The following is a 57671-nucleotide window of genomic DNA, read 5'->3' as shown; positions in this document are numbered from 1 at the left end:
TACGCTGATACTCAATCGGTTTGGGTTGATTTACTGGAGCAGGTTGCATTCTAGGTTTCGTCGGCTCTGCTTGTTTTGGCTTTTGCGCATCGCGGATTTCACGCATCAAATCCTCAAAGGAAACCGGCTTCTGATCAGGCTCATCGGCCATTTCTTGCGACTCTCCATTCTGATTCTTTTTCCTGCCTTTGGTAGCCTGGTAAATAAAATAGGCTAAAACTGCGACGATATAAAGTATATTTCCTAAATCCACAGTGGTAAGTTAATCCATTTCATTAAGTAATACAGAACTGGAAGAATGATTTATTTTAACCGAGGTGTACACGATGTATGACACAGAGAGCGGAAATCCATTATTTTTCAACTTGAAAATTGAATCTGATCATTGACCCTTTATAAATCTACTCACTGGGGGATGTCAAGTATTAATTACATTTAACCATTCGTGTGACACAAACATCTGCTATGTATTTTTGAACTCTGAAAACTGAGACTGATCACTGGGACTAACTACTGAGAACTAATAACTCTAACCGAGTACACCATTTTTTCCTGCCAGCAAGCCATCAAATCTTTGGACAATCTGCCAAATGATCTTAATTTGTTTGATTAATTAATTTACTGATATAAACACCTGTATTTCACCATTTTATAAATTATGGTGTAATAAATTGGGTATTATTTAGAGCCTTTTTAAATTACTTGAATTAATTATTACACCCGTATTACACCACTATTACACTACCAATTCAGGCATCAAGCCTAAAGCTAACAAAAAAAATCCTGAACCGTTTCTGATTCAGGATTCATACTATACATTAAGTTTTAATTAGGGTGATTAGCTCCTTTTCAATTTCAAATTAATGATTTAATTCATAAATCCAAAATAAGCCATTTTAAAGCTTTTTCTTTGGATTTGGAGTAATGACACCTTCAATGGGCTGAAGTCTTAAATTTACCCTGTTTCTGCAAGCCAGATTTTAAGCATTCTAAGCAGCCAGTGAATTTAAAATCTTTTTGAATTCCATTTTTCTCAAATCATTTTTTATCATATTGGCAATAACCACTGCAAATTCATCTTTTTCAAATAGTGCTTTAAAATATCCATTATCATCATATTCTTTTCTCACCTTCTCAAGGGTCTTTAAGAATGCATCATTTATATTTTTATCCTTTAGATTAATTGAGAAATCCACCTGATAAGATGAATATATTCTGTTAAGCTTTTTGATAAATGATTGATGATTATTTGTATAAAGTAATTCAGCAAATAGTTCACTGTCTTTTTTATAACAGAAAATAAATATAGTTGATATAGAGAGTTTATCATCTAAATTTAATAAACCTCTTGCAGTATTATATATTATTTTCTCAATTGACATACATTTTTATTTACTTACAAAATTTACTAATTAACTCTTCACTTATCCAAATAATTTTATTATTACCTATTGAAATATTATAACCATTTTTTTCTTTATTTATAATAATATTAGAAACATCATCTTTAGAAGTTATATTTTTCAAGACATCTTTTTTCTCAAAGCTCCAAATAAATCCACCTGCTGTTTTTGTTTTACCTTTAACATTTTGATAAATACTTGAATATGATACGCTAGTTTCTATTGATGCATTTTTAACTGAATTATATTCTTTAATAAACTCTCCTTTTTTAGTATATTGATAAATAATCTTATTCAAATTACAGTTACCTATTTTATCCTTTTTAGTATAACGCCAAACAAATCCACCAGCAGATTTTGAACCACGCTTTGCATTTTGTGTAATAGATGAAGCTAAAATATTTGTTTCTTTAGAAGCTTCTGAAATAGATTTAAATTCCTTAATAAAATTTCCATCCAAATCATATTGATATAAAAATTTGTAATTATACTTAACTGGTATGTCATTTCTAAAGCTCCAAATAAATCCACCTGCTGAATCTGCCCTACCATATAGAGTATGCGAAATATTAGAACCTAGTATACCAGAGAATTTTGAAGCTTCTTTAACTGATTCAAATTGGTTAATCAAATTCCCTTCAAAATCATACTGATAGATAATCTTTTTAACAACAGGTTGAACTTTATCCATTTTCACAAAACTCCAAATATAATTTTCAAAAAATTTAGTATAACCCTTTGCATTTTGTGAAATTCCGTAATATTTAATATTTAACTTTTTAGAAGCTTCTAAAATTGATTTATATTCATTAAGAAAATTTCCATCTAAATTATATTGATATATCTTTTTATATCGACTAGGTACAGATTGTAATTTTTCATAACTCCAAATAAATCCTCCTGCTGATTTCTTATGATTAGTAATATTTCGATAAATAGAAGATGAAGCAACGTTAGTTTCTTCAGTTGCTTCTGCAACTGAAATATATCCTTTTATATAATTTCCATCCAAATCATATTTGAATACATTCTTATTTTTTTTATTTTTCATAGTGTTTATTTTTATATAAATACTACAAAATCAGAAAAATTTAAAAAATTCTAAAACTTTTTTTCATTTAATTAAATGAACCTGAAATCAATTGAAATCAGGGCATTTATATTTTAATTTAAATAGATTAATTATGCTGCAATTGAAACTTTCTTTTCAGCATATATTATTTGAGTCAAAGAAATTCCTTCAGATAAAGATAATTCCCCATCAGAAAGGGCAATATTTAATTCACCTGCGAACCTTATCCAGAAATCAATTCTAAGGTCTTTATTCATTAATTTAAGATGTTCGATTATTAAGGCTATAGAATCACTGTTCTTTTCATTAACTGAGACTATACCGTGTAGAATGGCAAGTTTATCTACTACCACTGGAATTATCACCCTTAACCGATCCTTTATTTTATCATCTACATCACTTGGAATTATACCAGTAACAATATCAGCCAAAGGAGATTCAACAATTTCTTTTATTTTATTGGTAACATTTACAGCGACACCAGAATTATCTTTTAAAAAATCAAAACTAACTCCAATCCATTTTTGGATAAAATTTTTAATGTACTCGAATATCTTTTTCATTATTATACTTTTATATAATAATTACTAAAAATTTATAATATTGTGGTGTAAACAAAAAAAACCTATCTCAGAAAGATAGGTCTTTACATTTATATCAAAAACAAAAAATTATTATACTTCAAATATATCAATAAATATTAATTGAATCAAAAACTCTTTGAATTTAATTTCATCTTCTAAACTTATCTCTATTCTGTTCATATTTATATCATTTTAAATAAATACTATTGGAATTTCAAAATTTTTAAAAGCAGATAAATTATTTTTAAGGTATATTTCTAATCAATTTAAATTTAGCGGTTGCCAAACTACTTATATACCCCTTATCCTTTAAAGGAAAAGAGACTGAATCAGTTTTCAAAATATGATATACACCGTTAGTTTTTAATAAGTCTATGAAAATTTTCCCTGCACTATCATTGGGATTTAATGGTAATTGGAACATTTCATTTTTAATAGGTTCTATTACTGGTAAATCTTCAATCTCATTAACCAATGATTCAAAAACCTTAATTTTCGTTTGATCATTTACATTTATGGTTGCATTAATTCCTTCAATCTGAAATGATTTAATCAATGCATCTGCAATGGCCTTTAGGTCACTTTTCCCAGCATATAATGAATCGTGAACTGTGAGCACCTCTTTACTGTATTCGATTGAATCTAGTGCCCTAAAAACAACCTCTGCCTCTTTTTGTTGCATTAGGTGTGACAAGACCTTATGATCCTTTTCCTTTATCTGAACCATAACCGCAAAAACTTGCGGGAATTGGGCTTTAAATGATTTTTTGATTTTTGACTGGAATTTATTGGATGAAAAAATCATCTGAAAAACTCCGTCTTTTGCTTCATTCCTACTTAGGTCAAATTCAGTGGCAAAATGTTCATATAATTTCCCATCGGTTACCAGTTGGATAAAATGATTGGTGGTATCCTCTAAAGTGATTGATTGGCTTTCTAACTGTGATTTAACTAGTGAAGCCAAAAAGATCATTTGACTATTCACCACATCAACAAATGCCAAATTCTCATGATTTATCCTCAATGCCCCTCTAAGCGATTTAGGCAGGTTGCAAAAGTTGTTGTAAACCCTTTTTCCCTTGGCTCCCACCGTCTGGAATTTGTTTGTTTCCAGTTGATGCAAAAACATTAAATCATTAGCTGATAGGCAAGTTTGATCTATGTGGCTGGTTTGGATGTTGGATAGGGTTCTGAATAGTCTGGAAAGGGTTTGGGTGTCCTTTTCAATTCTCTTTACCCTCTCATTAATTACCTTATCAACGAATTTAGAATCAGTTGCTGAAAATGCTAGTACAAAAAAATCTGCATTCTCATTAACTAATCTATATGCTTTGGACTCTTTGATACCTCCAAAATTTCTATGGTTCTTTACCAATTGAATAATTCCAGCATTAATGAGATTATTAATTATTGGCTTGTAATAATCCTTTCCCAAAAGTGATCCAAGTAAAATGCTGGAAAATCGACAATATTCTCTGTCTTTATTGAAAACCCTAAAGGTGTAAAGTTTATCTATTAAGTAAAAATACTTTACCAAGTGGTCATTAATATGTCTTTTTGTTACTCCTATTTCTTGAAGTTGATTTGAAAGTTCATTTACAGTTAGGTCTGTAAATAATTCTAGTTCATTTTTTTCTACATTTCTTTTCATTAAGATAATGATTACTTTGCTTTGTATTTCATTAATCAGATTTAGTAACCAGAGTAAAAACAATGGAATAGTTAATTACTCTATTCCATTGTTTCAGTTAGCAAAATAATCTTAATGAAATTAATTTAATGAATCCATACGATTCATATATAAATACAAAGTAAATCTCATTTATTTTAATAATCAATAAAAAAAGTTAAAATATTTTTAATAATATATAATAATTGAAATGACGGCTTTGGTCTTTGGTGGTTTAACTTCGTTACCACCACGCCAAACCCTGTTTCAATTATTGAATATGATTATAACGAATATAAGATAATCAGTATTAAAAACATATATACCCTTATGTGCCCTGACTTATTCCGCTTTATATGTACCCTGAGTTAATTACCTTATATGTACCCTGACTTATTCCGCTTTATATGTACCCTGACTTATTGACCCATCACCAGTAATAGTGATAATCTGGAATATCACCTATTACAGTGATACCTCATAAAAAGCTAAAGAAAATTATTGAATTATCTTTACATCAATACCCTTCTCACTCAAAAGATTCAATATTTTTAGTTTATCATCTTCTGAACACTTTTTACCAAATTTAATAGCTTTAAGTGAAAAAGGGTTGAATCTAAAATCTTTAAAATCTTCAATATTATCCAAATTATTTAAATAGACAAACCTAAATTCCTCTTCTTGCCAATACTTACTTTTAAGCTTATTGTATAGAAAGTAATTATAAAAATCAAATTTGGGATATTTAAAAAAATTAATATCCCTATACTTCTTTATATAATTAACTTTTCCTGCACCAAACAAACCATCTTTATATTCATCAAAAATTTCATTTAAATCAAACTGAAAAACAATACCTCTAGAATTATCTGCGTAATGGAACCAACAGAAGTTAGAATTATAATTTAGAGAGAAACAAGTAACCTTTGCTTTATTATATTTATCATTTAGCAATTTTTTATACATCGCCCTTACATTTCCAATAACATCTAAATACCCATTATGTTGAGGTTCAAGTATTTTTAGTTCCTCTAAATCCTTTATATAATCATTATGTAATTTAGGATAACTAAAATCTACCAAATCAATTGGAACGTCTTTCTTATCCTGAAAATTTCTAGGTGAATTAAATCTAATATTCCCAGATTCCAATATACATACTGCACTTTCAATAGAACAATATTTATATAATAATTTCATAATATTTTCCCAAACTCCATTAATTCATTCTCTGCCATCAGTTGTTTCAACTTTGATTTTCTGGTCTTATTGGCTTCTACCTTTTCAAATTCCAGAAGCAATTGCATTAGCTTCATTCTAGTTTCTTTGTCTCTTATTTGAAGTCCATTCTGTTTGAATGATTCCGATATGAAATCAATGGCATTGTACGGTGTTACCATTTCACCCCTAAATGCTGCATCTGCGGGGTGTACAGGTTCATTGCTTACATTCAGTAGTATTATACCATTGTCGGCCTTAGAAAGCATTCTCAGGGCGTTGTCAATTAGTTTATTAAAGTTCATTATTTTATATCTCTTTGTTAATTAAATCTAAACGATTTGAATAATTAATATTAATATTTAAAAATTCATCACGTGAGAATAAAAATCTCCTAAGCAAATATCTTCCCGTAGGAAAAAGTTCAATACTTACTAGTTTATTATCAATCATTTCAAACATTCCAGCACCTATTTTTTCTAACATAGCTAAGTGATTTCTATCGACTGATTCTAATTCTTTATGCAATTTCCCATATAACTTACTAATATAATTACCCAGATTTGTAATTGCTTCGTCAGAATTATCTCTAATAATTCTATCAATATTTTCATCCACCAAATCAAACTGAAAATCAAGATTGATTGTTTTCTTTAGGTGATCAATATTTGCATTCTTTTCATCCAAAACGGTTTTATTTTTTGCTGCTAATTCTCTTTCAAACTTAAGCTCATTTCTCAGTTCTTCATTTGAGGCACTAAGATCGTCAAGTTGAGTTATTCCTTCTTCAATTTTTTTAAGATTGTACTTTTCTTGTGCAGCCTCTTTTCTTTGAGTATAATCTATCTTCAATCTTTCATAATAATTTCTCCTTCTCTCCTCAATTCCACTTTTTGATTTACTTTCTATCCAGTTAAAAACATAACTACTTCCCAATGTATAGCCAATAGCTAAGACTAAAGGCAAGACGGTTAAAAACCACCAATTCATGTAAGCTGGTGATTTTTCAATTCTGAATTCAAAAGTGTTTGAACCAAAAACAATATACCCCCAATATTTCCAATTCCAGATTAACCAAAAAAAGAATAAAGAACCTAAAAAAGGATTCTTAATACGCTCAAAAATAGCATCTTTTGTTTCTTTAATAATTGAACCTAGTGATTCCATAAGAATTGGACTTAAAAATATTAAAAGATTGATTTATCTACTTTATTAAAATTAGGAAATTGTTTAGGTGGAAACAAAATTTTAGAATATAAGTATCTACTTACTATATATCTTCCAACCCCATAAAGTTCTATATCAGTAAGCACACCATCATCAGAAAATCTAGCAAACATATACCCACTATTTATTAAAAACTGCATATCTAAAACAAATTCATCATTAAAATTATTCCTAACAACAGTACCAATACTTTTACATAAATTAAATATTGTAAATCCAAAATCTAAAATTTCTGAATCATCATGCTCTTCAATAAATTTTATAACAGTAGAGTCTAATAAATCTACTTGAAAATCAATATTAATAGCTTCAAGGGTTTGTTTAACAAAAATATTCTTTAAATCATTATCAGATTTTAATATAATAAATTCATTAGTTTTAGTTTCTAAATCAGTTTGAAGTTTCTTAATTTGTTGTTCTAAATCTACATATCTTTTAAATCTCGTTCTAGCATCAGCTAAATTATGTTCTGCATCAATTCTAGCAGTCATAGCATTCATTTCTGCTATTTCTTTTTGAATTCTAATTTCAAATCTGTTTATATAAGGTTTCTTTGTTTGCTTTTCAATAAGTCCAAATAATATATCTTTTAAAAAAACGTACAATAAAGCTGAAATTAATGGTACCATTAAATTTCTTAACCAAAACTCCCAACCAGTATAAAAATCTTCTATTTCTTCATACCTCTCTAAGATGGGATAATCAGAGAAAAAAACCAGAAAAGGAATACGCCAATTCAACAAAAGCCAGAAAAAGGTGAATGACAACAGAAAAGGATTTCTAAAACGCTCATTTACAAAATCTTTGGCATCTGAGATAATCCCAGATATTGAACTCTCATTTTTATCTTCTTCCATAAGAATCGTTTTAAAAATAAAATAAATAAAAAGCTATAAATTTGAAACCATTGTATTTTTGTGCCCAATCTTTTTAACCGTCTCAAAGTTAAATTTCTCCTCATTTACTAATCCTTTTGCATATAGGAATCTACGGAGAATATATCTACCAGATGAAGATAATTCTATATTAGTTAAATGCTTTGTTGAAGAAACTTTAAATCTCCCAAATTCAAGATTCTGTAACTCATTTATACTATCATTGTATAAACCCACATTACTACCTAAACTTTCATACAAATTATAAATTTTTTGCCCTAGTAATTCAACTTCTTCATTTGTTACTCCTTTAATTAACTTTTGTACCTTATCTTCTCTTAAATCAAATTGAAATTCTAAATCGACTATTTCTTTATATGACTTTAATTTACCTTCAAAATGAACTATTTGATTTTCTAATGTTAGTACTCTATTTTTTTCTTTAGAAATTTCATATTTTAATTTAGAAATTTCAGCTGTTAAATCTTCTCGCACTTTAAATTTTGTTTTTGCTTCTTCAAGATGAACCTTTGCCAGTTCCACTTTTTCTTGTGCTTTTAAACTTTCCTCTTTATTCTTCAAGAAGTTTACCCACCTTTTCTTTTTCCCATATGCAGTTACTTTTTCGATACCCCAGAACAAGTAACTGCCCAAAATCACATACCCCAAAGCAGATAGTATAGGCCACAGGAAGAAATTGAGGGGAGAAAAATAAACTTCTTCAATTTTCACAAATTTTTCCTCTATTAAATCACTTGCAAAAATCAGGTATAAAATACCTTTCCAATTAAAGGTAAACCAAAAGAAAGTTAAAGCTCCTAGAAACGGATTTTTTATTCTCTCTTTTATGATATCCTTAAAATCATTGAGTAATTCAGTCATTTTTTTAAAGTTTATACGAAAAAAGTAAAATTTTTCAGATTTCATACTATTTATATTAAATAATTTAAATATGACTAGAATCGATAAGTACAAACTCAATGAAAAAGAAATAGCATCTACACTAATGCAATATTCTGGATATAAACCAGATGAATATAAAATAAATAGCTCAATCAATGATTTTGAGCCAGTGGATTTAGTAATATTTAAAAATAATAATAAACTATCCCACATAGAAATAAAATGCCGTGAATCGCTTAAAATAGGCTATATGATAGAATACAAAAAATTAACATATTTTCTCAATAAAATAAAGGATGAAAAAGAACAATGCAGATATATTAATTATATCGAATCTGAAGATATTTTAATAATATTCAACATAAATAAAAGAATAAAAAATGTACTTAAAAATGTTTATGCCAATCTTGGAGGTTTATTCAAATTTGACGGATACCGCAAAGGAGCCTTTCAAAATAACAATAATCAAAAAACATATAAAGATAAATATTTTTTGGATTTATACTTTAATCCTGAATATGGCGATACTGCCATTTACAACTTCAGCGATAAATTAAAATTAGAAAATATTCCTTTCGAATACGAAAAAGTCAAATAGTAAAGTATTTATACTAAACAACTACATATGAAAAATCTAACAACTATTTTAGCATTAATAATGACCATCGTTTATTATATCTGCCTTTTCATTTCTGGCTTTGCTATTTATTTTATCATTCATCCATACGTTATGTACTTATTTATGTTAATTAATATAAATGTACTATTGGTTGCCTCGATAGCCTCGTTTATTCTACTTATATTACAGTTTATATTATTTTATAATAAATTCAAATCTAAATTATCTAAATTAAAAAACAATGAAAACAATTAATGGACTCAAACTTTTTACAATTTGTCACTAAACTAACCGTTAAACGTCATCGCAAAAATAATGATGATACAAAAGACATTATCCAAGAATCATTAATCCAGCTATGGGAAAAGGGTATCAATCAAATCGAAGATAATGAACTTAAAATTAATCATATAATTGTTTATAACATCAATAAATTCAACAGGATTTATAACAACAATAAAATAATAACTGTTGATAATAATTACTATTTCGACTCAAAACAGGATTTAAATCCACCAACTAAATTTGATTTCAATATTGATAAAATATATGATATGTATTCTGAATTCCTTGCTGAATATGGAAATGATTTTATAGATGAAAATTTGAGAATGTTTTATTCTATAAAATTCGAAAAAGCATCATATAAAGAATTGGGTAAAGACACCCCCACCAACAGGAAGAAAGTATCTGATATTTATATTGCATTTAAAAATTATCTATTCGAAAAGAATATAGAGTTAACAGATTTTTTTGATGAAATATAAAAATAAAAGTTGGGGAAAAGATACAGGATTCTATCGCAGAAGAAATTGGAGGGTTCTAAGGGAAATAAAGATTAATCAAAATCCTATATGTGAATTATGTAATAGTATTAATATTACTACACCAGCCGTTTATGTTGATCACATATTGAATAGAAATTTATTCAAGGAATATGAATTGGAAACTGACAATCTTCAATCCCTTTGCCCCACTTGCCATAGCCAAAAAACTAGGCTTGAATTACTATTTGAATCAAGTGATAGGTATTTAAAAGAATTCGATTCTGGTAAACTTCAATATATATGTACTATTGAGGCTAAAGAAAAGCTTCTAAACTTACTAAGATAAAAATAAATATAGTTGTTTAAGTTTGTGTCTGCTTATATATTTCCAATATTCCAGACATTAAAAATAATTCATTTTCCGCATTAGCTTCTGCAAAATATATACTTAAACTACCATTCAAGGCACCACCTGAATATCCAGTTGCAGAGGTAGAAGTTTGATTAAAATGTCTAACTTCATTTGTTACACCATCATAAACATAAATATATAAATCTATTGTATGTCTATAACTTGACGTACCAGTTCGTACATTAGATATTTCAAAAGTAAAATTACCTACAGTTCCATTTGACCAATTATAATTTTGAGTATTCAAACCAAATGTTGCCCCAGTTGCGATACTACCACCAATACTACCTATTAAATTAGCTGCATTTCTTGTTTGTATTTTACCTTTAATAACCATTTTTGCAGTATCTCCTATATTCATAGTGGTAAAAGTGGTTAATGGTGCATATCTTACATTATATGTACCTCCTGCTGTAACATCTGGATTCCCATTTGTAGCAAAATCAAAAACATAAACACGTGGATTTGCTATATCACTTAATGCTTGTGATGCTGTTCTTTTCCTTAATTGACCTGTTGTTGCATCTATTGTAACAAAATCACCTGCACCATTATCAACTTTCTTTAGCAATACATCACCATCAGATTGAATTTCTAATCTTGAAGTATTATTTGTGCCAAATATTAAACCTGCATTTGATGTGTTATTGATTGAAGCATTACCACTGGCATCATATTGCCCCAGATTCAATGCACCAGAAGCACCACCCCTATATTTATGTAAAAATTGAGCTTGTGAAAATATGCCCAATGTATTTGCTGTGTTATCCCATTTCACATAATCTAATGATGTATCACCAAAGGTAATATCTGCATTGAAATTCTTTACACCTGTAATAGTTTGTGCTGTATCTAGTGTTACACCATTACTATTCATTTCAATTGGATTGCCAAAAGAATCTGTTAAAATCATTTCAAATTGGGTATCTCCTGAACTTTTTACAAAATATATTGAATTTGCTACAGGTGATACTGGTAATGATTCTACTTTATTTACTTTTAATGTTGCCATATTTTATTTTAAAAAATTTAATTATTACCAACCTAATTCACCCCATTGCATTTCTAGATTTGGGTTTCCTGCAACGCCATCTGCATTAGTAATTTCTATTGTACCACTAGCTGATACTAATGTTCTTGAAGCTTGTGCACCTATATCAGCCAATACTTGTGATGCTGTTCTTTGTTGTAATACCCCTGTAGCGGAATAGGTAGCAAAATTACCTGTTGCGTTTGCTATAGATTGAATTCTTACAGTACCATTAACATTAAGCTTTTCACCTGAATCTGTAGATGTTCCAATTAAAAAATTGAAACTGTTATTTATATAACTTACTGCTCCTGCTCTGATTCTAACCCCTTCTGTTCCTGTAGAATCAAAAAGTTGTAAAACACCATCATCAGTACCACCAGTATCACCTAATCTAGCAATTACAGTCGACCCAGTTTTAACCTCCAGATACTTATTTGTTCCTCCTTCAATAGAAACTATCCCGCTACCATTTGGACTTAATACTATATTCCCATTCCCACCACCTGTAGCAAGTGTTAGATTACCTGTTGATGATTGAATTGTTTGTGCTCCGTTGGATTGTAATACACCTGTTGATAAAATAGACCATCTAATAATATTATTACTGTATAAATTTATATTATCAATACCTAAACTTATACTAGAATTCCAAGTAACTCCATTATCTATTGATGATAATATATTAAATGACTGACTTGTAGCCCCACCCGTTCTGATTAAATATTTTCCATCAGTTCTTGTTTTATGACCAATGATAAGTCCATTATTTCCGTCTATGCTTGAAACCTTTAGACTTGAATTTGTATTATCCCAAACAAATCCACTATCGCCTATCTGTGTACCAGTTCCATTCCAGAAAGATACTTGTCCTGCTACACCTGTACCAGTTATTGGATTAGTGAGAACTGCTTGAGCACCAATATCACTTAATACTTGTGCTGGTGTTCTTCTTCTTAATATACCGCTTGCATTAGCTGTTACGAAATCACCAACTGCATTAGTTAAAGTCCCAACAGCAAAATCACCTGAATTATTTATACTAAAAGGACTTGTGTATCCAGAAAAATCTTCTGTACCACTAGACCGATCCAATCTAAAAGAATTTCCGTCTATTATAAATCTCCAACCAGAACCTGCACCTGTAGCACCTGTTTCATACAAAATTATACCAGTGTTTGCATCTCGAATAAATATTCTATTATTGAATGTTTTAGTACCTGTAATTGTTTGAGCTGTATCTAAGGTTACATAATTTGAAAGTGCTGAAGGCTGTAAATATCTTGAATCACCCCAAGTTGTATTAAATGAAATGGTTCTATTTTCCGATAAATCACCACCACCTGATAAACCTGTACCAGCGGTTAAAGATCTAGTATCCAAAACATAATCACTTAGCTTAGTGCCTAATGTCAACGGGGTAACGTAAGCAAATGCTTCACTACCTGCATTCACTTCTAAAGTTGTCGCAATTCTAGTAAGACCTGTTACGGATTCAGTTGCATTATCAGTGTTGGCTTGCAATACGAACCATTGAGTCCCAACAGCAGCTTCAGTACCACCACCATTATCAGTAATAGCGGTAATCAAATCACCAACCTGCACAAGAATACCAGAAGCACCACCAATTTTACCTGCAACAGTTACTTTATAGGAATCACCAGCATCAGCAGCAGGATAATTTGGTTCAGTGCTACAGTCTAAAGGTAAGGGTACTTTCATCCCCTGACTTATTTGAGTTGATAATGAATTTAATTGCCCCTGTACCTTTTGGAATGCCTGTAATATGCTATCACTTGAAGATAATGCCGTATCAGAACCAGCAGAATATCCACCCAATAGCGTGCTTAAAACATCATTCCCATCAAGTATACCAACAGGGAATAAAGTTCCAGCGGTATCAGTGACATATAATTTAACCCTGCTATCTGCTTCACCCTTCACATAATAAACTGTATTTGTGCTTGCTTCTGAAGGTAAACTGAGTACTTTTTTTATTGAATAAACTGCCATTTTAATTAGTTTAAAAAATCATATTTAATATAATTACCAAGAAATTTCTTTCCAGCTATTGGCTTGATTTATGCCAACAACCAAATTAGATTTATCAATGGTATTTAAATTACCTAAATCTCCTGTAATTGTGTTAATTTCATTTATAGAATAAACATCTATATTTGTTCTTGCATTCTGTTTTTGGGTTGGGTCTAAACCTTGTGAATTTGTGTTATGTCTTACAAAATCATCTAAATTATTCTGTAAATCATTAACCTGACTAATATCAATATTGGGAATATCTTCTTTAACTAATACTAAATTAGTAACTAAATCATCTTGACCATTTTGCTTTAATGTTAATTGTGTACCAACAAATTCTAAATCAGATACAATTGTATCCAAGTCAGTACCACCACTATTACCAGTTGCAATAGGTTTTGATTTATTTGTTGAATATGTATATTTTTTATTTATATTTATTTCAAAAGCCATAGTTGTTATTTTATTTCTACTAAATCAATTTGATATACCCCTGCCTTATCTTGATAATTAAACTTTCCTATTGCAAATGTTTTTCCTGTAATTTCTATTGTTGAAAAAATATCAAAGGTACTATTATCTCTTACCATCAAATCACCTGTAATATATTGCTGTTGAAATCCAAATTGCTCTAATGACTGGGTTAATATTAAATCTTGTACAGATAATTCTAATGGCCTGATTGCTGAATAATCCTTTTCTTTTCTTCGAAATGGCAAAGCACCTAATGAAGTATTTAAGCCACTAAGTAAATTATATTTATAGGCAATTTCTTCTAAATTTATATAAGATATTTCTTTATCTCTATTTAGGTTATAATTGAATACATTTCTATTTGTTACACCTTCAAACTTTATTTCATCAACATCCAATATTTCAGTTTTTACTAATTTCAAATCTGAAATAATCATATTCACACCCTCTATTCTGATTTCATTATCAGTACTCAATGAATCAATATTAGTAACTACATATGGTTGAAAGAATCTTAGATACATTTCATTTAATCCTTCCTGTGCTGATATATCAATTGAATAATCATACCCTTCAATTAATGTATCCAAGCCAACTTTTGCTAACCCTCTACCTGCATTAGTTTCGACAATCCAATTATAACTTTCATATCTAGGAATTATATTTGGTTGAGCACTGATTTTTAAGAATTTTGAAACGCCATCAAGCACACTTTCTACCTGATAATTAAATCTTACATCTGTATTGGCTTCTATTTCCTTTATTTTATTTTCAAGTTGATACTTTTGAATTTCGGTTAATGCTTCAAACTCTAAATCTGTTATTCCATAATCAATCACAAATCTGATATTATAACTTAATCTAAATCTGTTATTTTTTGAATCATTTTGAATAATAAAGGGTGTCGCATTGGTTACAGAAACATCTCTATACCATCTAGCAGCTTCAACACCCCTACTAGCTTGTATATCAGAAAAAGTATTGAAAGTTATACTATTGCTTGTTGTTGTTGGGTCGGGTGCTGATACATATTCTCTAAGCTTAACAACATCTGTAAAATCACCTGTAATTAAATAACTTGGTGTATCATCAAACTTATGATATATTTCCATCTTTTTTAAGCTATCCAAAAACTCCAATCCTTTTGATTTATTAATCCAGAATTGGTTAGCATTTAGTGTAGTATGATGATTAATATTTATAATAGATTCAGCATTACCAAAATCAATAAATTGAGGATTTTTGCTAAATTCAAAACTATGAACGGCAAAAGAATCTTTATATAGTAAGTATGTAAAATTGAATGTGTTTGAAAACTTCTGTAAAATCTCAAATAAGGTATATGAATTTCCGTCTTTATCGAATAATGAGGATTTGGTTACATATACAGAATCATAAATATTATCAATGGTGACTGGCTCTACCCCAGTGATACAATATTCACTAGTACTACAGGTACCACCACTAGTTACACTTATTTGTTCTGACACTATTGCCTCACCTGTTGCACCATATCTAAAAACAGGTGTTGTAACAGAACAAATTGTTATTGTAACAGCTTGAGTATTTACATCAAAATCAGATGATTCATACCAAAAATATGCTTTGTTTACTATCTCTTGGTTTGGTTCTTGAGTCTCAATATATAAAAATAATTCACCTGATTCTTTAGCTGAATCTTGTATTACTATTTCATAACAAGTACCTGTTTGAGATTCAACATTACAAGTATTATCACTAGTACTTAACACCGTAAATATTACATTGTCTTGATTAATGGAATCAACAGAGCATAAAGAACCAATAAGTGTATTATTTAATTTTATTCCATTACAATCGACACAATTAATTGTAGCTTGTGCATCTGGATTTATAAATATTGTTTCTTCGACACCTGTTATACAATGATTATATTTAACATCAATAAAATCTAAACTATTATTCACAATATTAATTGAATAACAATTATTTGGGGTAACTTCAGTTTGATCAACAACCAAAAAATCATTACCAATAAACCCTGTACTTCCAATAGTGGAATAAAGTAATTCATTGATTGACTGAAAAATGGAACCCAATGAAAACGAAAATTGATTTAAATCTAAAATGGTATCTGTGATATTGAAAATCTTTAATCTGGATATCCCATCATAGAATTTTAGGCTTACAAATGGTTGATTGTTATCATCACCTTCTTGGTATTGTTCCTGGAGAATGTAACCAGACCATTCTAAAATCTCATTCCTGTAGTATCTCAGAATAAAATCATCCTCATCTTCTATTTCTATGAAATCAGTTTTGATTGCCTCAGTCAGTTTGATTTCTAATTCAGCATAGGAAGATTTGAAAGTTGAAAACTGATTTACAGAATCAGAATCATATACCAGATTGAAGGGATTAGCCGAACCAATCAATTCAATGATTTCGCCTACATAGTCCCTTTTTAGAATATCAATTTTTGTTGTATAAATTCCTCTTGATTGGTATTCCAATCTGTACTTTACCGCATATGCCATTTAAGATGATTTCTTTCATCTTAATTACCGTGCGTACGGTCATTTGTGGTATTGATAAAATAATGGCAAATCCACCCTTTTCTTCCAATTGGAAAAATGGCATTAGTGAAGTGAAAATTTTTGATTTGATGATTTTTTACTAAAAATTATAAGATACTGACATATAGTGTCTTAAGCCCATACAAAATAATTTTTAATTATGTGGCTAAAATGAAAGTTTCTTTGAAAAATATACATAGAAAATATTATAACAAATTGATATACAGTATGATAAAAAGTTAAATATGGGTAAACTTTTTATTGACCCTTATTCAATTTAAAATTTGAATTTTGGATGAAAATTTATTTTAGACATTTTTTGTCATTTTTCAAACCCCTGATAGTAGCTCATTTAATTAAATAAAAAAAGTATTAACTAAAGACTAACTTATTGATTTGATGAACTTTATACAGTTTCTGACTTATGTTCAAAAACATACTCTAAGTTAAACTTTACGGGTTTTATTTGTCAAAATGTGTTTCCATATTTGTTCAAATGCTGTTCTGAAAGGGGTAGCATTGAAAAAAACAAAGGAGGTCATCACCTACCAAGCAATTAACCTCCCTTTGTAACCTTTAATTTAAACATTCCCGAAAGGAGCGGGCTTCACTACCATTATGTCACTATTAGAGATAGTAACGTGCATTTTTGCCATTGCAAGTGGCTTTATGCAATTTGACGACTGGTGGAAAAACAAACGAAAGAAGTAATTCTAAATTTGACTTTCCAAAATGCCCTTTATCATTGGGTATTATTGATAGCCTCTGCTTTGCAGGGGTTATCTTTTTTTACCTCATTTTCAATAGCACAATACTAAAAAAATATTGTCACAAAATGTGTAATAAGTGTGTAAAAAGTGTGAAATAAATTTGTTAAAAGTTTACAAAAGTTTACACAATACCGTTATAACCACCTGATTTTAAACACATTAAATAAAGACTCCAATTTGAATGCTTTGCATTTGAATTTTACGATAAACGTTAGAAACTCCCCGCAAGATCAACCCATTTTTTTAAACTGTAAAACCCCCAATTACCCCCCTATAAGCCTGTTTTTGAACCTTGAATTCTTGTCCAAAATCCCAACTAGATTATCTCCCTTAATCACAAATTCAACCGCTTCTTTTCCTTGATTTGATCCTATACCCCTTGAGCTAAAAAATTTGGTATCACTGGTTCCACTTCCTACAGAACTAACACCCCCACCACCAGAAGAACCAATTGAAGATGATTTAGAAGCCATTGCAGAAACTGCACCGCCTAATGCAATAAGAACTGCACCAGCTGCAATAGCTGCATAAGGATTTGAAAATGCTTTTTTGAATGCCTCCATACTTACACCATAAGCCAAAATCAATTTCCCCATCTGACCAAGGAATTTACCCATAGATCCTAAGATTTGAGTGCCAAATTGTTCTATCCCACTTTTACCATTTACCAGCATTGCACCAAAACCTTCAGCAAAACCAGCAATTGAATCAACAGCAAATCCAGAAACTAAACCATTAAATTGATTATTGAAATCTGTTTGTTGTTGTAAAAGCAAATCATTCCCTGCTTTTTGTGTATTTGCTGTGGTCATATTACTATCAAAAATTGCTTGTGCTTTTTGCTGTAATGATGCAATGAATGGTTCATTGTTCAATTGTCCGCCTACATTGGTATTAATTGGATCTGCTTTAGTGCCTAGATTAATAGTATAATTTCTGTTAACCAGTTCATTCAATCTTGTTTGGAGTGCATCTAACTTGGTTGAATCAAATGCCTGATTATAATCTTGTTCAACTTGCTTGTAAGTCTCTGATAATGGACTAATACCAGCCAAACGCAAATCAATTAAAGCCTGTTTGAAAGTGGATAATCTGGCATCCACATTGTTAAAATCCTTATCGATATCCTTATTGATGGATATTTTGTTAAGTTCCTCTTTCAGCTTTGAAAGAATATCTTTTGTTTTTTCACTGGCAGTTGCCAAAGTTTCAATTGATTCAACAGGTTCAACAGTTACATTTCCAGTATTTTTTAATTCAAGTAATGAGGTTTTCAAATTGTTTACTTCTGATTCTGATTGTTCAATAGCTACATTTTGCTGACCCAAAGCAGATACATATTTTTCAGTACTTTTTTGAGCCATTGAATAAACAGCACCAGTAGTATTCCCAAAGCTGAATATATGAGATGTGAATTGTTCCCAAATTGTCAGTTCAGCTGCTTTTCTTGCCGTCAATTGTGCTAGTTGTTTTTCTTGCTTAATGCTGGTTTCTAAGTCAAAAATCTTTGCTTCTGTGGTTGCAATAATGGCTTTCTTTTCCTTCTCAGATAGTTTATTGAATTCAGCCGTTTTATCATTTAATCCCTTGCTTACTTTAACCGCTTCAGCTTTGATTGTATTTAGATTATTTGTTCTAACTGCAATTTCAGCCGTAACCTTTTTATTGATTTCAGCAGATTTATTAAAATATTCTCCTGCTTTGTACAATGCATAAAGTGAAGCAACAACCGCTGTAATTGGCAATATGGATGCAGATAATGCAACACCAAATGAACTTGCAGCAAAAGTTGATGCAGCATACATTGTATTCAGCACTTTCAACTTTGCAACAACTCCCACGCTCATAGTAACCATTGCACCTAATGCATAAGTAATTGGAGGTATGGCAGCAGCAAAAAGACCAGCAACCACAATATTTCTTTGGGTTGATTTGTCCAAACCATTTAGATAGGTTGAAACATTTTGAACAACAGAAGCAAATGAATTAATGGTAGGTGTAAGATTATCACCAATGATTATTTGAATCCCTTCTAAGCTTGAATAAAGCTTTCTAAGTGATCCACCTAACCCAGATTCCATTTCATCAGCCATAACACCAGCAGCACCAGTAGAATCACCCAAAACACCTTGATAATCCCTAAGTGCTTTTGTTCCGGTGTTTAGCATAATATTCACCGCCTTAATTGATCGTTCTTCAAACAATGCACCCAGAGCAGCATCTTTTTGCATCTGGTTCATTCCTTTGGTTGCTTCTTCCAAATCACCCATTACATCAATTACAGACCTCATTGTTCCATCTTGATCATAAAGGGCAATAGCAGCATTACCAACAGCTATTGAACCATCTTTGGAATTCTTTACCAAGTCCTTTAGCATTGCATTCAATGCAGTACCAGCCATAGAACCCTTTATACCTGAATTGGCCAATACTGCCAATAATGAAGATGTATCTGTGATTGATTGATTAGCAGCAGCAAAATTTGGTGCTACGTATTTAAAAGCTTCACCCAATTGCAAAACATTGGTATTAGATTTTGCCTGGGTTTTTGCGAACAAATCAGATACTGTATTAGCATCATTTGCAGCGATTTTAAAGGCACTCATTGTGTCAGTTACAATATCACTGGCAGTTGCTAAATCGGTGGCACTAGCAGCAGCTAATGAAAGAATTGCAGGTGTAGCAGCTAAGGTTTGATTAGTATTGAATCCAGCCAAAGCCATAAAACCCATTGCATCCCCTACCTGACTTGCGGAATATCTTGTTGATACTCCTAACTCTTTTGCTTTATTTTCTAATTGGTCAAACTCTGCACCTGTGGCACCTGATAAAGCCTTAACTTTTAATATTGAATCCGAAAACTTAGCAGCGGTTTGTGTTGATATTGCACCTATTGCGGTTAATGGTGCAGTGACTTTTAAGGATAAATCTTTTCCTATTGATTCAAGCTTACCACCAAATCTTTTAACTGCTTTTTCTGAACTATCTAAAGCTTTGTTTAATCTTCCTGAATCTGCCCCAATTAAGACATTTAAATAGGCTATAGTTTTTCCAGCCATTAAAAAATATGTTTAAAAAATATGGATGTAATTAAACACCCATTATGTTACTCTTTAATTTAAATAAGGTATACCAAGAATTTTTATATTCTTTTGTATTTCTTCAAGTGTAAATCCACTTTCACCTTCCCAAGGCAATTTATATAACTGTTTTGGTCTTTTGATTTTCTCATTATGTACCGCAACAATATGATAATTAATTAATCTGTTTTCCTCCAATGTTAATTTTGTAAATTGAAGATCATTATGTTCATATTCTTCAATAATACTTATTAATTCAGTATCTTCTAAATTCCAAAAATCATTTGGTCTAATCTTTATTACACCAACACAATACCCAAACAACTTATAAATATCAATTACTTTTTTTTTGAACCATCTGCTGGTTCCTCTTCTATTTTATTTGAAGAATCATTAATATCTTTTATACCTAAAATTTCCTTGAATAATTCTTTATTTGAAATATAAAGCAATTCAGGATTTTCACTTTCCATTTCATCAATCAAATCATAGAAATCTACAATATCAATCGGGCAATCCTGTCTGATATAAAAATATCCAGCAACTATACAAGAATATAAATATTCAAGTATATCACTTGCTAATGTTGGATTAAATGGTCTCTTATTTCGATCTTCGAAATTTTTGTAAGAATAAGATGATTTCTTAAATTCAAATTTTCTTGATCCCAAATTTATTTTCTTGTTCATAATTATAAATGGTTTTATTTATCTTAATTATCTTCTGAATCGTTAATTGTGGTAAACAGAAAAAGGACACATAAATTAATATGTATCCTCAATCAAAAAATAAACACTAAAAATATTAAGCCGAAACAGTTACTATTTCTAAACCTCCTGTACCTTGAATTTCAGCAGAAAAAGTAACAGCTTCATTTTTACCAGAATCAATTGACATACTATTAATGAATCCTTCACCTTCATAACATTTTTGGGTTAAAATATTATACCCAAATCTAAATTTAAGTTTAGTACCATTCATTAAGTCGGTTATTTTAGTATCAACACTTGAATCAGCTCTTTGAATTCCTTCAACTGAAAAAGTAAATGTATATTCTCCTTTACCATCAAATTCTTTAACAAAATTTCCAGCATCATCTACTGAATCTTTGGTTGTAATTTCTATATTATCTTTTGATATGGAAAATGAAGAACTAACTTCACCACCAAAAGCTTCATAAGTTCCGCTCACTTCTTTATATAAAGCAACGAAATTTCCAATTGACATACTCATAATTATATTATTTTAAAAAATCTTTATTCTAATTTTAATTTAGACACTATAATAGTGCCCTATAATACTTACTGTTTTATTAAACAATTGTGCATCATTTTTATAATCTTCTTTTATATTTAAAAAATCAAATTCTACTCCTACCCCATCAGATTCAAAATTGACTGCTTCAAAATTTTCTCTTACTGAATCAACCAAACTAATTAACTGACTAAATGTAGCTGAAAAAATATCTATATCAATCATATAAGTATCAAATGCACTTACTTCCCTTTTACCTGCATTGGGTTCAATGCTTGTTACTGTATAGGTAATAAATGGTAAATTTTTACCCTGTGCAGCCCTGATTGGAAAAATGTTATTACCTACTATGTTATTTATATTTACATCGGCAAAAAGGATTGAATATATTATTTCTTCTACTTTCATTATTTACGTTGCACTATTTATTACTTTTTTAATTTCATTGGTAAAAATATCAATAGCTTCATTTTTACTTGATTCATAACCACGTTCAAAAAAATTGTTTGCTGGCATCTTTCCAGTATGGGTTATTCTGAAATATTCACCACTGGCAAGCCTGATTGTATTGGGTTTATTCAACTCCCTTTCTTCTGTTCCAAACTCCACTAAATGGGCGTGTGGTGCAATCTTCCTATCTGCTCCCACTCTAATCAATGCACCGTTTTTTGAACCATATGAACCATCAGCAAAAACCTTGATTGATTTCTTTAATTCTCCACTTTCTCCAATAGGTGCTTCTGATTTGACGGCTGTTTTTATTTTGTGTCCAGCTTTTCTTAATGCTTTCTTGATTTCAGTAACAGCCATTTTATTATTCAATTTTTTCAATTGAGCAATCAATTCTTTTTCACCTCTTAAATCAATGTCAAAATTATTCATTAGAAATTATCTTTAATATATGCCATTAATTGTAATCCTTCTTTAAATCCAATTTCTTTCACCCCTACTATTTCAAAATATTTATCATCATCTATTGAGTATATTCTCATTGTAGAATTAACACCCTCTATATAATAAATTGAAAAAATAGATTCTTCATATCCAATTTTTTGATTAGCTTCAAATTTTTCATTTCTTACCAACTTATCATATTTTTCTGCATATACATCTTCTAACAATTCCCATGAAATTATTTCTTCACCAAAAGAATTTTTGATTGTTAATGGTTGTTGAATCTGGATTAATCTATTAAAATTTCCTATGTACATAATTATAATGATATCATTTTTGTATAAGGTCTAAGAATTCTATCAACCACATTTAAATTAAATGCCGTTCTGCCTATTACTATTTCTTGTCTATTATTGAATAGATCACCAATGTAAAGTAATGCAGCCTGTTTAAAGGATTCTGGTATTACTGGATAATCAGTTTTAATTGAATATATAATTTCTACATAATCAAAATCAATCGTTTCTGTTACATTTACAGTGTGTGTAGTTTGGGTAAATTCAGCATCTTCTTTAACCAATTCATTTTTATAGTACAGATTAACAGATTCAACAGTATCAACAATATAATTACCCAAATAATAATACGGACTATATTTTGAAGTCAATTTAAGTTTCTTTGAAAAAATAGTTCTATCAATAAATTCTTCCACCATTGAAGATGCAGTAATAATCAAACTGTTAATAGTGGTATCTTCCCTACTATTATTTAATCTTAGATGTTTTTTTGCTTCTTCCAGAGTTACCAATTTTGGTTCTGTCAATAGTTCTATTACTTGAATCATTATACTATTATGGATTATAGTATAATTACTTCTAAATAATATGATTGTGGCATAAAAAAAGGATGTACAATTAATGTACACCCTTATTAAAAAATATAATCTATTGATTAAACAGCTACAATATCTTTTGAAACTGATTTTCCCTCGAAATGAGAATCTTTAAGATCGAAGTAAGAACCTAGATTCAAGATTGTTTGACCATCACCAGAAGCTGTATATGGATCAACAACAATTTCAACAGCTCCCCAACCAGCAACAATTGCACTAGAGAAATCACCAAATGCCATAGCTGACAAGTTAGTACCTGTGCCTTTAGTAAGGTTAGAAGGAACTCTGTTTGATACCACGAAAGGCATTCCATCAATCAGATTGTTTTCCAACATAAATTTATCAGATCCTGAAGCTTTTGCCAATGCTTTCAATGCAGCCCAAACATTATAATTGATTAGGTATTTAGCATTTGCAATATCAACTTCAGCTTTACCAGCTTTAGAAACAAATTCCTGAACTTTGGCAACAGTCAAAGCAGCACCATTAGTACCCATTACTACAGCTTGAGTATCAGAAGCAGCCAAAAGATTTTCTAAATACTTTTCATCCAATGCTTTCTGGATTGATTTTTCAATCTCTTTTCTCAAATAAGCATCTACAGAGCTAGAAGATTGAACCAATAATTGATTGCTTACTGCTAATCTGGTTGCTAGTCTATTTGGTGTCAAATCTACAGATCCAATATTATGATCAGATTTAGCAATAGTACCATTTTCAGTAACCCAGCTAGAAACAACTTTACCGCCTTTTGGCATTTTCACATTACCAACTAATCCAAGCATTTTAGAAGCTCCCAATTTGTCAAGTAATGAACCTTCAAATAAGGATTCAATTATTCCTTTTGCCTCAGTGCTTACAGTGTTTCCACCTTTAGCCCCTGAATCACCAGTTACACTAAAATCTCTATAATTAGAAGGAATATATGCAGCATTAGAATTGATGGCAACACCAGCTTCTCTAAGCTCTCTTTCACCTTCTGCTTGTGCTTCAGCAAATACACCAGATACTTTTCCGCTTCTCACTGCTTCGATATGACCTAACAATGAATATTTTTCAGTTGATTTAGCAACTACAGAAGGTGCATTACTAGCCATTCTAAGCTTATAATTTTCTTCCTTTTCAGCAGCTTCAATTTTAGAATCTAAATCTCTAATTTCGCCATCCAATTTATCAAATGAACCTTTTTCAGTTTCATTGAATTCTCTGGATTCAGCATTTTTTGTATCAATCAATTCACCCATAGAAATAAGCTTTTGACTTCTTAATTGTTTTAATTCAGTACTTTTCATTTTATAAAAAATTATTAATTATTCTAATTTAATTTTGGGAAAATATCCCTTTAATATATTTACTTTAAAAAATATAATATGTGGTAATTATTTTTTAAGACTATGATATTTATAATCACAATCTTCACTCTTACCTTTAATTTCTTCTTTGACTTCTACAGCAACATCTTTATCCAATTCTTTCTTAACATCTTCAAAGCTTCTAACCATACTTGAAGTACTGTCATAAGCTGGATTTGTAACAGGTGAAACATCAGATATTTTTTTGAATTGGGTTATATATCTATAATATTGATTACCTACTTTCTCCCATCTTTCACCACTACCATCTTGAGGTAAATAAAAAGCAAAAGAAGATTTGGATATATTTTTCTTTTGGATATTCCTATGAAGATCTTTTATATAACTTACTTCTTCATCAACTTCAAATTTATATTTCAAACCTTCAGTATCAACAGTTAATTCAAGTGTATCCACATCAGTATTTTTTCTTGCCAATACATAATTATTAGAGTGGTTAAATAAGGCCACTACATCAGATAAATCTGTATTCTCATTAATTGATTTAGTTTCAATTATTTCTTTAAATCCACCTAAATCTTTTGATTCAGAATTGAATTTAAGTGCATAACCTTCAATATATTTTTTACCATCTTCTTCAATGGCTCTAAATTCAACACCTTCTATATTTCTTATTTCCTTATTCATTATCAATTTTATTTTCTATTTCATCAGCTTTTGCATATTCCAAAGCAGCCTTAGAACTCCAAAACCTATTTACAATATTTTTAGGAATTAAATTTGCTTGTACGTATGTATCACCATTAATTTCTTGTGGCATATCTTCTAAACTTCTTATTTCATCTGGTGAAATTGCACCCAAATAAAATAACTGTTTGTAATATTCTGCCCTTCCTTTACTATCACCACGTAATAAAGATTCAATTGAACCTTTAAAATAATAATCTGATTTAATTTCAGTTCTAGTTAATAGTTTATGTTTTAATTCAGCCTCAATCATATATATAATTGGGCTTAATGTTCTTTTATAAAAATCTAGTTGTTGCCCCTCTATTGAGTTATAATTACTTGGTGTTTCACTAGCAACAATTTGTATTGGTACATTTAAAATCCTTGCTACTTCTGCAATCTGTATATTTCTTGTTTCAATCAATTTGATTTGATCAGGTGAAAGTGATACAGGTTTAAAATCAAATCCTTTATCTAATACCAATAATGATTTTGAATTACTACCAGTATAATTAGCTTGAATACTTTTTCTAAATTCTTCCTTTTGATTTTCTTTTAATCTATCTTCAGTAGTAATTACACCTTTTATATTACTTCCATCACCTTCAAAATTCCTTTTCGTATACCTCATTGAGGATAAACTAATACCCAATGTTTCTGCAAATACCGTTAATGGATCAATACCAAATGCACCATTACCAGAATTTTTAAATACTAATAAATCATCATTATGAACTGGAAGGGAATTAATTATATAATACAATTCATTATCTACGATTTTTGCATCAGTTACTTTATCATAATCAACAGGAATTATTTCTAAAATTTCTCCTGAATTTTCATCTCTCACAATCAATGCAAAACCAGTACCCCTAAATAACATATCATTTAATATTGCTCTTTTAAATTGATATGCAGTTTGAAATTTATTTGGTTTGTCTTTTACCAAATAATTCAAATCAGAATTTATATAATCTTTTGATTGTCTTAACTTAAATGGAATAGAAGCAATTGAATTTGCAATAGAATTAACACCAGCGGTATAGGCCGTAATTGATTTAATGGTTGATGCATTAAGAATAATTTCATTTTGTGGTGCATCAATTGAGTAAAAACCAGTTCCTAAAGTTGTTTTGAATGATGAAAAAATATTATTAATGTTACTTAATATTGACATAGAATTAAATTAAAAATGAAGGGGCATTTAATTTGAACTACTTAAAAAAATATAACCACAACTACTAAACAAAAAATAACCCCTTCATTATAATAGTTACTTATTTAATATCAATTTGTGGTTAACCAATTACCAAGTTACATACTTACCCCTAAAATCATAATGTACAAATGTCCTATAAGCTTTCAACCCACCAGATTTAATTATCCCTTCATTCATCATTTCTTTAATGATTACGGCTAATTGCTTTGGTGTCAAACCTTTTACCTTTATATCAGCAGCAATTGCCGTTAAATGCTTTGATTTAGATTTACCACCTTCATTTTTATTATGCTTTGGGCATCTATAACCACTATTAATAATGATTGGAAGTTTGATATAATATCTGATTAACTGTAAATTGATTGCCAATTCATTAATATTATTAATTAATTCATCTGGAAAAGTACACCCACATTTACAAGTAAATTCTGATAATGCGAAATTTGATGTTAATTGCATATAAAAAATTATTGTTTCTTTGTTTGACTATTATAGTCTGTAATTTTTCTTTTGATTATTGTTACAAATTTGTATGGCACCAAATTCATTTCTGCTAGATTTTCGCATATACTTAAAATATTTTGTCCAAGAAATGTAGAATAAAATATAGAGTATAAAGGAACAAATATAATTGAATGTATAGCAGCAAATTTGACTAATGACAATAGCATTAAAGCAGCCAATAGAGTTAATAAAAATCTAGGAAATTTCTTTGATACTAATTTCTTATCTTCTAGCTCTTTTGGAATTGAAAGATTTTGTTTCTTTAATCCTCTGATTTTTAAAGAATACATTATTGATTTTGCTACACCTGTTAAAAAATCAATCACATAAAGAACAATTAAAAAATATATCGCCCCTACTGATTGAAATAAAAAATTAAATATTAAATCAATTACTGTTATTAATGGAAATAAAATCTTAATTACCCATTCATTATCAACATTTTTAAAAATTGCTTTGATTAATTCACTGCCACTTGTATATCCATACATTTCATTTATTAGATTAAAAAATTATACCATTATAAAACCTATACCATCATAGTATTCGTTTTCATCTGGTTCAGTTAAAGAATTCAAATATTGTCCTACATTCATTAATAAGGCAATTGCTGAATCTATTTTGTCACTTGACTTGGATTTTATAGGTTTAATGTTTTCGTGGTTGTCTTGCAAAACCTTTACATTGCTTATACACCAGCTTAACACTTTATTATCATTATGTTCCAATGTCCTTTCTAGTACCATATTTTCAAGCTCTTTTGTAGCAGGTGAAAATGATCTAAAATTTTGATTGAATTCAACAAGCTCACAATCCACAATTTTACTTATTTCGTGGTTCATATAATTACCTAGAAATCTATCATATGTGATTTGTTTGATTTTAAACTTTTCATTGATTTCAATAATCTTTTCCAATACAAAATCAAAATCAGTTGTTTTTTTGATTGTTAGAAATAAATTATTTTTTGGATCATCACCCCAATGTAAAAAAACCCGCCCAGCCGAAATGTTACTTTTTTCAATTGCTGCATCCATAGGCAAAAAATTATAAGATAAAGTCCTAAATTTTTTTCTTGTCTCAGTAGGTGGGAATAAAAGGTTTATAGAAGTTAAATCTTTATTAGCTGAAAAATCATAACTCATAAAACATTCTTCACCTTCCAAGTCTTCATCTGTGTATTCTGCCTTTAAAACGTCCCATTGAGCGGATTTAATAAACGCTGTAGCAGCATCAACCCAAAGATTCAAATGAAGCTGTTTAAACGCCTCTAATTGCGTTGGAATTGCTTTAGCTTTATTGGCAGCAGTTAGAAGATATTCAAGGCTTACACCAACACCTATTGAAGGATTGGCAAGTTTAAGATTCTCCAAATCATCAATGGGTAATTCTGGATTCCCTTCGAAAATAAAAGGCAAAAAAGTTTCATCTTCAATTACACCTTCAATAATCTTTTTGGAATAATCATAGAGTTCATAACAGATATGATTTTTATCAGATCCACTAGTTGAGATTGTAAAAATTATTGGCTGTGAACGGCTACCAACTGAAGTTGATAATACTTGGTATAATTCATCTGATTGATGAGCGTGTAATTCATCAATAAGGGCAAAATGGGTGTTGTACCCGTGTTTAGTATTTGCATCACTGGATATAACTTTAACAAAAGAATTTGTTTTTCGATATGATACACTATTCAACAGAACCTTTAATACCTTTTGGAATTTAGGTTGCTTGCTTACCATTGCCTTTAATACGTCAATTGCTAAACGTGCTTGTTCACGGTCTGCACCTGCAAAATAACATTGTGCAAATTCTTCATTATCACATAAAAGGACATATAATAAAATAGCTACACTAAATACAGTTTTACCATTTTTTCTTGGAATCAGTAAATTAACCTGTCTATACTTTCTAAATCCTGTTGATATATGTTTATATCCAAATAAAGCTCTAATTAATTCTTTTTGCCAATCTAATAATAGTAATGGTTGTCCTGCTTTATTTCCATCTACAATTTTACAGTATAATTCAATAAATCTAATTGCTCTTTCTGCTTCCTCTTTATCGTAATAATATTTGGTAAGATCAATTCTCGAAAAGTCTACAGTATAATTATTCATTAAAAATTAAACTCATCTTCTTTACTTTCATTAGCTGGTTTAAATTCTACCTTGTTTCTAGAACTTGGAGTCATCCCAAATTCTTTTAATAGTCTTGCAATGTCATTGAATAACATTCTTTTGTAAGAAGCTAATGGACTTAATTTTTTAACAAGTTTCCCCCTGTTATTATAATCTTCAATAATCAAACCTTCAGATTCAATTGTTTTGGTGACTGTGATATATTCACCATATACATCAGCCAAAAGAGTTAAAGCAGGTGCATCTAATGAGGTAAGCACATCATACCCATTAATCCCTAATTGATCAACCAGTAATTTGAAATTCTTCCTTGATTCCCCTTTTAGAAAAACAGGCACTTTCATTGACTCTATTGAATCAAATTTTACATCTTTGTTCTTATCCCTGTCTGCTCTGTAAGTGCCGTTTAACTGCTTTATTTCGTTTGGAATCATATTTTAAAAAATCATAGAAGGGGTTTTTTACCCTAAAAAATGACATAACGTGTGTCTCCCTAGGGGGAGTGGTTCATAAGAAATTGATAATCAAACAATTACACCCCCTACCCCTTTAAATAATTTTATTCAAAAAATATTCACAAAAAAGAATACTTTATTAACCTAGTTACCGCTTCCAGATGCATTTGTGGTAATAAAAAGAATAGAGCAAGAAAAAATTAAATAAAAAAAACACATAGTATTAGTATGTGTTATCTAAATCAAATCAAAAATTAATTAATAAAAATACTTTACTGTATAACCTTTTATATCTTCATTCCTATCAATCTTTTCTTTAGTCCAAGCTATACAGTAATCAAAATAATTTGCTGTATCAGTTAAGGAATAGAATACATCAATAAAATTATCATTCTTGTATATTTCAAACTTTGGTATTACTTTGGAGTAACTACCAGAATCATATTCAGTTTTATAAATAAAAGTAGAATTGATTTCTTTAACTCTTATACGGCTACTTCTTAAACATTGATATATACTATTTGGTTTGATTCCTAATTCTTTAGAGGCTTCATTTACATTATTAAAAAGCTTAATTGGTTTATAGTAATAGTTTAATTGATAAAGTGGCTGATTACTTGATATTCCAGTGACAAAGGTTTTAATGATTTTATTTACCAATCTTACTTTTATTGATGCTTCTTCATTAGTTACATCAAGTCTATTTGAAATCTCTTTTGGTGAATAACCCAAATAGAATAAATACCAGCATTTAAAGGGTGTAATGTCTTTTCCCTTCTTCATATACTTATTAATAATATGTCGCCTTAGCTTTGGGAATATAGCCTCTAATTTGGATTTACTATTGGTGTTACTATCAATTGAATCTGGTACATCAAAATCTTCTGATATTTGCTGATATTTTCTTTCTTCATTCGTAAAGTTTGAATGGCTAACATTCCAAATCACACCAAGTATTATTTTCTTTAATTCAGGTGTTAATTCAGAATCAATTAAACCCTTTTCTATAATGATTAATAATACATCTTGTATAGTATCATCAATCATTTCTTTGTTCTTAATCTTTTTGGTATGTTGATTTACATAATTATATATTTCAGTATTCATATTCACTTTATTATAAATACAAATATATATTGAATATATATAAATCACTATAAATTAAACATAAAAAAACCTATCAGGATTATTTGATAGGTTTTATATTATATAGGAATTATTTATTATTACCAATCAGAAGAAACAGTATTAATAAATTTATCCGATAATGTTTTTTCAATTGAATCAAGTGCTTTTATAAAAGTATTACCATTTCTTACATTGCCTTTTCCATTTAAAATATAATCTTCTATTGGCTCTGTATCTCCTATACCTCCAAATATTTGATTACCTACTGCATTATGAAATCTAAGATTACTTATAGTAACTCTAATTCTACTATCTTTTCTTTCTATAACTACATTACCATAAAGATTAGATCCATTAGCAATAGGCATTAACATTGCCATCCTGTCTTTATAACCATATTTTTTAAATTCAACTTCCATTGGTACTAATTCAGCAGATGTTGCATTTTCTGTACTGTTTATAATTTTAATAGCCGAAATAGTTATTTCATTAGGAAAATCTTCTGATTCAAAAATTCGCTGATAAACAAATGCACCATTATTTAATTGAAGATATTCTGTTTGTAATTCTTGTGCTTCTACATTTATAGAAAACATACATAGTAATAATAAGATTAGATTTTTCATTTTTTTTTAAGTTAGTTGTTTATATAAATACTAGTAAAGTTTGTTAAATTTAATTTTATCTAATAATAATTTACAAATCCAATCTAAATGATTCAATTGATTTATTATCATATTCTATACCTAAATACTTCCTAGTAACTTCAATACTTGAATGACCCAAACAATTCATAACTTGGAGAATATCTTTATTAATATTATAGATAATATAAGCAAATGATTTTCTAGCAGTATGTGATGAAATACATTCAGAAAGATTTTTATAATAATATTTACCATTACTCATTGTTTCTATCTTTCTAATATTATCACCATATATCATTTTTAATACTTTCCCAACAATGTATTGCTCCCTATTAATTTGTTTCATTAAATCTTTATGAACTGTTAAATCTGGAAAATCCCAATCTAAACTTCTTGCAATATCATATAAATAATTTCCAATATATGGAACTTTTACAATCTTATTATTTTTAGTAGCAAAATAGCTGAAATTCAAATCTTTATTTACCAATAGTGGTCTTGCTTCTAAATCTTTTGTAAAAGGATTTAATCTTTGAGGGTTAATATTATTTGAATGCATTTCTGATACTCTCATTCCACAGAAACATCTGAAAAGAAAATATTTTACATATTTCAGATGTTTTTCTTCAGGTCTTTTCATTCCTTGCATTTCCTCATTTGGATTATAAACAAAATTGTAAAGTTTGGATAATTCATCTTTGGTTAAATAAATTATCTCTTTTTCTTCTATCTTATAGTTGTTATCCTTATGGTTAAAAGTTGGTATATTTTTATTATTTTTATTATTATAATATATAATACAAGTATTTAAATTATTGAAAAACATCTTAATTGATGAATCTTTATTACCTTCAACATTTCTACACCAATTAATAATTTCTTCTTGTAATGATGTAATATTTTCCAATAAATCAGTAATTGATATATTTACATTATTATATGCTTCAAATCGTTCTACTTTTAATAAAGCATTTATATAATTATTTCTGGTGTTTTTTTTATAATTACTTACATCAAGTGATTCAACATATTTAGTAATTAACATCTTTAAATTCTCACTGTTACTAATTACTTTTTTTATATCCATATCTTTGATTGAAGCTTCTACAATCAAATCAATATCTTCTGGTATTATTTCTCTTTTTTCTTCAATCTTTTCAAGCTCATTCACAATGAAATTTAAACGTTTGTTGTATTTCTGATAAAATTGATTAGACCGCTTAATCTTCTGTTCTTCCTGATTGAAATCTTTTTTGCAGCATTTTATCCCTAATCCTTTTACCTTGTATTTCTTGGATTTCAAATAAAATCTTAGTACGATTGAATTTGGTTCAAGATTGCTTTTTGATGCATCTTTGATAAAGAATATGGCTTTCATTAGTTTCTGGATTAGGTTTCTGATTCCGTATGATTCAAAGGTAATGAAAAGTGTAATAAAAGGGTTAAAAAGGTCGCTAAAATCAGTCTTTAAACGCCATTTAAACCTTATTTGAAGATTATTTATTTTGTTTGATTAATTAAGACAAATTCAAAAGGATGCTGCTCAGTAAGCTGGAGATCAAAGGGTTTAAGAGTTTTGGAGATAAAATGGTGATTAACTTCGACAAGGGAATCACTGGTGTAGTTGGGCCTAATGGTTGTGGCAAATCCAATGTGGTCGATGCCATACGCTGGGTGCTAGGTGAGCAAAAAACCCGTATGCTTCGCTCCGATAAGATGGAGAATGTGATTTTTAACGGAACCAAAAACCGTAAAGCATCCAATCTTGCAGAAGTATCCCTAACCTTTGAAAACACCAAAAACCTACTTCCTACTGAATATACTTACGTCACGATAACCCGTCGCTACTACAGGTCTGGAGACAGTGAATACCAGATCAATGGAGTTACCTGCCGCCTGAAGGATATCACCAATCTCTTCATGGACACGGGGATCAATTCTAACAGCTACGCAATCATCGAATTGAAAATGATCGATGAGCTCCTAAATGACAAGAACAATTCCCGCAGGGATTTATTTGAGGAGGCTGCCGGAATTTCCAAATTCAAAAACAGAAAGAAAGAAACGCTCCGAAAACTTCAGGATACGGATGATGATTTAGACCGTGTAGAAGATGTGCTTTTTGAAATAGAAAAGAATCTAAAAAGTCTGGAAAAGCAGGCAAAGCAGGCTTCTAAGTACTTTGAAATCAAAAAGGACTACAGAGTGGCGAGTATCAATTTGGCAAAAAAAAGCATAGAGAAATACAGTAAGTCACTCATAGAAGCCAATCTTAAAATACAGGAAGAAGGAGATAAAAAGCTGCAGCTTCAGACTCAGGTAGCGGATCAGGAAGCTCTTCTAAGCCAACTGAAAGCTGATTTGATTCAAAAGGAAAAGCTACTTTCCAGTCGGCAGAAAGCGCTTAATGAGCACGTAAATAAAATCCGTTCGTTTGAGTCAGAGAAGAAAATCAAGAATGAACGCCTGAGATTTCTGGAAGACAGATCGCAGAAATTGCGGGAACAAATTGATGCTGACCGCAAGTCAAATGATCGTGCTGGTTTCAGTATTCGCTCCCTTCAACAGGAGAAAGAGTCAGCAGAGAAAATGCTTGCCGAAAAGGAAATGGTCGTTTCCGAACTTAGAGAAGCTTACGAAAACCAAAAGTCAATTCAATCTGAGAAGCAACAGGCTCAAAAGAAGATCAATCAAAATTTTGAAACACTCAAAGAGAAAGTTTATCAGCTCAGTAAAGACATAGAAATCAAACAAATTCAGCTGTCTACGCTCAAGCAGGAATTGGAAAGAACTTCCAGCGATGATTCCTCACAGGAAGCCAGTTTGGTGGATTTCGAAGAGAAACTGATTGTGCTGAAAGCTGAACTCGATGAGTCAACTAAAGGCTATGAGGAGTTAAAAGCTAAACAGGAAGATCTTGATCAAAAGATTGAAGATACTAATCGTGTGATCGAAATGATTCGGGAAGAATTGACACAGTCATCCAGAAAACTCGATTCAAAAACGAATGAATACAACCTCACCAAGTCTTTGGTCGAGAACCTAGAAGGTTTTCCGGAAGCCATCAAATTCCTAAAGAAAAATCCAAGTTGGGGTAAGGATGTGCCGCTCCTCTCAGATCTACTGACCACTTCTGAAAAGTATCGGGTAACAATTGAGAATTACTTAGACAGCTACATGAATTACTATGTAGTGGATACTGAAGTTCAGGCTATTTCCGCTATTCAACTACTCAGTGATTCGGCACGGGGAAAAGCCAATTTTTTTGTTTTAGAGCATTTTGAGCGCTTTAAACCAAGTCAGAACAAGCTGTTTTCCAATGCTATCGCCGCAACAGAAATTATAGAGTTTGATATCAAGTATTCACGCTTGATCAACTTTATTCTGGACAATGTGTACATCGTACAAGGCGAGCACCGGGATTTTCCGCAGGATACAGAGGCTGTTTTCATCTCTGAAAACGGAAAATACACCAAACGTAAATTCAGTATTTCTGGTGGTTCTGTAGGGCTTTTCGAAGGAAAAAGAATTGGTAGAGCCAAGAATCTTGAAAAGCTGGACAAGGAAATCAAGGAACTGAATAAAAAAGTCAGCAGTACCAGAAATAATCTGGACAACAAGCTTTCTGATCTGATGAAGCTGAAAGAAATCAGCTACAAAAAGACATTGGAAGAATGGCAGAATAAGATCAATTCCATCAATCAGGATTTTGTATCTGTACGCACCAAGAAAGAGCAACTTGCCGAATTGCTCAGCTCAAATGCTAATAAGCGGGAGGATATTCTGGACAGAATCGCTTCTATTGAAGAAAGTTTGACTGAGATTCAGCCTCAGCTTTTTGACGAGCGGGCTGAGTTCGAAGCCATGCATGATGAACTTGAAGAGCTCAACGAGACCTATGAAAGGGAATCTGCGCTGCTTTCCGAAAAGTCCCAGTCATTCAACGCTGAAAATATTTTGTATCATCAGCATCTGAACAGAGTGACGAGTTTGGATCAAGAGATAGAATTCAAGCAGACTGCTTATGATGGCTCAAAAGAACGAATAGGTAAATCACAAACAGAACTTTCCCAACTGGATACCGAAATCAAATCCCTATTGGATAATAATGAAGTAAAAGATGATGAACTGATCGAGTTGTATGCTGAGAAAGAAGGAATAGAAAAGGGAGTTCAGGAAGCAGAAAAAGACTACTATGCTTCACGAGGACTGATAGATGAGACAGATCAAAAGATCCGAAGTTTCCAAAAATCTAAGGAAAGCTTTGATCAGCTGATTCATGAACTGGAGAATGCAGTGAATGAAATCAAACTGAAAATGGCTGGAATGAAGGAAAGACTCAGTGTAGAATTCGAATTGGATCTGGACGAACTCATGGATGAAAATCCAGAAATAGATCAGGAATTCGCGGACTTCAGGGAGGAGGAACTTCGGGAACTGGTACGTAAGCAAAAAGAAAAATTGGAGAAAATCGGCCCCATCAATCCTATGGCCATGGAAGCCTATGATGAAATCAAGGTTCGCTATGACTTTATCAGTTCACAGAAAGAAGATTTGATAAAGGCTAAAGAATCTTTGCTGACGACGATCAAAGAAATAGATTTAGTTGCGAGGGAGACGTTTTTAGATGCTTTTGCAAAGATCAAAGAAAACTTCGTCAAGGTATTCCGTTCCTTATTTACTGAGCAAGATGATTGTGATCTGACGTTGGTTGATCCTAGTAATCCACTGGAATCGGCAATAGAAATTTTGGCGAAGCCAAAGGGAAAGCGTCCACTAAGTATCAACCAACTCTCTGGTGGTGAAAAAACCCTGACGGCTACTTCCCTACTCTTTTCTATCTATCTACTGAAGCCTGCGCCTTTCTGTATTTTTGATGAGGTTGATGCACCATTGGATGATGCCAATATTGACAAGTTCAACCAGATAATCCAACAATTCAGTGGAGAATCCCAGTTTATCATAGTGACTCACAACAAGCGCACTATGGCCAGTACCGATATTATCTATGGGATTACCATGATAGAAGCAGGAGTTTCTAGAGTGGTTCCTGTGGATTTGAGAGAGTTGGTATAAATTCATTTTTTTCCAAAACATTGTTTTTGCCCATAGCAGATTAATGGATCAATTGAATTACTTGTGAAAGTAGAATGATCACTTTATACCTGGCTTCTTCAAAACCAGATAAAAGCAATAGCATGTAGCCAAGACAACCGTAAGTTGCACGACTATACATAGAATAAATGCTGAACTATTCATGATTTATTGATTTACGTTTAAGCCCTGAATACCATACAATGAGTGCAATTAACGCAAACAAGGCTACCAATTGGATTCTAGCGAGAGTTGAAAAGAAAATCTTCTTTTTATAGAATTCCCCGTTCTGTGGATCTTCGAGTTGGAGTAGTTTCAGATCTTCATGGGAAACTTTGGAAATCAAAGAGCTCGGGTCAAGTTTCCATCCTTCTCCTTCAAACAACCCAGAGAAAGCAGCTACCCAATCATTGCCATGTGGTGTAATCAATGCAGCTGCCAAAACCAGCATTAATAATACAGGAGTAATATATTTCATGATCCACTTATATACTGCCGGGATCTTGATATCAGCACCACGATTCAGTTCTGTCCAGGCATTTTGCATTCCAAATACCCAAGTAAATAAAATCATTTCGAGCAGTGCGAATACCACTAGAGATACTGTTCCAGCCCAATAATCATATTCATCAAAATATCCATATTGATAGAATAGAATCGTCGGTAATCCCATTAGTAGTGCAAGAACACCAAATGAGATAGCTCCTTTTACTTTTCCCCATCCGAACTCATCCTGCATAAATCCCATCCAGGGAGTTCCCATTGCTAATGAAGAGGTTATTCCAGCAAAGAATAATAAGCCAAACCAACATAGCCCAGCTAATGTCCCGAATAGTTCTCCCCACTGCATGAAGAGATAGGGCATCGTCTGAAAAGCCATTCCGAATCCGGCATTTTCTATCACCCAGTCTAAGCCAAGAAAGCCCGCTGCTATTGGGATTACGATCGCACTTCCAAGTACAATTTCGACCATTTCATTGGTAAATCCTGAAGTCAGGGAATTCAAAGCAATATCCTCGTTCTCTTTTAAATAAGATGCATAGCATTGGATGGAACCCATCCCAACAGATAAGGTGAAAAAAATCTGTCCAGCTGCGGCGAGCCAGACTTTAGGGTCAAGCAGCGAAGTATATTGTGGCGTCCAGAGAAAGTTAATCCCATCCCAGGCATTTGCATTGGGGAACGAATCGGATGCATAATCGGCTCCCATAGTCCAGCCCTTGTAAGCGAGCACTGCACCAAAAAGAATCAGAAGTGGCATACCAATTTTAGCTACTTTCTCTATTCCTCCCAATCCTGTGGAAAGGATGTAGATGTTGATCCCTAAAACGAGTAGGTAGATCAAAACAGGTAAGTAGGCAATCCCAAAATCTGCACCGTCTAGATTTACATAGTGTACAAAAAAATTACTCACCTCATCTTGGGACATGCCTGTAAATGTGCCAATAACTGTGTGAATCACATAGATAAAAGTCCAGGATTCTATATACGTATAGTATGCTACCACCGCGATGTTGGTGAATATCCCAAATACCCCGATATACTTCCACCAGCTACTTTTACTCATGGATCCGAGGATATATGGCGTGCTGTGATTGCCAAGTTTACCCCCAAACCTACCGATGGACCATTCAGTGAACAGTAGAGGAATTCCCATGACCACAAAACAGACTAGGTATGGAATTATAAAAGTTCCTCCACCATTCTGAATGGCTTGCACTGGAAATCGCAGGAAGTTGCCAAGTCCAACTGCATTTCCAGCCATTGCTAAGATCAAACCTGTTCTTGAGCCCCAGGATTCGTTTTGCTTTCCCATATGAAGTAAGAAAAATAATGGGTGCCCAATAGGACACCCAATACCAAGTTATTTTAATTGATTTTTCACTAGCTCAAGCCACTTATCAGCTAATACAGTCTCTCCAAGCAAATCTGAATACTGTTCTGCATCATAGATTTCCAAGGAAATAGCATTTGTGTCGGAAGCCTTTGGAATGAGCTCTAGAGCAACATATTCCGGAAGCTGGTGGAGCTTTGGTTTTTCAGTAGTTGCCTGATAGTTTTTTATCAAGTTGACTTTCTTGAAATCCGCTAATTCCAAGCGTTGATTTACGGCATCTACTCCATGACGCACATAAGTTAATATACCTTGGTTCACATCTATTCCTATTGCATATCGATGTCTCCAAGTATCTATTTCTGTCGGAGTGGCTCCGATAGACTGCGCCAACTCATTCAATTGGGTTATCAGAAGGTTGTTTTTCTTTTTGTTTTTAAGTCCATGACTAATGAACGGTACGCTGAATGCGCACATAAGTAAGCATGACATAAGTAATGTCACAGGATCAATTTCGAACATGTGTGTATAATTGGATTAGAAATAAAATGAAACTAGGGCCGATGAGACGGCCAGTTGATTTTATCTAATCCTACCAAGGATGGAAAAAATGGATAAAAGTCACTTTCACATCAAATAATGCAAATGACTTTTTGAAAAATGAATAGAAAAGAGAGGTGTCCTTTAATCCATATTTTAAAGAAATCCACTCCGAATTGAACTTTGACCATAGATTCCAGTCAATAACAAAAGAAGGGGTCTTGGGAGTGTCGCTGGAAATTAATGGAAGAATTTCCTGAGAAGTTACCTCCTGTACAATTTCGTGTCTCTCTTTGCCAATCTTTGCCAAATCCGACTGGGGCGATACTAAAAAAATAGCAGATAAGCTTACCAGCCATATTAGGCCCAGAAGGTATGCTATCAGCTGTTTTTTCATTTTTGTATCAGAATTAAAATTCAAAGTTAGCTTTAAAAAAAATCAATTTGCAAGCGGTTTTCACTCACACAGAAATAATAAATTTTAGGCAGGCCAATTTTGCCAAACCGATTAAATATAAAGGGTTGTGAATACCCCCTTTTTATATACTTTCGCCAATTATTTAAAACATCAATCTTAGTATGAGCGTCTGGATAATCTTTATATTCTGCATTTTATTATTTCTCGCGCTCGATCTGGGGGTATTCAATAAAAAAGCACACGTCATCAAATCAAAGGAGGCAGCTATTTGGACCGGAATCTGGGTTTTGGTAGCCACTTCATTTTCCGGGGTAATCTGGTGGATATTTTCAGAGGGACTTATTACCAACCCTACTGGATTAAGCCCAGACAAAGCGGTTCTAAAATATTTTACCGGATACTTAATCGAGTTGTCTTTGAGTATAGATAATGTCTTCGTGATTGCTGTTATTTTCAAGGCCTTCAGTATCCCGGATATTTATCAGCACCGGGTACTGTTTTGGGGCATTTTGGGTGCAATTATTTTCCGGGCACTCATGATAGTTTTTGGTGTTGCACTCATCAATCAGTTTGACTGGATTATATATGTTTTTGGTGCCTTCCTGATTTACACTGCTTATAAAATGTTGAGATCAGATGACTCTGAGTTCAATCCTAAGGATTCTTTTGTGTTTAGAAAACTGAGAAAAGTAATTCCTTTCACAGCCTTCATGGATGGCGATAAATTCTTTATCAACAGAAGAGGGATTCGGGTCGCCACACCTCTTTTTATGTCGCTGATTATCATAGAGCTTACCGATATCCTGTTTGCTCTGGATAGCATACCAGCTATCCTGGCTATTACGGCTGATCCTTTTATCGTCTTTAGCTCTAACATCCTTGCAATCTTGGGATTGAGGTCAATGTACTTTCTTATTTCCCGTATGCTAAACAAATTCCGCTTTATCAATTACAGTCTCGTGGTAATTTTGACATTTGTTGGCTTAAAAATGATCTTTTCACATCACGTAGAAATACCTGAGTGGCTTTCTTTAGCCATCATTGGACTATCTCTTATAGGGGGGATTTTAGCATCCATGTTCACCCCGTTTTCACGTTTCTCCAAGTCGTGAAATCTTACTGAGAAGTGTAACTAGCTTTTTTTGAAAAATGCAAGGAAAAGTTCACACTATTTCTCAATCCTCAATAGCTTCAATTCCAAGTTGCTTAAGCTGCTCCAAATGATCCTTCATGGCTTTGAGCTGCTCTGGGGGATGCCCTTTCCAATCGGTGACCTCCCCGACAACTTTAATTGGAGATGCTGTACGGTAAGATTTGGTTGGATTGCCGGGAAACTTTTTGTCCGTCAAATTAGGATCATCTTCAATTGCTCCAGTCGGATTTACAATATATATTTTACCACGCCCTTCACCCAAGGCAAGCTCAGCTCCCCAGATAGCAGCATCCAAAGTTTTTGTTAGATACACAAAAGAGGCTTTTCTCATCTTTCCATAGTTGGAATTATAGCCGGGCTTGATCAGGTCTCCAATTTTGAGATTTGCTTTGGTCCCGTGATAAAAAGTCTGAGAAGTATCGCTTTCAATTGATCCCATTTGATGCTCGTTGATTTAAATTCAGGAATAGTATACTCAATAGTTTTGCGGGCTTTACATGTAGACCATAAAGTAACCAAACTATTGGCATTTGAACTTGATTTAAAAAGTGAAACTCAACTTATCCCACTCTTAAAATCTTTTCCATTTTACGGTCTTTAGCCAATTCATCCACAAGCTTGTCTAAATACCTGACTTGCTTCGTCAAGGTATTTTCGATTTCTTCCACTCTATATCCACAGATCAGGCCAGTGATCAAATGTGCATTTGGGTGTAGGTTAGCCTGTTGAAAGAACACTTCAAATGTCACTTTTTCCTCAATGAGTTTTTGCAGCTTTTTTTCGTCAAAACCGGTTAACCATTCGATCACTTGATGTAACTCTTCTTTAGTCCGGCCCTTCTTCTCAACTTTTGATAAATAATGCGGATATACTGAGGAGAAGGTCATCTTTGACATCCGCTCATTATGTGTGCTTGTAGTCTTCATTGCTTTTTATTTAGGTATTGAATCTTCTTGTTAAGAAACACCCTGTGGATTCATTAAAAATAGTTGATTTCTAAAAAAACTTAAATAGGAGGAGTGGCTAATTTTAAAGCCAGAAAAGACATTTAAGTTCATTTAGCACTCTATTTTTGTTTTAAATTTATAATTAATGAAATCTCAACCCGAAGTTTGGTTAAGAGGTCCAATACCTGGCTATCCCCCGAAACTGCAACCTGTGGTACATGCTATTTTACAGGCGCAAGAAGATATTCATAAATTGATGAGGGATTTTCCTACTGACTTGCTTTGGGAAAGACCAGCGGGGATGGCTTCTCCTGGTTTCCATCTTCAGCATATCTCAGGAGTGATCGATCGAATGATTACTTATGCCAAAGCGGAGACTTTAGATCAGCTGCAATTCGAGTATTTGAAAAAGGAAGGCTTGGCAAACACGTCGCTGACTACAGAAATTCTTGTGGCAAACTTGGACAATCAGATCTCAGAATTTTTGGATTTTCTTTATGCTATCGATGTCAATACATTGCAAGATTTTCGTGGAGTAGGAAGAGCACAATTGCCTTCCACTGTAGGTGGATTGCTATTCCATGCTGCCGAGCATTGCCAGAGACATTTCGGGCAATTGCTGGTGACGGTGAAAATCTTAATAGCTAGATAAATCCAAAGTGAGAGGGTAAACATCATGTGTACAAATGCAAAAAGTCCTTACTCTCATAAAGACTTTTTGATTAGTTTAATTAAGAAAAGCTTATTTCTACCCGGCATCTTCTTGCAACGCCTTGAGATTGTTGTCGCTATAGAATTTATCACGATAAGCTTGGAACTCTTCCTCTAAGGATGTAACTAAAGCCAGATTGCTATCGACATTCTGCCACATATCCGGCAACTTCTTTTCCAGCAATCCCACTCCCAGGTTAATATTATCCGCCTCGATTTTGGATATTTTTTTCAAAACGGAAGTCTGGCTATTTTTCAGATCTTCAAATTCCCTCAGGATTTTATCCATCATTTCCAATTTTTCTAATTTATCCATGGTTCAGTTTTTTTAGGTTAATAGTAGTTTACTAACGACTTAATATACAATAATTATCAAATACAATAAAACCCAAAAGTCTGACTGCTCTATTTATTCTTGGTTAATGAAAAAGCTAATAAGAACTTATGCTCAAGCTATTTTCGAATAGGGTTTTCTTAGTCTTTATTCCCTATCCTTCCCGTTTGAAATTTTTTTTTATAAAAAAAAAAATCTCCTGCTTTTTTAATTATTCAAGAGCACTAAAAGCAAATAGCTGATTTTCAACTTTGTATTCTTCGGTTTAAATCCTAATGGTCATTACATTATTTTCAATGGATTGATAAAAAAATAAATTACTTGTAGCGAATGGAGGATATTGCGCGTTTACACAACGACTAAACCACTACTATCTTGAGTAAAACCATTTCTGTGGTCCTGCCGAATTTTAACGGCAAGGATCTCCTTGAAAACTATTTGCCTTTCACTTTTCAGGCTCTGAAAAATACCGACTGCGACTATGAAATAATCGTTGTGGACGATGCTTCTTTTGACGACTCAGTACTATTTCTGACACAAGAACACCCTGATATTACCCTCATTAGAAATCCGGAAAATAAGGGTTTTTCCTATTCCTGTAATATCGGAATCTTGAAAGCAAAGCATGACTTAGTCCTTTTGCTGAATTCGGATGTCAAGTTAATGCCTGACTATCTAGAGAAGCTCATCCCCTATTTTGAAGACTCTAACACCTTTGGTGTAATGGGTAAAATTCTTGATAGAACGGGATTAAAAATTGAAGTAGCAGCCAAAATTCCACGATTCAACGGATTCAAGCTGAAATCGGACAAGCAAGTACATCCTAAAAGTCCTTTTTCTAATAATATACCCACCACGTTTCTTTCAGGAGCAAACTGTCTGGTGGATAGGCAGAAAATACTTGAACTTGAAGGGTTTGATGAAATATACTCTCCGTTCTATACTGAGGATCTGGATCTAAGCATACGTGCATGGAAACTCGGATGGAAGTGCTATTACGAGCATGAGGCAACATGCATTCATTTAGGTTCTCATACTACCAAAACCTATTTCCAAAAGACCAAAATCAAGGAGATCTATTTCCGCAACAGGATGCTTTTCCATGCCATCCATATTGATCGTAAGGATGTAAAGCGCTGGCAACTCTACCTACTTTTTCTGGAAGTCTTACCAAAAGTGCTCTTGGGTCAATTCTGGATCTTGAAATCCTATTCCGCTTTGAAGATGCATAAACAGCAAATCAGGAGCTCTAGAAAAAAAATAAGAGATCTCATGGTGAGAAAGCAAGGAAGGAAGAGCATCGAAGATGTCAGCAGAGACATCCATGAACTGTTGATAAACAAGGAATTAATCGTTTTATAACTCGACTATGCAAATCTATTGGAGATTACTCTCTTTTGCTAAACCTATAGAGAAGTACGCAATCCCGTATGTGATATTCACCATTTTGGCAGTGATTTTCAACACACTGAACCTTGCGCTACTTGCTCCGCTACTCAGCACCCTTTTTAAAGAAGAGACAGTTGCGGTCGCAAAGCCAGAATCCTGGGTGGACATCATGGACTATTTCAATTATTACGTCTACCAGACTCAGAATGAATGGGGTGCCTACGAAGCGCTAAAATGGGTTTGTCTATTCATCTTCCTATCCGTCCTGCTTAGCAATACCTTCCGATACATCTCCCAAAGAGTAATAGAAAACCTGCGGATTTATACCCTGCTAAACCTTAGAAAAACAGTCTTCAATCATGTTATGGACCTGCATGTGGGATACTTTAATGAGCAGAGAAAAGGAAATATCATAGCAAAAATCACTTCAGATGTACAAGTAGTGCAGTATTCTGTGACCAGTACACTTCAAGTATTATTCAAGGAGCCATTCCAGCTACTCGCTTATCTTTTTATTCTTTTTGCTATCTCTGTGAAGCTTACCATGTTTGCTATTCTTGTGATTCCGATCTCGGCATTTGTGATTTCTAAGATTGTGAAAAAGCTAAAAGCCCAAGCCACCGAAGCTCAGGAAAGATTTGGGATGATGGTGAGCTACTTGGATGAGGCGCTTTCTGGAATTAAGATCATCAAGGCTTTCAATGCCACAGATCGAATCAAAAACAGGTTTCATCAGGAGAATGTGAAATTCTCTGAGATCGGAAGAAAAATGTCTTATCGCCAGCAATTAGGATCTCCTGTATCTGAACTACTTGGGGTGGTAATGGTGATCATTATCGTACTCTACGGAGGTTCGCTAGTGATCAGTAATCAATCTGAACTTAGCGCCTCTGCCTTCATTACTTACATCGCTATTTTCTCACAGGTAATGCGACCTGCGAAAGCTATTACAGAATCCTTTAGTACCATTCATTCTGGCATAGCTGCAGGGGAAAGAGTCTTGGAACTTATTGACGAAAAAGCCATGGTTCAAGACCAACTAGAACCATTTGAATTGAAAAATCTTCAAAAAGGAATTTCCTTAAAGAATCTGAGTTTCTCGTATGGCCATGAGAAAATTTTAAAAAACGTATCCATGGTAATCCCAAGAGGATTTACCGTTGCTTTGGTCGGGCCTTCAGGTGGTGGTAAGTCCACACTTATGGATTTGATTCCGCGATTTATCGATCCTCAAGAAGGCAGTATTTGCTTTGATGGAATAGACATTAGAAATGTTTCCAGCGATTCACTTCGCTCACTAATCGGTATAGTGAATCAAGAGTCAATATTATTCCATGACAGTATCGCCAACAATATAGCTTTTGGAAATCCTAATGCTAGCCTTGAAGAGATAGAACAGGCTGCCAAAATCGCCAACGCGCACGATTTCATCATACAAACTCCCAAAGGCTATGAATCAAATATCGGTGACCGTGGCACGAAGCTCTCTGGAGGGCAGAAACAGCGATTGTGTATAGCCCGGGCGGTATTGAAAAATCCTCCTATCCTCCTACTTGATGAAGCAACCTCCGCACTGGATACTGAATCTGAATTTATGGTGCAGGATGCATTGAACAAATTGATGCAAAACCGTACTACGTTGGTTATTGCCCATCGCCTTAGCACAATCCAAAATGCTGATCTGATTTTGGTTTTGGATAAGGGCAAAATCATCGAGCAAGGCACACATTACGAGCTCTTGGTACAGGAAGGCCTTTATAGCAAACTTATTGACAAACAACAATTCACTCAGGCATGAACTCATCAAAACTCCCTTTGATCTCAATTGCCATGTGTACCTACAATGGCGCCAGGTACCTAAGAAAGCAACTTGATAGTTTGGTCTATCAAACTTATCCTAATCTTGAGCTGTCTATTTTTGACGATTGCTCATCTGATGAAACGGTAGAAATAATCCAGGAATATGCTGAGCGTTTCCCGCAGATAACCCTTCATCAGAATGCTGAGAATTTGGGATATCAAAAGAATTTTGAAGCCAACTTCAAAGCCTGCACGGGTGAACTTATCGCTCCTTGTGATCAAGATGATATTTGGGCTTTGGATAAAATAGAGAAGCTGTTTACTATCCTTGAGAGTCATGTATTGGTTTACCATGATTCCGAATTGATAGACGGCGCAGGTCAAAGTATGAGGGTAAAAATGAGTACTCAACTCAACTTTGTCAGAGGAAGAAACCCCCGATCGTTCTTGTTTTTCAATTGTGTTTCTGGACACAGCATGCTTTTTCGTAAAAAATTATTGAACCACATATTCCCATTTCCCCAAAAAGGATTCTACGATCATTGGTTGGTATTTGTGGCTACCCATTACGGAAGCATCGATTTCATGGACGAATGCCTAGTCCAATATCGGCAACATCAGCACAACCTAACGGACATCCTTGGTGCTAAACGAAAGGAAACAAAGCTTCAAACTACTGTTTCGAGAATCCAGCGGGAAAATGATTGGTTAGAAATCTGTGCCGAATATGAAAAACTAGTTGAAGGTCCTGGGTTTGCAACTAATTTATTTGATCAGGGCAAAAACCGGGTCGCCAACTACTTCAATTTCAGGTTTGGATATACGATTTGGAAGCATCAAGATGATTTGCTACATATTCCTAAACAAAAACCTAAGAGAAGATTAGGATTTGCGATCAGGCAGATCTGGGGTGTAAAAACCAAAACCATTTTCAAATAGCCTATGAAATCGAGCATGACTCAAACGCCACACAGGGGTATGATTATCAAATATGCGAGATTCCTCCCGATAACTCCCGATAATTATCGGGACGGGATGACCTTTGAAAAACAATCATAAACAGATGAAAGTATCCGTAATCATACCGAGCTATAACTATGCAGACTATCTGGCCGAATGTCTGGATTCAGTCCTGTCACAAAGCTGGCAAGATTGGGAAGCATGGATTATTGATGATGGTTCTACAGACCATACCTGGGAAGTGGCACAAAACTATCAGCAAAAAGACCCTCGAATCAAGTATCATTACCAGGAAAACAAAGGCCTTTCCAACGCAAGAAACACTGGACTTTCGCTCTGTAATGGAGAGCTCATCCAGTTTTTAGATGCCGATGATCTTCTCAGCAAAGACAAGCTTTCCTTACAGGTAGCTCAGCTTGAGCAACATTCTGAGGTAGCTATTTCTTACTGCCAGACTTGGTATTTCAAGAGTGCTGCTCCGGATGCTCTTTACACAGATTTGACGCTAAAAAGCAACTCAGCACATCCCATTATTGATGGAAAGGGGTTTGAGGTTTTACAACTACTGATCAGAAGCAACTTTACGACCGTATCCAGTCCTCTTATCCGAAAGTCTATCATTGAGAAAGGAGTAATATTTCCAGAAACCGTTTCCAATTCGGAAGATTGGTACTTCTGGCTGCAATGTGCATTAAAGGGAAACCATTTCCAATTCCTCTCCAACTCCCTAGCCTTTACCAAAATTAGGGTTCACGGAGACAGCATGAGCCAGCAAAAGCTAAAAATGTATTATGGCGAGCTGCAACTCCGCAATTGGCTCAATGAGCAGATAAAGCAACTCTCATTTTCTCCAGAGAAAAAAGAACTTTTATTGATTTTGAACCAGGTTCAAAAAGAAAAATTATTTAAACATGTAATGCTTACTGGCCCACTTTGGGACATTTCTCATTTAACAAAAATGTACCAGTTCAGTGATCTTTTGCAGCTACTTAAATACCATAAACTGGCCCGCGAACATCAGAAAACTATTCTTTAAAACCAACATTCAGCTAAACCAACCCACAATGAAGAATACACCACTACTATCTGTCATAATCCCCTGCTTCAATCATGAAAATTTCCTGGAAGATGCCGTGAATTCAGTTTTGAACAGTTCATATCTGAATTATGAAATCGTGATCATGGATGATGGTTCCTCCGATGGATCTTTCAAAAAAGCTCAGGAATTAGAAATTAAATATCCAGACCGAGTCAGAGCATTTAGACAAGAAAATGCTGGGCCATCAGTAGCCAGAAACCAAGCAATTAGATTGGCAAAGGGCAAGTATATTTTACCTCTTGACGCAGATGATAAAATAGGCAAGAAGTACATCAAACAAGGAATCAAACTATTGGAATCTGATCAGACTATCAAATTAGTATATTGCGAAGCTGAAAAATTTGGTCTCAAATCAGGGCGCTGGAACCTGAGACCTTTTTGTCCCCAGTTACTTGCAAAAGATAACATGATCTTTGTGTCCGCATTGTTCAGAAAAAATGACTGGGCATTAGCTGGGGGTTTTGATGAGCGGATGAAGTGGGGTTGGGAAGATTGGGAGTTTTGGATCAGCCTACTTGAGAATGGTGGAGAAGTCAAAAAACTTTCTTGCATTGGTTTTTACTACAGAATCCATTCCATATCACGCCGCAAATCTGTAACAAAACAGGCAAAGAAAAAGACCATTGATTTACTGAATGAAAAACATGCAGTGTTCCTCAACAAACATTTAGGAGGGCCTATTCGAAATCCAAGAAGTTGGTCGAAAACTATCAATAAAATGGCTGCCTATTTTTCTCAGATCTCCAATTTCCAAGTGAAGGAAAATATCCATTTGTTGAAATTTGAGAAAAAGTAATCAGGCAATAGTTTGATATTCATAATCATCCAACACCCATAATCCGTAACCAGTCGGAATACTCAAGCCTGACCAGGTGCACCAATGTTTATTGTGTGACTGGTTTGATTGTGGCTGTATTGAGGCTTGTGCGGTCTCAGACAAAGAAACCGTACAAGCCTTTTCTACCCTTTTAAATCACCAGACATTCTTCATAGAGAACTAAGGAGAAAATAAATAGGCAAGGATTAGTTAGAATTTGAAAATCACCCACATTTATTTTTTCGGTAAAGTCTTTTACCCAAGATTCTTATAATTTGTAAATCCTTCTACAAATAAAGGAAAGTAATAATAAACCTATTCATATTCCTCCAATGCGAATTGCCCATAAACTAATACTTTCATATGGTATATCTCTGGCTATTTTTTCCAGTTGTACCCCAGAAAAATCTCCCTTTGATGTTTCTCCAGCTGATTCCTTAGATCCAAAACGGACGGAACAACCTTATCCTTCCATTAGTATTCCTGAAGATGCAGACATGGAATCCCCAGTGTGGAAGGGCATTGATCTCACTCCTCAGCCTCCAGTAGTGCCTGTTTCTGCCAATGAGCAATTGAAAACTTTTATTCTTCAGCCAGGCTACAAGCTAGAGCCTATACTTTCCGAACCTCAGATCAGAGAACCTGCAGCCATTCAGTTTGATGGAAATGGGCGCATGTATGTACTGGAACTGAGAACCTACATGCAAGATCTCGACGCCAGTGGAGAGTTGATGCCTACTTCTAGAATTTCCAGATGGGAAGACAAGGACAACGATGGCGTTTATGAAACAAGTGTCATCTTTTTGGATAGTCTAGTATTTCCTAGATATGTGGTTCCGTTTGGAAAAAACACCATTTTATCCATGGAGTCAAATGAAGACAATGTCTATAAATACACCGATACCGATAATGATGGAAAAGCAGATAAGAAAGAGCTTTTTGCCTCTGGATTAGGAAGATCCGGTAACGTAGAGCATCAGACCAGCTTCTTGACTTGGACCATGGACAACTGGATGTATAGCACGTATAACTCCCGAAGAATCCGCTGGACTCCTGACGGAGTGATCCAAGAGCCAGCCGGAAACCCTTGGGGGCAGTGGGGAGTAACTCAAGATAATTATGGACAGACTTGGTTTCAAGATGGCGCTGGTGGAGTACCGCAAAGCTTCCAGTTCCCGCTTGTCTATGGCAATTTTAGTGTAAAAGGGCAGTATAAAGACGGTTTTAGAGAACCATTTAGCTTGATTAAATTGGCGGATTTCCAACCTGGAATGCGTGAAACAAAACCTGATGGTTCGCTTAGTAATGTGACTGGATCTGCAGGAAACGATGTATTTCGTGGAGATAGACTTCCCAAGAATATTCAAAATCAATACTTCTATGGTGAGCCTGTTGGACGAATAGTCCGTCAAGTTAGTGTTGAAAAATCAGAAGGTCTTTCTTACCTACAAAATCCCTATAGAGGAACTCAATCAGAGTTTATCCAATCTACAGATCCACTTTTCAGACCTGTGGATATAGCTACGGCTCCCGATGGCACTATGTATATCGTAGATATGTATCGTGGAATCATACAGCAAGGAAATTGGACTCAGGATGGAAGCTACCTGCGCACTAAAATCCAACAATACCAAATGGATGACATTGCTGGAAATGGCCGAATCTGGAGATTGACTTATGAGGGAATGGAAAGAAACAAGGAGAAGCCTAGAATGTACGAAGAGACTTCCGCCGAACTGGTACGTCATCTGAGCAATCCAAATGGCTGGTGGAGGGATCAGGCACAACAGCTGATCATCTTGAATCAGGATAAATCAGTAGTGAAAGATTTGGAAAATTTGATAAACACCTCCGATAATGAACTAACCCGCATTCATGCATTATGGACTCTGGAAGGCTTAAATTCCCTTGATATTTCAATGGTCAAAAAGTTGATGAAAGATTCAAGTCCTCAAATGCGAATTCAGGCACTCAGAGCAAGTGAAAGTCTCTATAAATATGGTGAGAAAAGTTTGGCGGCAGATTACAGAGAAATGATCAAAGATTCATCCAAAGACGTTGCGTTACAGGCTTTGCTTAGTGCTTATGTATTGAATATTGACCAAGTTGAAGATTTGATTAATACTACCTTAAAAGAAACACAAGCAGCAGGAATCCAAGTTGTTGGAACACAGCTTTTGGAGAGAATGGCAAAAGAGAAGGAACTAGCAGCTACGCAGTTTGAACCTCAGGAATTGGCACTATTCACAAAGGGTAAAAGTATTTTCGATAGCTACTGCGCTACCTGCCATGGCGTAAAAGGCCTCGGAACTCCTACTGGCGGAGGCGAGCTGATTGCTCCAGCTTTCTCTGGTTCACAAAGATTAATGGGCCATCCCGAGTATGCAGTTAAAACGCTTCTCCATGGGCTGACGGGTGCACTCGACGGCAAGGAATACGAAGGTGTAATGATTGCCATGGAAAGCAGCGATGACGAATACATTGCGTCCGTGGTCTCTTATATTCGAAATGATTTCGGTAATTCAGGAAGCTTTGTGAGTCCTGAATTTGTAGCTCAGCTAAGAAAAGAAACAGAAGGTAAGGATGGAACTTACCAATTTGACGATCTTATTGAAGAAATCCCTAAGTCACTTACACTTCAGGATAATTGGAAAATCACAGCAAGTAGCACAGCCTTTCAGGGAGTTGGCTCCACTAAGGATCCTTCTTATGCTTTCAGCTTTAAGGGTTGGAAAACAGACGGTCCACAGAAATCAGGCATGAGGTTCCAGATAGAGCTACCTAAAGAAAGAAACTTAGCTGAGCTACAATTTAACGCAAGTGAAAAAGAGTTTCCTAAAAACTATCGCGTTTCTATTTCCAAAGATGGCACTAACTGGACTGAAGTTGCTAGTGGATCAGGTGTACAAGGAACAAATACCATTCAATGGAAGTCCAACGAAAATGTACGATTCTTGAAAATAGAAACCGCTGAAAATGGTGATGAACCTTGGTCTATGAAGCAATTGACACTATTTGCGAGGTGATTAATTCAAATTAATTCAGAGGAATAGTTAGAATATTCTGCCGTTTCATGGCAAATAACATTATTGACCTCTGAAGCACAAGTATGGCTTATACAATAATTAAGGCAGTCTAAGCCGTTCGTGATGACACGAACGGCGGCAAAGTCTGGCCTGAAAGGTCAGCATAGATATATTCCAATAGAATCAAAATTTCCCTTTTGACTGGTATTTAAAAGCCAACTAGCGAAATCCTTTCTTTCTATTTCACGTACTTTTAACCCAACCCTTTAAGGAAATATCAAATGAACAGATTTGTAATCGGATTTTTTGCAGCACTGTTAATAATGGGGGGCATTTGGTTATTTACAGATAGTAGAACGGAAAAGGCGGAGCTTCAGGCCAATTCGGCCATGATCCAGCAGCAGATTCAGCAGGTGGGAAAGCTGATTGTGACTGAAGCTAACTATTCACAGGTATTTACCTACAATAACTCCCAAAAGCTCTTTCTAAACCTTGTCAGTGCAAACAAAAAAGCGTTGATCGTAGCGAAGGCAAAGGCTACTGTAGAATATGATCTCAGGCAGATGGAAACGAAAGTAGATGAGGAAAACAAGACTGTCACTATAGTGAGGATTCCTGATCCAGTGATCAATGTATATCCTGAGTTTGAATATTACGATGTGACTCAGGATTATCTCAACCCGTTTGAAGGGAAAGATTACAACAAAATCAAAACCAGCATTACGGCGCAATTTCGTAAGAAAATCGATGAATCTGGACTTAAAGAAGATGCACAGGATCGCCTGATGAGCGAGCTCCTGAATATCTATATTCTCACCAAATCTATGGGCTGGACATTAGTGTATAATGAAGAGGTGATCGAAAATCCAGAGCAGATGAATAATCTCAAAAAATAACTTGTGTGTCTTAAGATAGTGGGGAACTCCAAGTTTCAAATACATTCTTAATCGAGTTCCCGATTCCTTGTGTATCCCGATTAATGATAGCCACACCAAGAATTAAAATAGCAGCGGCAACATTTAGCCCTTTTTGAATATTTCCCAGGGTCTTTATTGTCCCCTTAATCTCCTCTGAAATCGTGTTAATTTTACCCAATGAATCCGCGACCTCATCCATAACTAAGGTAGTCGATAAAGCCAAAATATCTTCACCACATCGAATAACAGAGTATTGAATATCACTGAGTTCTTTCCTTTGCTCTGGCGTAAGTCTATCCCAGTTTTCTACCCTAAAGTCTCCTAATGCTATCGCCAAACTGTAAAAGTTTTCAGATAATTGATTTGCCTGATCGGTAGTCAGATTTGCCATAAGCTTTAGTCATTAAGTTTGTTGAATTCAGTGATCAGATCGTTTACATTGTTGGAGTAACTCAGAAGCAAACCAGTGAGATCTTTCACTGAAAGTTTTGTGCGATTGTCATACAATACCTGATGACCTTTCGCGATCTCATCCAAACTCATTGCAAATACTTCCAATTCCATTTCCTTTCGCTGAATAGACTCCAAGGCCTGATAATAATCAGCAGCTAGTTTACCTTTTTCATACTCCGAAATCACAGTACCATTCATCTTCATATCCATATAGAAAGCATACAGGCGCTCTCGCTTAAACCTCAATTCTCCCTTAAGGTTTGTGCCAATAATCATCCTAAATTTTTCCAATAGTACCTGAATAGGCTCGTTTGCTTGCTCAATGTAAGAGGTTATTTTTCTTCGTCTGTAAAAGTCAGTAGAAGCTCTAAGCAACGTATTGGAAAGGCTGGAAAAAGCATTTACAGTATTCTCCTCGATCTTTAGTGGTCCTAATTCATCGGCACTCAACGCACTCACAACTGCATCAGTACTGTAGTTTGTTAGCTCATTATGGGAAAGATTGCTCAACCCTTCAAAATACCCTTCAATAGAGTTGTAGATTACCTGGGTTACACTGTCTGCTTCCTGGTAAAGCTCACAGGAACATTCTTGTTCACGTTTTATCTCATACTTTCGTATCGCCTCATCAGTACATCTATCCACACAGTGCTTTAAAAATGAGTAATCTATCTGCTCAAAATTTTTGACACTCTCCATAGATACAGCCGAAAAATCACCAACTGTCTTCAGATTGACACAACTGAAAAGAATCAGAGGAAAAGTTAGAAGAATCAGGAAAAGTCTAATTTCCAAAAGATAATTTTTCATTAGCAACTGGTTTAAAAATGTTTCGCCGTATCAACAATACCATGCTTAAAAAACTTGCATAGCATTTAGCATCAAAAAGATACAAATAAGAAATAAGACTTTTCAGAAATAACTATTCCTTATTAAAATCCGAAAACCAGTCCTAAAACCTCCAGAGGAAATCGAGCATGACGCAGAAGTCACACTAGAGGATATTTAATAACCCCAGTAAACTAACTCGACTATTTCTCTAAAAGAACTAAAAAATTCAACTTATAAACAGATGAAATACCCATGATCCCGTACCTACGGGAACACACAGGGGGATGATTATATACAGGCATACACCGCATCAGCAGATTTGCTTGTTGCTAGGGCGCGCAGAGCCTGTCCCGATAACGCAGTGAATCGGGAGGTGACGCAGCACAGCTTGTCCGCCTCAGGCGGAAGGGTGCGGCTGGTCTGAGGGCGGAAGATTGCTGGCGTCTTGGCCTTTTGGTTCTTTTGGGCCAAGCCAAAAGAACAAGGAAATCGAGCTTGACTCAAGTGTCACACAGGAGGATATTTAATAACCCCTGTAAGTCAATCGACTATTTCACAAGAAGAACTAAAAAATTTAACTTATAATCATATGAAATGACGTAAGCGACACACAGTGGGATGATTATGCACCGTGTAGAGATTCCATAGCCTGCCCCGACTAATCGAAGTGACCACTAAAAAACAATTATAAACACATGAAATAACAGAACTGTATAAAATTCTCTAGTTAACTCACTTTCTATAATTCGCCTGTCTTTCTACCATCCAGCCTGGGTAATGCATTGAAAGTGGACTTACCTCATCTATTTTTTTCAGGTCGTCTTCTGTCAAAATGAGCTGGGTGGATTCTATATTCGATTTCAATTGTTCCAGAGTTTTCGCTCCAATGATTGTACTGGTTATTCCTTGCTGCTGTCTTACCCAGGCCAACGCAACCTGTGCGGTACTTGCATCGTAATTTTTTGCTAAATCTCCCATCACATCTACCAGATCATATGCCTTCCCTTTATCAATTGGAGGAAAATCAAATGTGGCTCTTCTGGAATCAGCATCTGCCCCATCTCTGGTGAATTTCCCGGTCAAAAAACCTCCAGCCAAAGGACTCCATGGGAATATAGCCAAATCATGGTCTACAGCCATGGGTACCAACTCATGTTCAATGTCACGGCTCACTGCTGAATAGTAATACTGCAAACCCATGAATTTGTGCCATCGGCTGTAATGAGCAATTGCCTGAGCCTTTACCACCATCCACGCAGGCCAGTTACAAATGGCTATGTATCGGACTTTGCCCGATTCCACAATATCATTCAGCGAGCGAACAATTTCCTCTAGCGAAATCAAAGGATCTACCCCATGCACGTAGAGAATATCTACATAATCCATTTGGAGCCTTTTCAAACTTGCTTCTACAGAATTGAAAATATTGTATCTGGAAAGTCCGGCACTATTTGGCTTGTCCTTCATTTTAGCCAAAAGCTTGGTTGCTATTACCACCTCGTCTCTTGGTACATTCAGATCCAATAATCCTTGCCCTAAAAGCTCTTCCGATTGACCAAACGAATAAACATTGGCTGTATCGATAAAATTGATTCCTGATTCGACTACAGCGCCCAGCATTTCATTTACTTCCTTTTGCTGGAGCTTACCTATTTTGGCCCACATGTCCTCCTGTTGCCCTCCAAAAGTCATAGTGCCAAAGCATAGTTCAGATACCAACAAGCCTGTATTCCCAATTGAATTGTATTTCATACGTAGTGGTTTTTTGATTAAAAAAAGATTTCTAAATTTCAACAGGAGTAAGTTTAAAACAGTTTCTTACTATGTTAAAGAAGACAGGAAAAACTTGGGGAGATTTAAGTTTTTTAATCTATTGATCAATTGGATTGTAATTATGAATTATATGTATGTGCGCTTTTCTCTCAGTAAAGAGACAAAAGCATTATAAGATTTTGTCAACATTAGCATTGAGGCCACTTCGTTCTCCCGATAGCCATCGGGACGTCTTCGGTCATCCGACAAGGTGAGCAAAGAAATTTTGGATACTGGCATCATCCGATAGCTATCGGATGCGAATAATCATAATGAAATAAATCTATTCCCATTTTTCCCAATACTTCAACTTCCCTTTATTTTCAGACTTCATTAATCTATAGCTTTCTGGAACCTCTGCACATTCCCCACAATAAGTAACTATTCTAGTCCCTTTAGAGCCTGATCAAACTTTTGGTGAATAAGCTGAATGTATGCTTTATAAGAAAATTCATCCAATTCCTGAGTCTTATCCATTTTGTCTTTTGGATTTATAAATTCTTCAAAAGCATTAAAAAAATAGAACGAATCATAATCCTCAAAATCGATTTCGACTAGATCTGCATGAATGAATTTCAGATTATGTAATGATAAACTTTTCGCAACTTTCCGTGAAAGCTGGACTAAATTTTCTCGCTGCTCCACTCCCACTATAATTGCATCTGAACAAGCCGCCGCTACTAAACAAAATTTCCCAGACCCAGAACCTAAATCCAAAATCACCTTTCTTCCATCCTCAGCTAGAAATCGAATAGCTTTCTTAGCTATATCAACTGGCGTCCAATGTGTGCTAGAAAGCTTTTGCATCTTAATGGGATAGAGCGCATTTATATCCTCGTCCTTCAAATTTGTCAGGTCATAGGAAAATAAAAAACTCATTTTAAAGCTGTTTTTAACTTTTCAGAATTTGAATAAGCGTCTACATATTTTGCCATACCTAAATCCGTCGAATGTGTGTAGTTTTCAAATTGAAATTATTTTTAAAGCTAAATCCCAGTAAATGAAAGTGTTTTAAAACAAAAAAAAGAAGTCCCTATAAAAAATAGTTTTTAAATAATTCACCTGCACTACAGCTTCCTCAATTCTGTGAAGCCTGATGGCAAGGAAATTACTATTTACGCGACATACTTCAAAGATCCTGAAGTTGGAGAATGGCTACTGATAGCAAGTTTCTTAAGACCAAAAAAAGATACTTGATACAAATGATCGCATTCATTTTTAGAGAATTTTGTTCCAGAATCAGGTTATATGGAACGCCCAATTATGGAAATAATGGGCTGTGGCTCCTGAATGCAACTGGATGGAGCTGACCGAAGCTAAATTCACCGGAGATGACATTGCAAATCGAGGCAATAGAATGGATTATGAGGGAGGACAAAAATTTGGACAATTCTATCTTAGAAATGGTGGGGTTTTCAACGGTACCACAGAATTAAACCCGCATTCTAAGACGTTGAGAAAGTAACGTAAAGTAGCTAACTTTTGAGGGCAGCATGAAAGCCTAGGTATCTAATGGTGATTTTATCCCTTCCCGCATTCTGGTAGAAATGTAAATCCCCAACTGGTAAGGTCGGGGATTTTGAAACGTTAATTGGTGACCATGTATTAGCATGGATCCCGTATGGAATAATCAAATCAAATATACATTTCTCTTGCTGCATT

58 protein-coding genes (1 of these 58 running past the window's edge) are annotated in these 57671 nt (G+C 33.6%); 15 read left to right on the top strand and 43 right to left on the bottom strand.

Translation table 11 applies throughout. The features are described from left to right. The 10 genes from SYJ56_RS08030 to SYJ56_RS07985 all read right to left on the bottom strand — a co-directional run. Positions 1 to 253, bottom strand: partial view of a hypothetical protein gene (locus SYJ56_RS08030; RefSeq protein WP_323833263.1) — the 5' portion only. It extends 302 nt beyond the left edge of the window; only the first 253 of its 555 coding nucleotides appear in the window; its start codon is at positions 251 to 253; its stop codon lies off the left edge, out of view. A gap of 736 nt (positions 254 to 989) precedes the next feature. Then, the gene (locus tag SYJ56_RS08025) at positions 990 to 1382 is read right to left on the bottom strand and encodes a hypothetical protein (protein WP_323833261.1); all 393 of its coding nucleotides are present in this window, start codon (positions 1380 to 1382) and stop codon (positions 990 to 992) included. A gap of 10 nt (positions 1383 to 1392) precedes the next feature. Continuing rightward, positions 1393 to 2454, bottom strand: a complete 1062-nt coding sequence (locus tag SYJ56_RS08020; protein ID WP_323833259.1) for an NUMOD1 domain-containing DNA-binding protein — start codon at positions 2452 to 2454, stop codon at positions 1393 to 1395. Between the two features lie 131 nt (positions 2455 to 2585). Continuing rightward, the gene (locus tag SYJ56_RS08015) at positions 2586 to 3038 is read right to left on the bottom strand and encodes a hypothetical protein (RefSeq protein ID WP_323833257.1); all 453 of its coding nucleotides are present in this window, start codon (positions 3036 to 3038) and stop codon (positions 2586 to 2588) included. Positions 3039 to 3303: 265 nt separating this feature from the next. Then, on the bottom strand, positions 3304 to 4062 hold the full coding sequence (locus SYJ56_RS08010) for a hypothetical protein (RefSeq protein ID WP_323833255.1): 759 nt from the start codon (positions 4060 to 4062) through the stop codon (positions 3304 to 3306). A gap of 1164 nt (positions 4063 to 5226) precedes the next feature. Beyond that, positions 5227 to 5928, bottom strand: coding sequence for a hypothetical protein (locus tag SYJ56_RS08005; protein WP_323833253.1), 702 nt, complete (start codon positions 5926 to 5928; stop codon positions 5227 to 5229). Further along, on the bottom strand, positions 5925 to 6251 hold the full coding sequence (locus SYJ56_RS08000; protein WP_323833252.1) for a hypothetical protein: 327 nt from the start codon (positions 6249 to 6251) through the stop codon (positions 5925 to 5927). Before SYJ56_RS08000 ends, SYJ56_RS08005 begins: the two co-directional genes overlap by 4 nt. Before the next feature lie 4 nt (positions 6252 to 6255). After that, complete coding sequence (locus SYJ56_RS07995) at positions 6256 to 7113, bottom strand: hypothetical protein (RefSeq protein WP_323833250.1); 858 nt, start codon at positions 7111 to 7113, stop codon at positions 6256 to 6258. A gap of 20 nt (positions 7114 to 7133) precedes the next feature. Continuing rightward, positions 7134 to 8030, bottom strand: coding sequence for a hypothetical protein (locus SYJ56_RS07990; RefSeq protein WP_323833248.1), 897 nt, complete (start codon positions 8028 to 8030; stop codon positions 7134 to 7136). A 33-nt stretch (positions 8031 to 8063) separates the two neighbouring features. Beyond that, positions 8064 to 8930, bottom strand: coding sequence for a hypothetical protein (locus SYJ56_RS07985; protein ID WP_323833246.1), 867 nt, complete (start codon positions 8928 to 8930; stop codon positions 8064 to 8066). A 70-nt stretch (positions 8931 to 9000) separates the two neighbouring features. Between SYJ56_RS07985 and SYJ56_RS07980 the strand changes: the two genes are divergently transcribed. The 3 genes from SYJ56_RS07980 (at position 9001) to SYJ56_RS07970 (ending at position 10683) form a co-directional block, all read left to right on the top strand. After that, positions 9001 to 9549, top strand: coding sequence for a hypothetical protein (locus tag SYJ56_RS07980; protein WP_323833244.1), 549 nt, complete (start codon positions 9001 to 9003; stop codon positions 9547 to 9549). 275 nt (positions 9550 to 9824) lie between these two features. After that, a complete protein-coding gene (locus tag SYJ56_RS07975) occupies positions 9825 to 10337 on the top strand; it encodes a hypothetical protein (RefSeq protein ID WP_323833242.1) in 513 nt (170 codons plus the stop codon). Next, entirely contained in the window at positions 10327 to 10683 is a 357-nt protein-coding gene (locus SYJ56_RS07970; protein WP_323833240.1) for an HNH endonuclease, read from the top strand. The genes SYJ56_RS07975 and SYJ56_RS07970 overlap by 11 nt, the downstream gene beginning before the upstream one ends. 16 nt (positions 10684 to 10699) lie before the next feature. On the opposite strand, the gene SYJ56_RS07965 is transcribed toward SYJ56_RS07970, so the two are convergent. The 22 genes from SYJ56_RS07965 to SYJ56_RS07860 all read right to left on the bottom strand — a co-directional run bounded on the left by SYJ56_RS07965 (position 10700) and on the right by SYJ56_RS07860 (position 33252). Then, complete coding sequence (locus SYJ56_RS07965) at positions 10700 to 11761, bottom strand: hypothetical protein (RefSeq protein WP_323833239.1); 1062 nt, start codon at positions 11759 to 11761, stop codon at positions 10700 to 10702. A gap of 24 nt (positions 11762 to 11785) precedes the next feature. Continuing rightward, on the bottom strand, positions 11786 to 13792 hold the full coding sequence (locus tag SYJ56_RS07960) for a hypothetical protein (protein WP_323833238.1): 2007 nt from the start codon (positions 13790 to 13792) through the stop codon (positions 11786 to 11788). A 33-nt stretch (positions 13793 to 13825) separates the two neighbouring features. Beyond that, on the bottom strand, positions 13826 to 14269 hold the full coding sequence (locus SYJ56_RS07955; RefSeq protein WP_323833237.1) for a hypothetical protein: 444 nt from the start codon (positions 14267 to 14269) through the stop codon (positions 13826 to 13828). Between the two features lie 5 nt (positions 14270 to 14274). After that, positions 14275 to 16806, bottom strand: coding sequence for a hypothetical protein (locus tag SYJ56_RS07950; protein ID WP_323833236.1), 2532 nt, complete (start codon positions 16804 to 16806; stop codon positions 14275 to 14277). 1072 nt (positions 16807 to 17878) lie between these two features. Continuing rightward, a complete protein-coding gene (locus tag SYJ56_RS07945; protein ID WP_323833235.1) occupies positions 17879 to 20674 on the bottom strand; it encodes a phage tail tape measure protein in 2796 nt (931 codons plus the stop codon). A gap of 54 nt (positions 20675 to 20728) precedes the next feature. After that, entirely contained in the window at positions 20729 to 21019 is a 291-nt protein-coding gene (locus tag SYJ56_RS07940; RefSeq protein ID WP_323833234.1) for a hypothetical protein, read from the bottom strand. Between the two features lie 14 nt (positions 21020 to 21033). After that, positions 21034 to 21384 (bottom strand): hypothetical protein, encoded by a 351-nt coding sequence (locus tag SYJ56_RS07935; protein ID WP_323833233.1) that lies wholly within the window; start codon positions 21382 to 21384, stop codon positions 21034 to 21036. 115 nt (positions 21385 to 21499) lie between these two features. Further along, positions 21500 to 21928 (bottom strand): phage tail tube protein, encoded by a 429-nt coding sequence (locus SYJ56_RS07930; RefSeq protein WP_323833232.1) that lies wholly within the window; start codon positions 21926 to 21928, stop codon positions 21500 to 21502. Between the two features lie 39 nt (positions 21929 to 21967). Continuing rightward, positions 21968 to 22357: a tail completion protein gp17 gene (gp17, locus tag SYJ56_RS07925; RefSeq protein WP_323833231.1), complete on the bottom strand. Its 390-nt coding sequence runs from the start codon at positions 22355 to 22357 to the stop codon at positions 21968 to 21970. Positions 22358 to 22360: 3 nt separating this feature from the next. Beyond that, positions 22361 to 22831 carry an HK97-gp10 family putative phage morphogenesis protein gene (locus SYJ56_RS07920; protein WP_323833229.1) on the bottom strand — a complete coding sequence of 157 codons (471 nt, stop codon included), beginning with the start codon at positions 22829 to 22831 and terminating at the stop codon, positions 22361 to 22363. Next, complete coding sequence (locus tag SYJ56_RS07915; protein ID WP_323833227.1) at positions 22831 to 23160, bottom strand: head-tail adaptor protein; 330 nt, start codon at positions 23158 to 23160, stop codon at positions 22831 to 22833. Before SYJ56_RS07915 ends, SYJ56_RS07920 begins: the two co-directional genes overlap by 1 nt. A gap of 2 nt (positions 23161 to 23162) precedes the next feature. Then, positions 23163 to 23687 carry a head-tail connector protein gene (locus tag SYJ56_RS07910; protein ID WP_323833225.1) on the bottom strand — a complete coding sequence of 175 codons (525 nt, stop codon included), beginning with the start codon at positions 23685 to 23687 and terminating at the stop codon, positions 23163 to 23165. A gap of 107 nt (positions 23688 to 23794) precedes the next feature. Then, positions 23795 to 25027 (bottom strand): phage major capsid protein, encoded by a 1233-nt coding sequence (locus tag SYJ56_RS07905; RefSeq protein ID WP_323833223.1) that lies wholly within the window; start codon positions 25025 to 25027, stop codon positions 23795 to 23797. An 87-nt stretch (positions 25028 to 25114) separates the two neighbouring features. Continuing rightward, positions 25115 to 25735, bottom strand: coding sequence for an HK97 family phage prohead protease (locus SYJ56_RS07900; protein ID WP_323833221.1), 621 nt, complete (start codon positions 25733 to 25735; stop codon positions 25115 to 25117). Then, positions 25728 to 26954 carry a phage portal protein gene (locus SYJ56_RS07895; RefSeq protein WP_323833220.1) on the bottom strand — a complete coding sequence of 409 codons (1227 nt, stop codon included), beginning with the start codon at positions 26952 to 26954 and terminating at the stop codon, positions 25728 to 25730. The genes SYJ56_RS07900 and SYJ56_RS07895 overlap by 8 nt, the downstream gene beginning before the upstream one ends. 129 nt (positions 26955 to 27083) lie before the next feature. Then, the gene (locus SYJ56_RS07890; protein ID WP_323833219.1) at positions 27084 to 27455 is read right to left on the bottom strand and encodes a D-Ala-D-Ala carboxypeptidase family metallohydrolase; all 372 of its coding nucleotides are present in this window, start codon (positions 27453 to 27455) and stop codon (positions 27084 to 27086) included. Between the two features lie 8 nt (positions 27456 to 27463). Further along, complete coding sequence (locus SYJ56_RS07885) at positions 27464 to 27991, bottom strand: phage holin family protein (protein WP_323833217.1); 528 nt, start codon at positions 27989 to 27991, stop codon at positions 27464 to 27466. Positions 27992 to 28012: 21 nt separating this feature from the next. Then, entirely contained in the window at positions 28013 to 29623 is a 1611-nt protein-coding gene (locus SYJ56_RS07880) for a terminase large subunit (RefSeq protein ID WP_323833215.1), read from the bottom strand. Next, positions 29623 to 30078 (bottom strand): phage terminase small subunit P27 family, encoded by a 456-nt coding sequence (locus tag SYJ56_RS07875; RefSeq protein ID WP_323833213.1) that lies wholly within the window; start codon positions 30076 to 30078, stop codon positions 29623 to 29625. Before SYJ56_RS07875 ends, SYJ56_RS07880 begins: the two co-directional genes overlap by 1 nt. A 279-nt stretch (positions 30079 to 30357) precedes the next feature. Further along, positions 30358 to 31206, bottom strand: coding sequence for an NUMOD1 domain-containing DNA-binding protein (locus tag SYJ56_RS07870; RefSeq protein ID WP_323833211.1), 849 nt, complete (start codon positions 31204 to 31206; stop codon positions 30358 to 30360). Positions 31207 to 31325: 119 nt separating this feature from the next. Then, a complete protein-coding gene (locus SYJ56_RS07865) occupies positions 31326 to 31853 on the bottom strand; it encodes a hypothetical protein (RefSeq protein ID WP_323833209.1) in 528 nt (175 codons plus the stop codon). A gap of 70 nt (positions 31854 to 31923) precedes the next feature. Continuing rightward, entirely contained in the window at positions 31924 to 33252 is a 1329-nt protein-coding gene (locus tag SYJ56_RS07860; protein ID WP_323833207.1) for a tyrosine-type recombinase/integrase, read from the bottom strand. 158 nt (positions 33253 to 33410) lie between these two features. Between SYJ56_RS07860 and smc the strand changes: the two genes are divergently transcribed. Continuing rightward, complete coding sequence (gene smc / locus SYJ56_RS07855) at positions 33411 to 36950, top strand: chromosome segregation protein SMC (RefSeq protein WP_323833205.1); 3540 nt, start codon at positions 33411 to 33413, stop codon at positions 36948 to 36950. A gap of 175 nt (positions 36951 to 37125) precedes the next feature. Here the strand turns inward: smc and SYJ56_RS07850 are convergent, their stop codons facing one another. From SYJ56_RS07850 to SYJ56_RS07840, 3 genes are all read right to left on the bottom strand, one after another. Further along, positions 37126 to 38784, bottom strand: coding sequence for an SLC5/6 family protein (locus SYJ56_RS07850; RefSeq protein ID WP_323833203.1), 1659 nt, complete (start codon positions 38782 to 38784; stop codon positions 37126 to 37128). Positions 38785 to 38832: 48 nt separating this feature from the next. Then, entirely contained in the window at positions 38833 to 39324 is a 492-nt protein-coding gene (locus tag SYJ56_RS07845) for a hypothetical protein (protein ID WP_323833201.1), read from the bottom strand. Between the two features lie 70 nt (positions 39325 to 39394). Next, complete coding sequence (locus tag SYJ56_RS07840) at positions 39395 to 39739, bottom strand: hypothetical protein (protein ID WP_323833199.1); 345 nt, start codon at positions 39737 to 39739, stop codon at positions 39395 to 39397. A gap of 182 nt (positions 39740 to 39921) precedes the next feature. On the opposite strand from SYJ56_RS07840, the gene SYJ56_RS07835 reads away from it, so the two are divergent. Continuing rightward, entirely contained in the window at positions 39922 to 40872 is a 951-nt protein-coding gene (locus SYJ56_RS07835; RefSeq protein ID WP_323833198.1) for a TerC family protein, read from the top strand. A gap of 63 nt (positions 40873 to 40935) precedes the next feature. Here SYJ56_RS07835 and arr read toward each other — a convergent pair whose 3' ends face one another. Together arr and SYJ56_RS07825 are read right to left on the bottom strand one after the other, a co-directional pair. Then, positions 40936 to 41352 (bottom strand): NAD(+)--rifampin ADP-ribosyltransferase, encoded by a 417-nt coding sequence (gene arr / locus SYJ56_RS07830; RefSeq protein WP_323833197.1) that lies wholly within the window; start codon positions 41350 to 41352, stop codon positions 40936 to 40938. A gap of 121 nt (positions 41353 to 41473) precedes the next feature. Next, positions 41474 to 41839 carry a DUF2200 domain-containing protein gene (locus tag SYJ56_RS07825; RefSeq protein WP_323833195.1) on the bottom strand — a complete coding sequence of 122 codons (366 nt, stop codon included), beginning with the start codon at positions 41837 to 41839 and terminating at the stop codon, positions 41474 to 41476. Between the two features lie 166 nt (positions 41840 to 42005). On the opposite strand from SYJ56_RS07825, the gene SYJ56_RS07820 reads away from it, so the two are divergent. Next, a complete protein-coding gene (locus SYJ56_RS07820; RefSeq protein ID WP_323833194.1) occupies positions 42006 to 42512 on the top strand; it encodes a DinB family protein in 507 nt (168 codons plus the stop codon). Between the two features lie 96 nt (positions 42513 to 42608). On the opposite strand, the gene SYJ56_RS07815 is transcribed toward SYJ56_RS07820, so the two are convergent. Further along, positions 42609 to 42887 carry a hypothetical protein gene (locus tag SYJ56_RS07815; RefSeq protein ID WP_323833192.1) on the bottom strand — a complete coding sequence of 93 codons (279 nt, stop codon included), beginning with the start codon at positions 42885 to 42887 and terminating at the stop codon, positions 42609 to 42611. Positions 42888 to 43280: 393 nt separating this feature from the next. Here SYJ56_RS07815 and SYJ56_RS07810 point away from each other — a divergent pair, with 393 nt between their 5' ends. The 7 genes from SYJ56_RS07810 (at position 43281) to SYJ56_RS07780 (ending at position 52892) form a co-directional block, all read left to right on the top strand. Further along, positions 43281 to 44267 carry a glycosyltransferase family 2 protein gene (locus SYJ56_RS07810; protein WP_323833191.1) on the top strand — a complete coding sequence of 329 codons (987 nt, stop codon included), beginning with the start codon at positions 43281 to 43283 and terminating at the stop codon, positions 44265 to 44267. A 7-nt stretch (positions 44268 to 44274) separates the two neighbouring features. Next, a complete protein-coding gene (locus tag SYJ56_RS07805) occupies positions 44275 to 46092 on the top strand; it encodes an ABC transporter ATP-binding protein (RefSeq protein ID WP_323833189.1) in 1818 nt (605 codons plus the stop codon). Beyond that, positions 46089 to 47033, top strand: a complete 945-nt coding sequence (locus SYJ56_RS07800) for a glycosyltransferase family 2 protein (RefSeq protein ID WP_323833187.1) — start codon at positions 46089 to 46091, stop codon at positions 47031 to 47033. Before SYJ56_RS07805 ends, SYJ56_RS07800 begins: the two co-directional genes overlap by 4 nt. Before the next feature lie 124 nt (positions 47034 to 47157). Further along, positions 47158 to 48090, top strand: a complete 933-nt coding sequence (locus tag SYJ56_RS07795; protein WP_323833185.1) for a glycosyltransferase family 2 protein — start codon at positions 47158 to 47160, stop codon at positions 48088 to 48090. A 28-nt stretch (positions 48091 to 48118) separates the two neighbouring features. After that, on the top strand, positions 48119 to 48949 hold the full coding sequence (locus SYJ56_RS07790; RefSeq protein WP_323833183.1) for a glycosyltransferase family A protein: 831 nt from the start codon (positions 48119 to 48121) through the stop codon (positions 48947 to 48949). 353 nt (positions 48950 to 49302) lie between these two features. Continuing rightward, on the top strand, positions 49303 to 51996 hold the full coding sequence (locus tag SYJ56_RS07785; RefSeq protein WP_323833181.1) for a DUF7133 domain-containing protein: 2694 nt from the start codon (positions 49303 to 49305) through the stop codon (positions 51994 to 51996). 281 nt (positions 51997 to 52277) lie between these two features. Then, positions 52278 to 52892 (top strand): DUF4230 domain-containing protein, encoded by a 615-nt coding sequence (locus SYJ56_RS07780; protein WP_323833179.1) that lies wholly within the window; start codon positions 52278 to 52280, stop codon positions 52890 to 52892. A gap of 10 nt (positions 52893 to 52902) precedes the next feature. Here SYJ56_RS07780 and SYJ56_RS07775 read toward each other — a convergent pair whose 3' ends face one another. From SYJ56_RS07775 to SYJ56_RS07760, 4 genes are all read right to left on the bottom strand, one after another. Continuing rightward, on the bottom strand, positions 52903 to 53304 hold the full coding sequence (locus SYJ56_RS07775) for a hypothetical protein (protein ID WP_323833177.1): 402 nt from the start codon (positions 53302 to 53304) through the stop codon (positions 52903 to 52905). Between the two features lie 5 nt (positions 53305 to 53309). Next, the gene (locus SYJ56_RS07770) at positions 53310 to 54176 is read right to left on the bottom strand and encodes a hypothetical protein (protein WP_323833175.1); all 867 of its coding nucleotides are present in this window, start codon (positions 54174 to 54176) and stop codon (positions 53310 to 53312) included. A 753-nt stretch (positions 54177 to 54929) separates the two neighbouring features. Beyond that, positions 54930 to 55949, bottom strand: coding sequence for an aldo/keto reductase (locus SYJ56_RS07765; protein ID WP_323833173.1), 1020 nt, complete (start codon positions 55947 to 55949; stop codon positions 54930 to 54932). Positions 55950 to 56390: 441 nt separating this feature from the next. Beyond that, the gene (locus tag SYJ56_RS07760; protein WP_323833171.1) at positions 56391 to 56888 is read right to left on the bottom strand and encodes a class I SAM-dependent methyltransferase; all 498 of its coding nucleotides are present in this window, start codon (positions 56886 to 56888) and stop codon (positions 56391 to 56393) included. A 207-nt stretch (positions 56889 to 57095) separates the two neighbouring features. Between SYJ56_RS07760 and SYJ56_RS07755 the strand changes: the two genes are divergently transcribed. Next, complete coding sequence (locus SYJ56_RS07755) at positions 57096 to 57206, top strand: DUF3472 domain-containing protein (protein WP_323833169.1); 111 nt, start codon at positions 57096 to 57098, stop codon at positions 57204 to 57206. 82 nt (positions 57207 to 57288) lie between these two features. Then, positions 57289 to 57474: a DUF3472 domain-containing protein gene (locus SYJ56_RS07750; RefSeq protein ID WP_323833168.1), complete on the top strand. Its 186-nt coding sequence runs from the start codon at positions 57289 to 57291 to the stop codon at positions 57472 to 57474. 10 nt (positions 57475 to 57484) lie between these two features. Here the strand turns inward: SYJ56_RS07750 and SYJ56_RS07745 are convergent. Beyond that, positions 57485 to 57671, bottom strand: a 187-nt coding sequence (locus tag SYJ56_RS07745; protein ID WP_323833166.1) for a hypothetical protein, incomplete at its 5' end; no start/stop codon positions are given.

Origin of the sequence: Algoriphagus aurantiacus, from assembly GCF_035156405.1 — a bacterium.
GTDB classification, from domain to species: Bacteria; Bacteroidota; Bacteroidia; order Cytophagales; family Cyclobacteriaceae; genus Algoriphagus; species Algoriphagus aurantiacus.
The sequence above is the reverse complement of the archived record's forward strand: the minus strand, read 5'-3'. Positions and strand labels throughout refer to the sequence as shown.

Bases quoted from the DNA above. Each gene is read 5' to 3' on its own strand.
- SYJ56_RS07820 (WP_323833194.1), top strand. From the start codon at position 42,006: ATGAAATCTCAACCCGAAGTTTGGTTAAGAGGTCCAATACCTGGCTAT.
- SYJ56_RS07930 (WP_323833232.1), bottom strand. From the start codon at position 21,928: ATGAGTATGTCAATTGGAAATTTCGTTGCTTTATATAAAGAAGTGAGC.
- SYJ56_RS07895 (WP_323833220.1), bottom strand. From the start codon at position 26,954: ATGTCAATATTAAGTAACATTAATAATATTTTTTCATCATTCAAAACA.
- SYJ56_RS07985 (WP_323833246.1), bottom strand. From the start codon at position 8,930: ATGACTGAATTACTCAATGATTTTAAGGATATCATAAAAGAGAGAATA.
- SYJ56_RS07825 (WP_323833195.1), bottom strand. From the start codon at position 41,839: ATGAAGACTACAAGCACACATAATGAGCGGATGTCAAAGATGACCTTC.
- smc (WP_323833205.1), top strand. From the start codon at position 33,411: ATGCTGCTCAGTAAGCTGGAGATCAAAGGGTTTAAGAGTTTTGGAGAT.
- SYJ56_RS07765 (WP_323833173.1), bottom strand. From the start codon at position 55,949: ATGAAATACAATTCAATTGGGAATACAGGCTTGTTGGTATCTGAACTA.
- SYJ56_RS07975 (WP_323833242.1), top strand. From the start codon at position 9,825: ATGGACTCAAACTTTTTACAATTTGTCACTAAACTAACCGTTAAACGT.
- arr (WP_323833197.1), bottom strand. From the start codon at position 41,352: ATGGGATCAATTGAAAGCGATACTTCTCAGACTTTTTATCACGGGACC.
- SYJ56_RS07920 (WP_323833229.1), bottom strand. From the start codon at position 22,831: ATGAATAATTTTGACATTGATTTAAGAGGTGAAAAAGAATTGATTGCT.
- SYJ56_RS07760 (WP_323833171.1), bottom strand. From the start codon at position 56,888: ATGAGTTTTTTATTTTCCTATGACCTGACAAATTTGAAGGACGAGGAT.
- SYJ56_RS07865 (WP_323833209.1), bottom strand. From the start codon at position 31,853: ATGAAAAATCTAATCTTATTATTACTATGTATGTTTTCTATAAATGTA.
- SYJ56_RS07840 (WP_323833199.1), bottom strand. From the start codon at position 39,739: ATGAAAAAACAGCTGATAGCATACCTTCTGGGCCTAATATGGCTGGTA.
- SYJ56_RS07915 (WP_323833227.1), bottom strand. From the start codon at position 23,160: ATGTACATAGGAAATTTTAATAGATTAATCCAGATTCAACAACCATTA.
- SYJ56_RS07805 (WP_323833189.1), top strand. From the start codon at position 44,275: ATGCAAATCTATTGGAGATTACTCTCTTTTGCTAAACCTATAGAGAAG.
- gp17 (WP_323833231.1), bottom strand. From the start codon at position 22,357: ATGAAAGTAGAAGAAATAATATATTCAATCCTTTTTGCCGATGTAAAT.
- SYJ56_RS07995 (WP_323833250.1), bottom strand. From the start codon at position 7,113: ATGGAATCACTAGGTTCAATTATTAAAGAAACAAAAGATGCTATTTTT.
- SYJ56_RS07845 (WP_323833201.1), bottom strand. From the start codon at position 39,324: ATGTTCGAAATTGATCCTGTGACATTACTTATGTCATGCTTACTTATG.
- SYJ56_RS07775 (WP_323833177.1), bottom strand. From the start codon at position 53,304: ATGGCAAATCTGACTACCGATCAGGCAAATCAATTATCTGAAAACTTT.
- SYJ56_RS07770 (WP_323833175.1), bottom strand. From the start codon at position 54,176: ATGAAAAATTATCTTTTGGAAATTAGACTTTTCCTGATTCTTCTAACT.
- SYJ56_RS08005 (WP_323833253.1), bottom strand. From the start codon at position 5,928: ATGAAATTATTATATAAATATTGTTCTATTGAAAGTGCAGTATGTATA.
- SYJ56_RS07945 (WP_323833235.1), bottom strand. From the start codon at position 20,674: ATGGCTGGAAAAACTATAGCCTATTTAAATGTCTTAATTGGGGCAGAT.
- SYJ56_RS07950 (WP_323833236.1), bottom strand. From the start codon at position 16,806: ATGGCATATGCGGTAAAGTACAGATTGGAATACCAATCAAGAGGAATT.
- SYJ56_RS07905 (WP_323833223.1), bottom strand. From the start codon at position 25,027: ATGAAAAGTACTGAATTAAAACAATTAAGAAGTCAAAAGCTTATTTCT.
- SYJ56_RS07875 (WP_323833213.1), bottom strand. From the start codon at position 30,078: ATGATTCCAAACGAAATAAAGCAGTTAAACGGCACTTACAGAGCAGAC.
- SYJ56_RS07790 (WP_323833183.1), top strand. From the start codon at position 48,119: ATGAAGAATACACCACTACTATCTGTCATAATCCCCTGCTTCAATCAT.
- SYJ56_RS07910 (WP_323833225.1), bottom strand. From the start codon at position 23,687: ATGATTCAAGTAATAGAACTATTGACAGAACCAAAATTGGTAACTCTG.
- SYJ56_RS07880 (WP_323833215.1), bottom strand. From the start codon at position 29,623: ATGAATAATTATACTGTAGACTTTTCGAGAATTGATCTTACCAAATAT.
- SYJ56_RS07870 (WP_323833211.1), bottom strand. From the start codon at position 31,206: ATGAATACTGAAATATATAATTATGTAAATCAACATACCAAAAAGATT.
- SYJ56_RS07815 (WP_323833192.1), bottom strand. From the start codon at position 42,887: ATGGATAAATTAGAAAAATTGGAAATGATGGATAAAATCCTGAGGGAA.
- SYJ56_RS08025 (WP_323833261.1), bottom strand. From the start codon at position 1,382: ATGTCAATTGAGAAAATAATATATAATACTGCAAGAGGTTTATTAAAT.
- SYJ56_RS07980 (WP_323833244.1), top strand. From the start codon at position 9,001: ATGACTAGAATCGATAAGTACAAACTCAATGAAAAAGAAATAGCATCT.
- SYJ56_RS07890 (WP_323833219.1), bottom strand. From the start codon at position 27,455: ATGCAATTAACATCAAATTTCGCATTATCAGAATTTACTTGTAAATGT.
- SYJ56_RS07835 (WP_323833198.1), top strand. From the start codon at position 39,922: ATGAGCGTCTGGATAATCTTTATATTCTGCATTTTATTATTTCTCGCG.
- SYJ56_RS07780 (WP_323833179.1), top strand. From the start codon at position 52,278: ATGAACAGATTTGTAATCGGATTTTTTGCAGCACTGTTAATAATGGGG.
- SYJ56_RS07885 (WP_323833217.1), bottom strand. From the start codon at position 27,991: ATGTATGGATATACAAGTGGCAGTGAATTAATCAAAGCAATTTTTAAA.
- SYJ56_RS07800 (WP_323833187.1), top strand. From the start codon at position 46,089: ATGAACTCATCAAAACTCCCTTTGATCTCAATTGCCATGTGTACCTAC.
- SYJ56_RS07965 (WP_323833239.1), bottom strand. From the start codon at position 11,761: ATGGCAACATTAAAAGTAAATAAAGTAGAATCATTACCAGTATCACCT.
- SYJ56_RS07970 (WP_323833240.1), top strand. From the start codon at position 10,327: ATGAAATATAAAAATAAAAGTTGGGGAAAAGATACAGGATTCTATCGC.
- SYJ56_RS08000 (WP_323833252.1), bottom strand. From the start codon at position 6,251: ATGAACTTTAATAAACTAATTGACAACGCCCTGAGAATGCTTTCTAAG.
- SYJ56_RS08015 (WP_323833257.1), bottom strand. From the start codon at position 3,038: ATGAAAAAGATATTCGAGTACATTAAAAATTTTATCCAAAAATGGATT.
- SYJ56_RS07785 (WP_323833181.1), top strand. From the start codon at position 49,303: ATGCGAATTGCCCATAAACTAATACTTTCATATGGTATATCTCTGGCT.
- SYJ56_RS07795 (WP_323833185.1), top strand. From the start codon at position 47,158: ATGAAAGTATCCGTAATCATACCGAGCTATAACTATGCAGACTATCTG.
- SYJ56_RS07990 (WP_323833248.1), bottom strand. From the start codon at position 8,030: ATGGAAGAAGATAAAAATGAGAGTTCAATATCTGGGATTATCTCAGAT.
- SYJ56_RS07860 (WP_323833207.1), bottom strand. From the start codon at position 33,252: ATGAAAGCCATATTCTTTATCAAAGATGCATCAAAAAGCAATCTTGAA.
- SYJ56_RS07935 (WP_323833233.1), bottom strand. From the start codon at position 21,384: ATGAACAAGAAAATAAATTTGGGATCAAGAAAATTTGAATTTAAGAAA.
- SYJ56_RS07900 (WP_323833221.1), bottom strand. From the start codon at position 25,735: ATGAATAAGGAAATAAGAAATATAGAAGGTGTTGAATTTAGAGCCATT.
- SYJ56_RS08020 (WP_323833259.1), bottom strand. From the start codon at position 2,454: ATGAAAAATAAAAAAAATAAGAATGTATTCAAATATGATTTGGATGGA.
- SYJ56_RS07960 (WP_323833238.1), bottom strand. From the start codon at position 13,792: ATGGCAGTTTATTCAATAAAAAAAGTACTCAGTTTACCTTCAGAAGCA.
- SYJ56_RS07850 (WP_323833203.1), bottom strand. From the start codon at position 38,784: ATGGGAAAGCAAAACGAATCCTGGGGCTCAAGAACAGGTTTGATCTTA.
- SYJ56_RS07955 (WP_323833237.1), bottom strand. From the start codon at position 14,269: ATGGCTTTTGAAATAAATATAAATAAAAAATATACATATTCAACAAAT.